Source organism: Spirillospora sp. NPDC046719, from assembly GCF_040645715.1.
Taxonomy (GTDB): Bacteria; Actinomycetota; Actinomycetes; order Streptosporangiales; family Streptosporangiaceae; genus Spirillospora.
Genome location: NZ_JBEYYT010000022.1, coordinates 1 through 51292, shown reverse-complemented (window position 1 = coordinate 51292; position 51292 = coordinate 1). Strand labels below are relative to the sequence as shown.

General features: G+C 72.4%; 49 protein-coding genes. 31 read left to right on the top strand and 18 right to left on the bottom strand.

Features of this window, described 5'->3' with window-relative positions; translation table 11 throughout:
* A partial coding sequence (locus tag ABZ914_RS06605) for a glycosyl hydrolase family 65 domain-containing protein (RefSeq protein ID WP_500192077.1) occupies positions 1-1254 on the top strand: 1254 nt, incomplete at its 5' end.
* A gap of 53 nt (positions 1255-1307) precedes the next feature.
* Here ABZ914_RS06605 and ABZ914_RS06600 read toward each other — a convergent pair.
* Positions 1308-2171 carry a universal stress protein gene (locus tag ABZ914_RS06600; RefSeq protein WP_500192076.1) on the bottom strand — a complete coding sequence of 288 codons (864 nt, stop codon included), beginning with the start codon at positions 2169-2171 and terminating at the stop codon, positions 1308-1310.
* A gap of 386 nt (positions 2172-2557) precedes the next feature.
* Here ABZ914_RS06600 and ABZ914_RS06595 point away from each other — a divergent pair, with 386 nt between their 5' ends.
* On the top strand, positions 2558-3049 hold the full coding sequence (locus ABZ914_RS06595; protein ID WP_500192075.1) for a DUF2231 domain-containing protein: 492 nt from the start codon (positions 2558-2560) through the stop codon (positions 3047-3049).
* Between the two features lie 160 nt (positions 3050-3209).
* On the opposite strand, the gene ABZ914_RS06590 is transcribed toward ABZ914_RS06595, so the two are convergent.
* Together ABZ914_RS06590 and ABZ914_RS06585 are read right to left on the bottom strand one after the other, a co-directional pair.
* Positions 3210-5549, bottom strand: a complete 2340-nt coding sequence (locus ABZ914_RS06590) for a phosphoketolase family protein (protein ID WP_500192079.1) — start codon at positions 5547-5549, stop codon at positions 3210-3212.
* Between the two features lie 186 nt (positions 5550-5735).
* The gene (locus ABZ914_RS06585) at positions 5736-6593 is read right to left on the bottom strand and encodes a universal stress protein (protein ID WP_500192074.1); all 858 of its coding nucleotides are present in this window, start codon (positions 6591-6593) and stop codon (positions 5736-5738) included.
* A 454-nt stretch (positions 6594-7047) separates the two neighbouring features.
* Here ABZ914_RS06585 and ABZ914_RS06580 point away from each other — a divergent pair, with 454 nt between their 5' ends.
* The gene (locus ABZ914_RS06580; RefSeq protein WP_500192073.1) at positions 7048-7281 is read left to right on the top strand and encodes a hypothetical protein; all 234 of its coding nucleotides are present in this window, start codon (positions 7048-7050) and stop codon (positions 7279-7281) included.
* Positions 7282-7416: 135 nt separating this feature from the next.
* Here ABZ914_RS06580 and ABZ914_RS06575 read toward each other — a convergent pair whose 3' ends face one another.
* From ABZ914_RS06575 to ABZ914_RS06560, 4 genes are all read right to left on the bottom strand, one after another.
* Positions 7417-7599 carry a hypothetical protein gene (locus ABZ914_RS06575; RefSeq protein WP_500192072.1) on the bottom strand — a complete coding sequence of 61 codons (183 nt, stop codon included), beginning with the start codon at positions 7597-7599 and terminating at the stop codon, positions 7417-7419.
* 485 nt (positions 7600-8084) lie between these two features.
* Positions 8085-9530 carry a serine/threonine-protein kinase gene (locus ABZ914_RS06570; protein WP_500192071.1) on the bottom strand — a complete coding sequence of 482 codons (1446 nt, stop codon included), beginning with the start codon at positions 9528-9530 and terminating at the stop codon, positions 8085-8087.
* Positions 9531-9631: 101 nt separating this feature from the next.
* Positions 9632-10441, bottom strand: coding sequence for a class I SAM-dependent methyltransferase (locus tag ABZ914_RS06565; protein WP_500192070.1), 810 nt, complete (start codon positions 10439-10441; stop codon positions 9632-9634).
* Positions 10438-11337, bottom strand: coding sequence for an alpha/beta fold hydrolase (locus tag ABZ914_RS06560; RefSeq protein WP_500192069.1), 900 nt, complete (start codon positions 11335-11337; stop codon positions 10438-10440). The genes ABZ914_RS06565 and ABZ914_RS06560 overlap by 4 nt, the downstream gene beginning before the upstream one ends.
* 263 nt (positions 11338-11600) lie before the next feature.
* Between ABZ914_RS06560 and ABZ914_RS06555 the strand changes: the two genes are divergently transcribed.
* Positions 11601-12161 carry a PASTA domain-containing protein gene (locus tag ABZ914_RS06555; RefSeq protein ID WP_500192068.1) on the top strand — a complete coding sequence of 187 codons (561 nt, stop codon included), beginning with the start codon at positions 11601-11603 and terminating at the stop codon, positions 12159-12161.
* Between the two features lie 384 nt (positions 12162-12545).
* Positions 12546-13439 (top strand): DMT family transporter, encoded by an 894-nt coding sequence (locus ABZ914_RS06550; RefSeq protein ID WP_500192067.1) that lies wholly within the window; start codon positions 12546-12548, stop codon positions 13437-13439.
* 43 nt (positions 13440-13482) lie between these two features.
* Here the strand turns inward: ABZ914_RS06550 and ABZ914_RS06545 are convergent, their stop codons facing one another.
* Positions 13483-14418, bottom strand: coding sequence for a helix-turn-helix domain-containing protein (locus tag ABZ914_RS06545; RefSeq protein WP_500192066.1), 936 nt, complete (start codon positions 14416-14418; stop codon positions 13483-13485).
* Positions 14419-14584: 166 nt separating this feature from the next.
* Here ABZ914_RS06545 and ABZ914_RS06540 point away from each other — a divergent pair, with 166 nt between their 5' ends.
* Both ABZ914_RS06540 and ABZ914_RS06535 read left to right on the top strand, forming a co-directional pair.
* Complete coding sequence (locus ABZ914_RS06540; protein WP_500192065.1) at positions 14585-15418, top strand: mycofactocin-coupled SDR family oxidoreductase; 834 nt, start codon at positions 14585-14587, stop codon at positions 15416-15418.
* A 16-nt stretch (positions 15419-15434) separates the two neighbouring features.
* Positions 15435-16238, top strand: coding sequence for a mycofactocin-coupled SDR family oxidoreductase (locus tag ABZ914_RS06535; protein WP_500192064.1), 804 nt, complete (start codon positions 15435-15437; stop codon positions 16236-16238).
* Positions 16239-16286: 48 nt separating this feature from the next.
* Here ABZ914_RS06535 and ABZ914_RS06530 read toward each other — a convergent pair whose 3' ends face one another.
* On the bottom strand, positions 16287-16955 hold the full coding sequence (locus ABZ914_RS06530; RefSeq protein ID WP_500192063.1) for a TetR/AcrR family transcriptional regulator: 669 nt from the start codon (positions 16953-16955) through the stop codon (positions 16287-16289).
* A 91-nt stretch (positions 16956-17046) separates the two neighbouring features.
* Entirely contained in the window at positions 17047-17811 is a 765-nt protein-coding gene (locus ABZ914_RS06525; protein WP_500192062.1) for a carboxymuconolactone decarboxylase family protein, read from the bottom strand.
* Positions 17812-18118: 307 nt separating this feature from the next.
* Between ABZ914_RS06525 and ABZ914_RS06520 the strand changes: the two genes are divergently transcribed.
* Positions 18119-19600 carry an aldehyde dehydrogenase family protein gene (locus ABZ914_RS06520; protein ID WP_500192061.1) on the top strand — a complete coding sequence of 494 codons (1482 nt, stop codon included), beginning with the start codon at positions 18119-18121 and terminating at the stop codon, positions 19598-19600.
* A 90-nt stretch (positions 19601-19690) separates the two neighbouring features.
* Here ABZ914_RS06520 and ABZ914_RS06515 read toward each other — a convergent pair whose 3' ends face one another.
* On the bottom strand, positions 19691-20290 hold the full coding sequence (locus tag ABZ914_RS06515) for a TetR/AcrR family transcriptional regulator (RefSeq protein WP_500192060.1): 600 nt from the start codon (positions 20288-20290) through the stop codon (positions 19691-19693).
* Between the two features lie 260 nt (positions 20291-20550).
* Here ABZ914_RS06515 and ABZ914_RS06510 point away from each other — a divergent pair, with 260 nt between their 5' ends.
* The 5 genes from ABZ914_RS06510 (at position 20551) to ABZ914_RS06490 (ending at position 26390) form a co-directional block, all read left to right on the top strand.
* On the top strand, positions 20551-22893 hold the full coding sequence (locus ABZ914_RS06510; RefSeq protein ID WP_500192059.1) for a xanthine dehydrogenase family protein molybdopterin-binding subunit: 2343 nt from the start codon (positions 20551-20553) through the stop codon (positions 22891-22893).
* 114 nt (positions 22894-23007) lie between these two features.
* Positions 23008-23766, top strand: coding sequence for an FAD binding domain-containing protein (locus tag ABZ914_RS06505; protein WP_500192058.1), 759 nt, complete (start codon positions 23008-23010; stop codon positions 23764-23766).
* Entirely contained in the window at positions 23759-24244 is a 486-nt protein-coding gene (locus ABZ914_RS06500) for a (2Fe-2S)-binding protein (RefSeq protein ID WP_500192057.1), read from the top strand. Before ABZ914_RS06505 ends, ABZ914_RS06500 begins: the two co-directional genes overlap by 8 nt.
* A 65-nt stretch (positions 24245-24309) precedes the next feature.
* Positions 24310-25146, top strand: a complete 837-nt coding sequence (locus tag ABZ914_RS06495) for a mycofactocin-coupled SDR family oxidoreductase (protein WP_500192056.1) — start codon at positions 24310-24312, stop codon at positions 25144-25146.
* 41 nt (positions 25147-25187) lie between these two features.
* A complete protein-coding gene (locus ABZ914_RS06490; protein WP_500192055.1) occupies positions 25188-26390 on the top strand; it encodes a cytochrome P450 in 1203 nt (400 codons plus the stop codon).
* An 82-nt stretch (positions 26391-26472) separates the two neighbouring features.
* Here the strand turns inward: ABZ914_RS06490 and ABZ914_RS06485 are convergent, their stop codons facing one another.
* On the bottom strand, positions 26473-27807 hold the full coding sequence (locus tag ABZ914_RS06485) for a cytochrome P450 (protein WP_500192054.1): 1335 nt from the start codon (positions 27805-27807) through the stop codon (positions 26473-26475).
* A 121-nt stretch (positions 27808-27928) separates the two neighbouring features.
* On the opposite strand from ABZ914_RS06485, the gene ABZ914_RS06480 reads away from it, so the two are divergent.
* Positions 27929-28582 (top strand): TetR/AcrR family transcriptional regulator, encoded by a 654-nt coding sequence (locus tag ABZ914_RS06480; RefSeq protein WP_500192053.1) that lies wholly within the window; start codon positions 27929-27931, stop codon positions 28580-28582.
* 63 nt (positions 28583-28645) lie between these two features.
* On the opposite strand, the gene ABZ914_RS06475 is transcribed toward ABZ914_RS06480, so the two are convergent.
* On the bottom strand, positions 28646-29089 hold the full coding sequence (locus ABZ914_RS06475) for a winged helix-turn-helix transcriptional regulator (protein ID WP_500192052.1): 444 nt from the start codon (positions 29087-29089) through the stop codon (positions 28646-28648).
* Positions 29090-29226: 137 nt separating this feature from the next.
* Between ABZ914_RS06475 and ABZ914_RS06470 the strand changes: the two genes are divergently transcribed.
* Positions 29227-30096 (top strand): aldo/keto reductase family oxidoreductase, encoded by an 870-nt coding sequence (locus ABZ914_RS06470; RefSeq protein ID WP_500192051.1) that lies wholly within the window; start codon positions 29227-29229, stop codon positions 30094-30096.
* Positions 30097-30177: 81 nt separating this feature from the next.
* On the opposite strand, the gene ABZ914_RS06465 is transcribed toward ABZ914_RS06470, so the two are convergent.
* Positions 30178-30558, bottom strand: a complete 381-nt coding sequence (locus ABZ914_RS06465; protein WP_500192050.1) for a DUF2255 family protein — start codon at positions 30556-30558, stop codon at positions 30178-30180.
* A gap of 206 nt (positions 30559-30764) precedes the next feature.
* On the opposite strand from ABZ914_RS06465, the gene ABZ914_RS06460 reads away from it, so the two are divergent.
* Positions 30765-31256 (top strand): DUF5994 family protein, encoded by a 492-nt coding sequence (locus tag ABZ914_RS06460; protein WP_500192048.1) that lies wholly within the window; start codon positions 30765-30767, stop codon positions 31254-31256.
* 163 nt (positions 31257-31419) lie between these two features.
* Here ABZ914_RS06460 and ABZ914_RS06455 read toward each other — a convergent pair whose 3' ends face one another.
* The gene (locus ABZ914_RS06455; protein ID WP_500192047.1) at positions 31420-31716 is read right to left on the bottom strand and encodes a hypothetical protein; all 297 of its coding nucleotides are present in this window, start codon (positions 31714-31716) and stop codon (positions 31420-31422) included.
* 190 nt (positions 31717-31906) lie between these two features.
* Between ABZ914_RS06455 and ABZ914_RS06450 the strand changes: the two genes are divergently transcribed.
* From ABZ914_RS06450 to ABZ914_RS06400, 11 genes are all read left to right on the top strand, one after another.
* A complete protein-coding gene (locus ABZ914_RS06450; protein WP_190855411.1) occupies positions 31907-32629 on the top strand; it encodes a TetR/AcrR family transcriptional regulator in 723 nt (240 codons plus the stop codon).
* Positions 32630-32829: 200 nt separating this feature from the next.
* Positions 32830-34056, top strand: coding sequence for an ABC transporter substrate-binding protein (locus ABZ914_RS06445; RefSeq protein ID WP_500192046.1), 1227 nt, complete (start codon positions 32830-32832; stop codon positions 34054-34056).
* A gap of 16 nt (positions 34057-34072) precedes the next feature.
* On the top strand, positions 34073-34924 hold the full coding sequence (locus ABZ914_RS06440) for a branched-chain amino acid ABC transporter permease (protein WP_500192045.1): 852 nt from the start codon (positions 34073-34075) through the stop codon (positions 34922-34924).
* Positions 34917-36701, top strand: coding sequence for a branched-chain amino acid ABC transporter ATP-binding protein/permease (locus ABZ914_RS06435; protein WP_500192044.1), 1785 nt, complete (start codon positions 34917-34919; stop codon positions 36699-36701). The genes ABZ914_RS06440 and ABZ914_RS06435 overlap by 8 nt, the downstream gene beginning before the upstream one ends.
* Entirely contained in the window at positions 36698-37438 is a 741-nt protein-coding gene (locus tag ABZ914_RS06430) for an ABC transporter ATP-binding protein (RefSeq protein WP_500192043.1), read from the top strand. Before ABZ914_RS06435 ends, ABZ914_RS06430 begins: the two co-directional genes overlap by 4 nt.
* Entirely contained in the window at positions 37435-38391 is a 957-nt protein-coding gene (locus ABZ914_RS06425) for an alpha/beta fold hydrolase (protein ID WP_500192042.1), read from the top strand. The genes ABZ914_RS06430 and ABZ914_RS06425 overlap by 4 nt, the downstream gene beginning before the upstream one ends.
* Positions 38382-39299: an alpha/beta fold hydrolase gene (locus ABZ914_RS06420; RefSeq protein ID WP_500192041.1), complete on the top strand. Its 918-nt coding sequence runs from the start codon at positions 38382-38384 to the stop codon at positions 39297-39299. Before ABZ914_RS06425 ends, ABZ914_RS06420 begins: the two co-directional genes overlap by 10 nt.
* A complete protein-coding gene (locus tag ABZ914_RS06415) occupies positions 39296-40444 on the top strand; it encodes a CapA family protein (protein ID WP_500192040.1) in 1149 nt (382 codons plus the stop codon). Before ABZ914_RS06420 ends, ABZ914_RS06415 begins: the two co-directional genes overlap by 4 nt.
* Complete coding sequence (locus tag ABZ914_RS06410) at positions 40441-41679, top strand: CaiB/BaiF CoA transferase family protein (RefSeq protein ID WP_500192039.1); 1239 nt, start codon at positions 40441-40443, stop codon at positions 41677-41679. The genes ABZ914_RS06415 and ABZ914_RS06410 overlap by 4 nt, the downstream gene beginning before the upstream one ends.
* Positions 41676-42812 (top strand): 2-hydroxyacyl-CoA dehydratase, encoded by a 1137-nt coding sequence (locus ABZ914_RS06405; RefSeq protein ID WP_500192038.1) that lies wholly within the window; start codon positions 41676-41678, stop codon positions 42810-42812. The genes ABZ914_RS06410 and ABZ914_RS06405 overlap by 4 nt, the downstream gene beginning before the upstream one ends.
* Positions 42812-44074, top strand: a complete 1263-nt coding sequence (locus ABZ914_RS06400; RefSeq protein ID WP_500192037.1) for a 2-hydroxyacyl-CoA dehydratase — start codon at positions 42812-42814, stop codon at positions 44072-44074. Before ABZ914_RS06405 ends, ABZ914_RS06400 begins: the two co-directional genes overlap by 1 nt.
* Here the strand turns inward: ABZ914_RS06400 and ABZ914_RS06395 are convergent.
* Genes ABZ914_RS06395 through ABZ914_RS06385 form a run of 3 tightly spaced genes read right to left on the bottom strand, consistent with a single transcriptional unit; the run spans position 44052 to position 47681 of the window.
* Positions 44052-44603, bottom strand: coding sequence for a GNAT family N-acetyltransferase (locus ABZ914_RS06395; protein WP_500192036.1), 552 nt, complete (start codon positions 44601-44603; stop codon positions 44052-44054). The two genes, ABZ914_RS06400 and ABZ914_RS06395, sit on opposite strands and share 23 nt — an antisense overlap.
* A 31-nt stretch (positions 44604-44634) precedes the next feature.
* A complete protein-coding gene (locus tag ABZ914_RS06390; RefSeq protein WP_500192035.1) occupies positions 44635-46080 on the bottom strand; it encodes an aldehyde dehydrogenase family protein in 1446 nt (481 codons plus the stop codon).
* Positions 46081-46118: 38 nt separating this feature from the next.
* Positions 46119-47681 (bottom strand): GMC family oxidoreductase, encoded by a 1563-nt coding sequence (locus ABZ914_RS06385; protein ID WP_500192034.1) that lies wholly within the window; start codon positions 47679-47681, stop codon positions 46119-46121.
* 122 nt (positions 47682-47803) lie between these two features.
* Here ABZ914_RS06385 and ABZ914_RS06380 point away from each other — a divergent pair, with 122 nt between their 5' ends.
* The 4 genes from ABZ914_RS06380 (at position 47804) to ABZ914_RS06365 (ending at position 51196) form a co-directional block, all read left to right on the top strand.
* Positions 47804-48295: a GbsR/MarR family transcriptional regulator gene (locus ABZ914_RS06380; RefSeq protein WP_500192033.1), complete on the top strand. Its 492-nt coding sequence runs from the start codon at positions 47804-47806 to the stop codon at positions 48293-48295.
* 331 nt (positions 48296-48626) lie between these two features.
* Entirely contained in the window at positions 48627-49868 is a 1242-nt protein-coding gene (locus ABZ914_RS06375) for an oxygenase MpaB family protein (protein ID WP_500192032.1), read from the top strand.
* 76 nt (positions 49869-49944) lie between these two features.
* Positions 49945-50361: an ankyrin repeat domain-containing protein gene (locus tag ABZ914_RS06370; RefSeq protein ID WP_500192078.1), complete on the top strand. Its 417-nt coding sequence runs from the start codon at positions 49945-49947 to the stop codon at positions 50359-50361.
* 229 nt (positions 50362-50590) lie between these two features.
* On the top strand, positions 50591-51196 hold the full coding sequence (locus ABZ914_RS06365) for a TetR/AcrR family transcriptional regulator (protein WP_500192031.1): 606 nt from the start codon (positions 50591-50593) through the stop codon (positions 51194-51196).
* Positions 51197-51292 lie beyond the last annotated feature (96 nt).

Genomic DNA, 51292 nt, shown 5'->3' with positions numbered 1-51292 from the left:
GCCGCTGCGGGCCGCCGCGGCGCCATGTACCCCTGGCAGAGCGCGGCCGACGGCCGCGAGGAGACCCAGCGCGTGCACCTCAACCCGCGCTCGGGCCGCTGGCTGCCCGACCACTCGCACCTGCAGCGGCACGTCGGGCTGACGATCGCCCACAACGTCTGGCGGTTCTACGAGGCGACCGGCGACACCGAGTTCCTCGCCGAGTACGGAACCGAGATCATCCTGGAGATCGCCCGGTACTTCGCCGATCTGGCCTGCTACGACCGCTCCATCGACCGGTACCGGATCCGCGGCGTCATGGGCCCCGACGAGTACCACGACGCCTTTCCCGGCCGGGACGAGCCGGGCCTGGACGACAACGCCTACACCAACGTCCTCACCGCCTGGCTGCTGCACCGGGCCCTGGACGCGCTGGCCCTCATCCCCGAGGACCGCCGCACCGAACTGCGCGAGCGGCTCGGCCTCACCCGCGAGGAGATCACCCGGTTCGAGGACGTCCGCCGGCGGATGTACGTCCCGTTCCACGACGGCGTGATCAGCCAGTTCGAGGGCTACGGCGACCTCGAAGAGCTCGACTGGCCCGCCTACCGCGAGCGCTACGGGGACGTCCGCCGGCTCGACCGGATCCTGGAGGCCGAAGGCGACTCGACCAACCGCTACAAAGCCTCCAAGCAGGCCGACGTACTGATGCTCTTCTATGTCCTGACGCCGCAGGAACTCGATGACATCCTGCAACGCCTCGGCTACGACCACGGGCCCGACCTGATCGCGCGCACCACCGCCTACTACCTGCCGCGGACCTGCCACGGATCGACCCTCAGCTCCCTGGTGCACGCGTGGATCCTGGCCAGCACCGACGGCGACCAGGCCTGGCAGGTCTTCCTGGAAGCGCTCGACAGCGACCTGGCGGACGCCCAGCACGGCACCACCGCCGAGGGCGTCCACCTCGGCGCCATGGCCGGCACCGTCGACCTCGTCCAACGCTGCTACGCCGGGATGAACACCCAGGACGGCACCCTCCACCTGAACCCGCGCCTGCCCGCGGCGATCGGCGAACTGCGCCTCGGCCTGCGCTACCGCGGGCACTGGGGCATCGACCTCGTCTGCCGCCAGGACCGGCTGAAGGTCAGGCTCCGTCCCGGCGCCGCTCTGCCCATCCGCATCGCCCCCGGCGACCAGGAGGTCCTCATCCAACCCGGGGACTCCTGGGAGACCCCGCTCCAGAACGGCAGGGCGCCCGCCGCCGACGAATGACCACCGGGTCGTCCGTCCCGACATCGCGCGACCCCGGCTCCGCCGGAGGCGTGTCAGGACCGGTGGCCGCGGGCGGGGACGACGGCGACCGGGCAGTGCGCGTGGTGGATCAGCCCGTGCGTCACCGCACGGTTGCGGGGAAGCATCAGCCCCTCGCGCGCGTGGGTGCCGACGACGACCAGGTCGGCCGCTCCGGTGGCGGCCATGAGCGCCGCGGCGGGATTGTCGGAGACGATCGTCTCCTGGACGTCCACTTCGGGATACCGCTTGCGCAGCGGGGCATGCGCCTCGACGACGCGCCACCGAGCGCGCTCTTCCGTGCGTTCCAGGCCCTCCGCCGCTCCCGGCCCGTCCAGGGACTCGGGGAACGGCCACGCGTGCACGACTCTCAAGCGGGCGTTCCAGGCCACTGCGGCCCGGAACGCGTACTCCAGGGTCGCCGAGTCGTCACCGAGCCCGACGCCCACGGCGATCTCGCCGTGCCCGGCCTCGCCCTCGCCGCGCACGACCACGACCGGGCAGGCCGAGTGGCGGACCGCGCCGAGGCCGACCGAGCCCAGCACGAGCCCGGCGAACCCGCCGAGACCCCGGTGGCCGACGACGAGCTCGAACGCGTTCCTCGATCGCTCCGTGAGCGCGCGCACGGTGCCCGCCGCGGCGAGCTCGGTGTTCACCCGGACCTCCGGCCGCCGGTCGCGCGCGACGCGTTCGGCGCTCGCCAGGACCTCGCCGCCGGCCCGCGACAGCGAGGCGACCTCTCCCGGCGCGGCGGTCAGCGGGACGTCGAAGGCCCAGTTCTCGACGGCGTGGACGATCTGCAGGTCGCGCCGGTACCGGGCGGCCTCGTCGGCGGCCCACGCCACGGCTCGCGCGGACGGGACGGAGCCGTCGGCGCCCACGATGATCGGTTCGGCCATGGTCCTCTCCTCTGTCGGGTCCCGGCCTTCCGGGACGGGTTCGCACCCGGTGCCCCGGGCTCAAGCGCGCGCCACGCATGCGCGGAGCCGTCGATGCCCACGGCGATCGGTGCCGACACTGGTCATCCCTCCCACGCTCTAGGAACGTCCCACTGTCGACGCTAGGCCGCGCTTTCCCAGGGTTCTGCGGCCGAAGGTCCCCTCTTGGCAAGGCGAGGGCCATCCACGCTTTCAAACACGGGTTCGGTTGAAGGCTGCTTGAAGTCCTCGTAACGGCTGTGCCGGGGAACCTATGAGGGTTCTCTGAATGCACCCGAAGCCGTGGGCACGAGGGGGCGAACCACGACATTCTCGTCCAGTCCTCCCGTCTCTGTGAAAGGTCGGTCATGCCGTCGACCCTTTGGGGCCTGCCCACCCATCCGCTCGTCGTTCACCTGGTGGTCTTCCTCGTCCCGCTCACCGTCGTCGCGACGCTCGTGGTGGCGCTGTGGCCGCGGGCGCGGCGGGCGGCGGCCCCGTGGGTGCTCGCCCTGGCGACCGCTGCGGTGATCTCGGTGCCCATGGCGACGTCGAGCGGCGAGAACCTGGAACAGCGCGTGCCGCACAACGCGCTGGTCGAACGGCACGCCGAGCTGGCCGACATGCTGCTGCCGCTCGCGGGAGTGATGTGGCTCGGTCTCGCCGTCCTGACCGGCGTCGGCTGGTACGCCCGCCGGGAGTCGGCCGCGGTGCCGCGCTGGGCGGGCGCGGTGACGGTGGCGGCGGCGGTCCTGGCGGTCGGCGGAGCCGCCGCGTCCGGCGTCCAGGTGGTCCGGATCGGACACAGCGGCGCCAACGCGGTGTGGCACGACGTGGCCGCGCATCCGGACCGCCGCTGAAGGGCGCCGGTGGCCCGAGGCGGGGGCCGCGACCGTTCACGTCCGAGGGGGGCGGTCGCGGCTCCTCCGGTCCCGGGCCCAGAAGGTCAGCGGGTCAGGACGACCTTGAGAGCGCCCGTGTGCGCCGCGTCGGCGAAGACCTCACCAGCCCGGTGGCGTTTCAGTACGGCCAGGTCCAGTCGCGGACTTCCGGTGCGTCCTCGCCGTGCTCACGCGTGTACGCGCGCAACCGCAGCCGCTCGTCCAGCATGCGCTGCCGCACGTTCGCGACCCGGCTGCCGAGCGAGGGCACGCGGTCGATGACGTCCACGACGAGGTGGAAGCGGTCCAGATCGTTCAGCATCACCATGTCGAAGGGCGTCGTGGTGGTGCCCTCCTCCTTGTAGCCGCGGACGTGCAGGTGGTCGTGGCCGTGGCGGCGGTAGGCGAGCCGGTGGATCAGGTACGGGTAGCCGTGGAACGCGAAGATGACAGGCTTGTCGGCGGTGAACAGGGCGTCGAACTCGACGTCGGGCAGCCCGTGCGGATGCTCCTCGACGGGCTGCAGGCGCATGAGATCGACGACGTTGACGACGCGGACGCGCAGGTCCGGGAAGAAGCGCCGCAGCAGGTCCACCGCGGCGAGGGTCTCCAGGGTGGGGACGTCGCCGGCGCAGGCCAGGACCACGTCGGGGTCGGCGCCGCCGTCCGTGGAGGCCCATTCCCAGATGCCGATGCCGCGCGTGCAGTGCGCGATCGCCTGGTCCATCGGCAGCCACACCGGGGCGGGCTGTTTGCCGGCGACGATGACGTTGACGTAGTCGCGGGAGCGCAGGCAGTGGTCGGCGACCGAGAGCAGGGTGTTGGCGTCCGGCGGCAGGTAGACGCGGGTGATCTCGGCCTTCTTGTTCAGCACCACATCCAGGAAGCCGGGGTCCTGGTGGGTGAAGCCGTTGTGGTCCTGCCGCCAGACGTGCGAGGACAGCAGGTAGTTCAGCGACGCGATGGACCGCCGCCACGGCAGGTGCCGGGTGACCTTGAGCCATTTCGCGTGCTGGTTGAACATGGCGTCGACGATGTGGATGAACGCCTCGTAGCTGTTGAACAGGCCGTGCCGCCCGGTCAGCAGGTAGCCCTCCAGCCAGCCCTGGCACAGGTGCTCGCTGAGCACCTCCATGACGCGGCCGCTGCGGGCCAGGTGCTCGTCGGTGTCGCGCCTGTCGCCTTCGAACACGCGGTCGGTGACCTCGAAGACGGCGCCGAGCCGGTTGGACGCCGTCTCGTCCGGCCCCATGATCCGGAAGCTCCGCGGGTTCGCGGCGACGACGTCGCGCAGGTAGCCGCCGAGGACGCGGGTGGCCTCGGCGGTGGCGGTGCCGTGCTCGTCCACCGGGACCCCGTAGGCGCGCGGGTCGGGCAGGTCGAGGGGGCGCAGCAGCAGCCCGCCGTTGGCGTGCGGGTTGGCGCTCATCCGCCGGTTCCCCGACGGCGCGAGGTCGCGCAGCGCGGGAACCGGCCGTCCGGCGTCGTCGAAGAGCTCCTCCGGACGGTAGGAGCGCAACCACGCCTCCAGCTCGGCCAGGTGCTCGGGATCGTCGCGGACTCCGGCGAGCGGCACCTGGTGGGCGCGCCACGTGCCCTCCACGGGCAGGCCGTCGACCTCCTTGGGCCCGGTCCACCCCTTCGGCGTCCGCAAGATGATCATCGGCCAGCGGGGGCGGCCGGTCGCGCCCTCGTCGCGGGCGGCGCGCTGGATGCGGGCGATCTCGTCCAGCGCGCGGTCGAGCGCCGCCGCCATGTCCCGGTGGAGGGTCGCCGGATCATCGCCGGAGACCACGATCGGGGCATGGCCGTACCCCTCGAACAGCCTGACCAGCTCTTCCTCGGGGATGCGGGCGAGCACGGCCGGATTTGCGATCTTGTAGCCGTTCAGGTGCAGGATCGGCAGCACCGCGCCGTCGTTCACCGGGTCGACGAACTTGGTGGAATGCCAGCTGGTCGCGAGCGGTCCGGTCTCGGCCTCCCCGTCCCCGACGATGCACGCCACCACGAGGCCGGGGTTGTCGAAGGCGGCGCCGTAGGCGTGCGCGAGGGAGTAGCCGAGCTCGCCGCCCTCGTGGATCGAGCCGGGCGTCTCCGGCGCGACATGGCTCGGGATGCCGCCGGGGAAGGAGAACTGGCGGAACAGCGTCCTCATGCCTTCGGCGTCCTGAGACACGGCGGGATAGACCTCGCTGTAGGTGCCCTCCAGCCAGGCGTTGGCGACCGCGGAGGGCCCGCCGTGCCCGGGCCCCATGATGTAGACGGCGTCCAGATCACGGGCCTTGATCACCCGGTTCAGGTGGACGTAGCAGAAGTTCAGCCCGGGCGAGGTGCCCCAGTGCCCGAGGAGCCGGGGCTTGATGTGCTCCGGTCGCAGCGGCTCGCGCAGCAGCGGATTGTCCAGCAGGTAGATCTGCCCGGCCGACAGGTAATTGGCCGCTCTCCAGTAGGCGTCGATCGACGCGAACCCGGTGCCGATCGCCGCCGGCTCGGTTTCGATCGACTGGCCGTTGGGGGTGGTCGTGGACGTCACCGGTCCTCCTCGAGGTCGCTCACCCAAGCGCACCATGGGGCGGGCCGCGCACGGCAGGGCCGAAGGTCACACGTCCCGTCGATGCGCGGGAACCGGCGCCTCCCGCTCCCCCGGCGGATACTTCGAACGACCTCAGGTGGAAGGGACCACGGCGACGGGGCAGTGCGCGTGGTGGATCGCGCCGTGCGCCGCGGACCCGAGCCGAGGCGCCGTCCACGACCGCGTGTGGGCGCCCACCACGACCAGGCGGGCCCCGAGCGAAGCGTTCGACAGGGCGGTCACCGGGTGGGCCAGGACCACTTCGGAAACCACTTCGACCTGCGGGTACTTCGCCTGCCAGGGCGTGTACGCCGCGGTGAGGCGGTCGAGGAACTCCCGCTCCACCCGTTCCACCTTGTCCCGGTCGGGGGCGAAACCCGCCTCGACGAGCGTCTGCGAAACGCGCCAGGCGTGCATGACCCGCAGCGGCGCGCCGTTCAGGGCGGCCGCGTCGAACGCGTGGTGCAGGATCGCGTCCGCGTCCCTCTGGAGGTCGAGCCCGACGACGACCTCCCCCTGCTCATCGGCCGTCCCGCGCACGATGACCACCGGAATCGCGCAGCGCGCGGCCATCCGCAGGCTGACGGATCCCAGCATGAGACCGGCGAACCCGCCGAGCCCCCGATGGCCCACGACGACCTCGAAGGCGCCCGCGGTCTGTTCGATCAGGCCATGCGGCGCGTCGTCCGAGACGAGCGCCGTGCTGACCTCCAGGTCGGGCCACTGCTCCCGGACGCGCTCGGCCACGGTGGCGAGAACACCGTGCCCCACCCGGGACATGAGACTGATCGTCTCCGCCGGTGCGAACAGCGGCGCGCCGTACGGGAAGTTCTCGACGGCGTGGACGATGTGAAGACGCCGGTGGCGCAGGCTCGCCTCGGCGGCCGCCCATTCCACGGCCCGGTCCGCGTGCTCGGATCCGTCGACGCCTACGACGATGGGCTGTGACATGTTCTCCTCGCGTTTCCCAGACGCTCACGTCGATCGGTGCGCGCCCGTCCGACAGGCCCCCATGAGTCCAGACTCGCGCCCGTCCGCGGCTCCCTCCAGGGACGAAAGTCCTGGTCGCGCGGCATCGGCGCCCCATGGCCGAGGCCTTCCTGCCGTGTCAGCGATCAGAGAGAACGGACGTGACCCAGTCTTTGCGGGCGCGGTTCGGTTGCTCGCCCGCGCGGCGGGCAAGGCGAGCTTCGGAACAGGAACTCCGCTCTAGGGAGCACCGGGAGATCCGACGAGCCGCGCCCCATGTGCGCAGAGCGCTCGCCCCCTCGGAGCGGGCCGAGGCAACGGCAACGACGGTGATGGCGAGGAGGGACGCGGCTCTCTGTACCTGGTGCTGGAGGTCGGTGGTGTGGTCGCCGCCGGGATGCTGATGTTCCAGCGGCCGGCCTCGGACCGGTCGAGGATGACCCGTCGACTGGCCCCGGGCTGGTGGGTGGCCTTGGGCGTGGCGGTGGGCCCGCTCGTGGGCTACCTGTCCAGCCGCAGCATCGGACTCCCGGCCTACACCTCGGACGTCGGCAACTGGACCGAGCCGCTCGGCCTGGCGTCGCTCGCCGTCGAAGGCGCCCTGCTCGTCCTCACCCTGGGCGTCCTCGCCGCGCACTTCCGCGCCCGGCGCGGATCACACCCGGCATGACCCCCGCGCTCTACGAGCGCAACCAATGCCGTCCGTCAACCGGGCCGGCCGGTTTCAGCTTGCGGGTGCTCCTGAAGCGTACGCCGTTGGCTCACGTCATCGCCATCGGCTTATCCGTCTCGTCCGCCGCCAGCATTATCCGAGGAGTTGCTCGACTGCGCAGCCGGCCAGTGGATCCGGCCAATCCTGGGGCAGGAGTGGGCAGTTCACCCGGCCGCTCAGCACGTCCGGCAAGAACTCGGTGAGCGAACCGCGGTACCGCCACTGCATGAACTGACCGACCAGCATCACCGTCCAATCCGACGGATCGTCTTCCACCAGCCAGAATCCGAATACCGGTCCGATGTCGCTGATTCCCCAGGGGAAGACATTCTCGCCGCTGGTCGGCGCCAGCGTCCGCGAACGCGTAGTGACGGGATCGAATTCGATGATCTCCTCTGCCGGGCCCCAGTGCCGGCATATATCGAAGATGCCCCATGAGTGCCACAGGTCGAACCGCCCCCATGATTCCAGGAGATCGAAGTTCGGCGGGCCCGCGGGGTGGCGGATGCGGAGATCAACGCCGGGTAGAGCGCAGCGAACTCCCGATAGTCGGCTGGGAATTCCAGGCCGGTCCGCGCACGGACCTCGAACCATTCTATGTCGGGCACCGGAACTTCAGGCGCGCCGAGCAATTCCTCAGGCCAGGGTGGGGGCGTCATGGGGGATCGGACTTCCTTCGTCGCCGGGATCGAGGACGCGATTCGCGATGAGAAGCAGGTGACCGTTCGGGCGCTCGGCGTCTCGCCGGGCGCCCTGCGCGGTCAGGGGGCCGGCCTCCAGCGCTGCGAGGCGTACCGGGCGAAGGTCTCGGCGAGCACCGAGCGCGAGGCGTCCAGCAGGCGGGTCTCGACGAGGAGCGACCAGCCGGTCTCCGGGTCCTGCCGGAACCATGGCAGGGCTCTGTGCTGCGCGGACACGCCGGCGTGCGGCCGGACGATGACGCTTTTCTGCCCGAGCCGACCGATGCGCCCCAAGGCGATCTGGTCGATATCGGTCCACGCGTAGGAGACGCGGCTCGCGCCGGTCCGCAGTTCCAGGCCCTGGCGGTCGATCCGCAGCCCGTCACGGGTCGGGTCGTACTTCGACGACCGGATGAACCAGCGCACGAACAGCGGGACGGCGACGGCCATGAACAGGAGCCCGATGCCCTGCCTGTTGATCACCGCTCCGACGGCGGCCACCATGAGCATCACCGCGCCGACGATGAGCAGCGGATTGGGAAGAGGCGCGCGAACGGGAACGACGACTCCGCCGCGGGGCGCGGTGGCGGTCCCCCGTGCGGCCGGCCGGGGCGCACTCCGCACCTCCGTCTGCGTCCGCGTCGCGGTCTGCCCCGAGGCCACGGTCTGGGCCCTTTCGAGCACGAGGGTCCGCGCAGGTCCGGGCAGCCAGTCCCCCGTGAGGTCGGTGCCGGTGAGCGCGGCGAGGAGGCCGTCGGTGTCCGGCCGCCGCTCGGGGTCCTTGGCGAGGCACTCCGCCACGAGTCCGCGGATACCGTCGGGAAGGCCGGACAGGTCGGGTTCCTGGTGGACGACGCGGTACAGCAGCGCGGTCGGCGGCCCGTCGCCGAAGGGACGCACCCCGGCGGCGAAGCACAGCACCGCCCCGAAGGCGAACACGTCGGTCGCCGGGCCGACCGGCTCGCCGGTGACCTGCTCGGGCGCCATGTACCCGGGCGTGCCGACGGCGCCGCCCGCCCGGGTGAGCGCGGTCACGTCCGCCGCCCGCGCGATGCCGAAGTCGATGACGCGGGGACCGTCGTCGGCGATCAGGATGTTGGACGGCTTGAGGTCGCGGTGCACCAGATCCGCTCCGTGCACGGCTTCCAGTGCCTCGGCGATCCCCGCGCCGAGCACGCGCAAGGTCGGCTCGGGCAGCGGTCCGTGGGCGGCGACCATCTCCATCAGCGAGGGCCCGGGGACGTAGGCCGTGACCAGCCACGGCGGGTCGGCGTCGGGATCGGCGTCCACCACGGGCGCGGTGTGGAAGCCGCCCACCCGCCGCGCCGCCTCGACCTCCTGGCCGAACCGCCGCCGGAACAGCGGGTCGGCCGCGAGCTCGGGCCGGACGACCTTCACCGCCACCGGCCGTCCGCCCGGCGACCGGCCGAAGAACACCTCGCCCATGCCGCCGCCGCCGAGCCTGCCCGACAACCGGTAGCGCCCCACCGTCCGCGGGTCCCCTGGAGCCAGCGGTGTCACCGTCATCCCATCGTCCCGTCATGATCATGGACGCTGGAAACCCTACCGGGCCGCCACCGCACCCCCCTCCGCTGGCCGAATGCGGCCACCTGGCCCCTTTTGCATGGTCACCGCGGCTCCATGGCCTGACGGCGTGCCGTGATGATCCATGCACGCGAGTCGAAAAGGACGCCGCTGCCGGTGTCGTGGGCGGCCAGGGCGGCACGTAGCCGCGTGCGTGCTTGTTCGACCGTCCCGAGATCGAGGTCGTTCAGCACGTCTTTGTCCCAAAGGCGGAGCACGTTATCGAAGGCGGTGTCGGTGTCCGGGCCGTAGTAGACGGGCTCGCGCACGTCGGTGAAGCCGACTTCCGTGAAGCCCGCCGCCTCCAGGATGCTCTCGGTGCGAGCCTGGTCGGCGAGCGAGAACGGGTCCGGGCTGCCGGCGGAAGGGGCGGGCGCCGGGGTCGCGGCAGTGTGCGGCCGGCGGATCGCGGAGGCCCATTCGTTGTGGTCGCGGTCCTGCCACACGAGCAGCACCAGCCGCGCCGCCGGGCGGAGAGCCCGCCCGATATTGGTGAACGCGGCGACCGGGTCGGTGAAGAACATCGTTCCGAACCTGCTGATCGCGAGGTCGAAATGCGCCGGCGGGAAGGGATGGATCTGGGCGTCCGCCTGTTGGTAGGTGATGTTGCGCAGACCCTGCTCGTCGCTGAGCCGACGGGCGCGTTCGAGCATTCTCGCGGAGAGATCGATCCCTACCGCGCTTCCGTTGACGGCTGCGCGGGCGGCCTCGCGCGTGGACTGTCCCGTGCCACAGCCGATGTCGAGGACACGGTCGTCAGGGCCGACGCGGGCGGCAGCGCGGAAGAGCTCGTTGTGCAGGCGAAGCTCCGCGTCGTAGTCGAACAGGTCGCTGTGGTCGGACGTCACCGTCACCGGTTCCTCTCGTCTGCGCCGGGTGGGACGGCACCGCAGGCGCTTCCGGTGTGCCGAATCAGCGCCGGTACGAACACGTCCCACAGCGGCCTGGGCAGGTCGTGCCCCGCCCCCTCCAGGACGAGCAGCTTCGCGCCGGGAATCGCGTCGCGCAACGCCTCCCCGTGCGGAAGCGGAAGAGCCGGGTCGCGGTCACCGTGCACCACGAGGGTCGGCGCCTTGATGTCGCCGAAGTCGCGGGCCGCCCCGTCGAAGTCCATCGCGTAGTGGTTGGTGAGGGTCGAGGCGATGTCGCGGGCCCGGGCCACGTCCCGCTCGACCAGCGCACGCGTGGCGGTTTCGTCGAAGAAGGGAGAGTCACCCGAATAGGCCTTGGCCGATGCGACGACGTAGTCCACCACGGCGGCGCGATCGGACGGGTCAGGGGCGGCGGGAACGTTATCGGCTAACCCCTTCGACGGCGGCGGGAGGCCATCCTCGCCCGTTGAGCTGGAGACGAACGTCAGTGACACGACCCGGTCGGGGTGGTCCACTCCGAGAATGAGCCCGATCCCGCCCGCCATGGACCGGCACACGACGTGCGCGCGCTCCACCTCCAGGGCGTCCAGGACGCCGAGCGCGTCCTGGGCCAGGTCCGTGAACTCGTAGCCGGGCCGCCCGGGCGGGTAGCAGGTGGACCTGCCGGTGTCCCGGTTGTCGTAGCGGATCACGAACCGGTCGCCGCGCGCGATCCGCTCGCACAGGTCGGCCTCCCACCACAGCATCGAGGCGGCCGCGCCGTCGACGAGCAGGACCGCGGGTTTCGCGGGGTCCCCGAAGGTCTCGACGCACAGTTCGACGTCGCTCCGCTTGACGAGCTTCTCGCCGTTAGAGAGATAATGGGTCACGATCGCCACGCTAGGCCCGGATGCTCATCGACGAAAGTGATGGTCTCCGCTTGACTCGCGGATCGCACCCGCTCCCCTCTCACCGCATGAACGATCGAGATCGCCGTGGAGGTCGCAGGCGAGATCGCCCGCGGAGCACCGTGCACTTCATGAGGGTGGGGAAGCGAGTGGCGCTCCGGCGTCCGATCGGACATGATCATCGATGACGTCGCCAATGACCGCATGGAGGGATACCGCTGATGCGAGCTCGTGCCATCTCCACCATTGTTGGCATGATGACCGCGCTTGCGCTGACCGCCTGCTCGACCGGCAATGAGGAAGCCCATCGGACGGCGCCCAGCGCCCCCGCATCGCGGATTTCCGCGGCCCTTCCCAGCTATAAAGGGAAGACCCTCGACGCGGTCAGCAGGGAACGGGAAGGTGCCGCCCCCTCCTACACCACCGTCTTCCGTTCCCTGAGCGACGGCCATGCCTTCGATGGCGAGTCCTACTCCGGCACCTGGATCGTCTGCACCCAGACAGAGAACGCTGCAAGCAGAACGGTCGAGTTCGGGATGCTTCCACCGCAGGTGCCCTGCCCCGCGGACGGCCGTGTCACGGCCTGGCCCACCGTCCCCGACGTCGTCGGGAAGACCGGCTTCCAGGCGAAACAGATCGGAGAACGGGTCGGATTCCAGAGTCTCCACGGCGAACCGAGCTCGCGCTACGGTGACTCCCATCTGGAACGGGTCGTCTGCCGTCAGGATCCGCCCGCCGGCGAAAGCATGCGCACCCACTACGGAGAGGCGCTGTCGGTGGTCTTCGTGGATCCGGCGGGGCCATGTGATCAATAGCGTCCGGGAGCAGGTCTTGCGCAATCCGAATCTACCGCCGGATGAGCGAGCCGCCATCGGCAAGCGGTTCACACGGCTCTGCTGGCGCCTGATCATCGGAGCCCTCGCCCTCATTCCTCCACTAGTAGGATTGATCTTCCTCAACGACACGATGCAATCGGCAGTGCTGCTTTGGCTTGGCCGAGGGATCTGCCTTTGCATCGTGCTCCTTGTGGTCTTGAGTCTCGTCGCGGCGTGGATCGGGGCATGGGTCATGTACGACCCCGACGACCGACCCGAGCCGTGAAACACGTGTGATGTGGAGAGCCGATGAGCACTGGCACCGGAAGGAGAGCGAGTCGGCCTCAGGTGCCGGAGTGGGTGCGGCGGTGGCCGGGTGTCTGCATGGGCGTGGGAGCGCTGGCGGTGTCGGCGTCGGCGGTGCTGCTGCACCTGGCCCACGTTTCTCCGGGGACCGCCTCCTTCTACCGGTGCGTGCTGGCGCTGCCGCTCCTGGTCCCGTTGGCGCTGGCAGAACGCCGCCACGGCCGCCCGGGCCGGCGAACCGTGGCGCTGGCGTGGGCGGCGGGCGTGCTGCTGGCGGGCGACATGCTGCTGTGGACCCAGGCCATCCCCGAGGCCGGCGCGGGGATCTCGACGGTGGTCGTGAACATGCAGGTGCTGCTGGTGCCGCTGCTGGCGCTGGTGGTCGACCGCGAGTCGCCGGGACGCCGCTTCGCCCTGGCGCTGCCGCTCCTGCTGGCCGGCCTCGTCCTGACCGCCGGGCTCGTCGGCGGCGCGATGGGCACCGACCCGCTCACCGGCGCGCTGCACGCGGTCATGGCCGCGGCCTGCTACTCGGGGTTCCTCTTCCTGCTCCGGCGAACCGGCGAAGGCGGGCTGACCCGGCAGACCTACCTGCACGTGATCGTCGCGGCCGCCGTCGCGTCCCTGGCGGTCGGTGCGGTCTGGCACGGCGTCGACCTCGCTCCCGGATGGTCCCCCATCGGCTGGCTGCTGGCGGTCGCGGTCCTGGGCCAGGTCCTGGGCTGGCTTCTGGTCGCGCTGGCCACGCCGTCGCTTCCCGCGCACGTCGGCGCGACGCTGCTTCTTCTCACCCCGGTGGGCGCGGTCGGACTCGGTGCCATCGTGCTGGCCGAACGCCCCACGCTCGTCCAACTGGCCGGCTGCGCACTCATCCTGGCCAGCGGCTACCTCGCCGCCACCCGGCCCCCCGGCGACCATCGCGAACCTGACCGCCTCAGCCCGGACGAGCGAAGCGGGGCGAACTCGCTCTGACCACGGCCCGAGACCCGGACCTCATCACCGTCCAGGCACGGTGTCACCCGCTGAAGGCGTCGGCGGGCTCGGTGCCGCCACGGGGCGCGTCGCGGCGCGGTACCCGGCCGCGGGACTGGCGCGTCGCGATGCCCGCCGCCTGGACCAGCCGGCGGCCGAGGGCCAGGACCCGGTCGACGCGGACCGGCTCGCCGGATCCGGTGATGCTGAGCGCCAGCAGAGCGCGGGCGGTCGGGTCGAAGACGGGCGCGGCGATCGCCTTGAACACGATCTCGTCGGAGTCCGCCAGGCCGTCGAAGAGCACGAGCATCTCGTCGGTCGCCCGCAGCACCTCCGTGAGGTTCCGCTCCGCCCCGTCATCGGTCGGTTCGGCGCGGAGCCGGCCCATGGCCTCGACCACCGCCGGTGCCGCGATCGCGGAGGTGGCGACGCTGAAGCCGTGGTCCCGCACCTGCGCGAGGACGCGCCGGTAGAGGGCGTCGAGAGGCGGCTCGACGGCGGCGCGCTCCAGCCAGCCGGTGACGGCCTCCTCGTCGGCCCACGCCAGGAACGGTGCGCCCATCGGGGCGAGCAAGGGCGACCGGTCGCCGGGATAGCCGATGCCCGAGGTCGCCGGCTCCGGCCCCCGCTGGGCGAGGATGACGACGTCCCGCCCGGCGACGGCCGTGACGCCGATCTCGCATTCGAGTTCGGCGGCGAGCACCTCGGCCTGGGCGATGGCGGCGCCGATCGACGGGTGCCGCTCCAGCGCGGCGAAGCCCGTCGCCGCCAGCGCCGGCCCCAGGACGTACGTGCGGTGGACGGGGTCCCGCAGGACGAATCCGCAGTCGCTCAGCACGGCCAGCGTGGAGTGGGCCGAGGCGATGTTCATCCCCAGGTGCCGGGCGAGCTCGCTGATCGTGAAGCCCTGCAGGGGGTGGGCGGTGAGGAAGGAGACGATCGTCGCCGCGCGGGTGGACGCAGGCGCAGGACGAGCCATGGAGCACAACCTACCGGATTCCGCAGCGCACCCGGACTGTTGACTGCAAAGAACTCTTTGTTATAGCAATGCGAAGACGGATCGGATCGGTTCAATCAGCGGCCGCGACGCAAGGTCGCAAGGGCGTCGCCGCGCGCCGGCGTGGAGCGGGAAGGGCCGAGAAGCAGTGGGACAACTGGACGGCAAGGTCGCCTTCATCACGGGTGCGGCACGCGGGCAGGGGCGCAGCCACGCGGTCCGCCTCGCGGGCGAGGGCGCGGACATCATCGGCGTCGACATCTGCGCGGACATCCCCGCGAACAGCTACGCGATGGGCACCCGGGAGGAGCTGGCCGAGACGGAGTCGCTGGTCAAGGAGCAAGGACGGCGGATGATCGGAGCCGTCGCCGACGTGCGCGACTTCCACGCGCTGCGGGCGGCGCTGGACGCGGGCGTGGCCGAGCTGGGCCGGCTCGACATCGTCTGCGCCAACGCGGGCATCGCCCCCATGGCGTTCCGCGAGCTGACCATCGAAGAGGAGCTCGACCACTGGAACGCGGTCGTCGGGGTGAACCTGTCGGGGACGTTCAACACCGTGAAGGCGGCGATGCCGCACCTGATCGAGGGCGGTCGCGGCGGTTCGGTCATCATCACCAGCTCCACCGCCGGGCTGCGCGGCTTCGGCGGAACACAGGGCGGCGGGGTCGGCTACGCGGCGTCCAAGCACGGGGTCGTGGGGCTGATGCGCACGTTCGCCAACGCCCTCGCGCCGCACAGCATCCGGGTGAACACGGTGCACCCGACCGCGGTCCGCACGATGATGGCGGTCAATCCGGGCATGACCGAGTGGCTCGAGCAGAACCCCGAGGGCGGAGGGCCGCACCTGCAGAACCCGATGCCGGTCGACATGCTCGAACCCGGCGACATCAGCGACGCCGTCGCGTTCCTCGCGTCCGACCAGGCCAGGTTCATCACCGGCGTGGCGATGCCGGTCGACGCCGGCTTCTGCAACAAGCTCTGACGGGACGGGCGACACGATGTCCGGACGAGTGGCGGGAAAGCGGGTCCTGATCACCGGGGCCGCGCGCGGCATGGGGCGCGCCCACGCGCTGCGCCTGGCCGAGGAGGGCGCCGACCTGATCCTGGTCGACCTGTGCGAGTCGCCGCCTGGCCTGGAGTACGCGCTGGCCACCAAGGACGACCTCGACGAAACCGCCCGCCTGGTGCGCGCACACGGCCGCCGCGCGGTGGCGAAGGTCGCCGACGTCCGCGACGCCGCGGCGATGCGCAAGGCCGTCGCGGACGGGGCGGCCGAGCTCGGCGGCCTGGACGCCTCGGTCGCCAACGCGGGCGTGCTCACCGCCGGCACCTGGGACACCACCACGCCCGAGCAGTGGCGCCTCGTGCTCGACGTCAACCTCATCGGCTCGTGGAACACCTGCGCCGCCGCGATCCCGCACCTGGTCGGGCACGGCGGGAGCCTGGTCAACGTCAGCTCCGCCGCCGGCATCAAGGGAAGCCCGCTCACCACGCCGTACACCGCGTCCAAGCACGGCGTGGTCGGGATGAGCCAGGCGCTGGCCAACGAGCTGGCGGCGCGGAACATCCGCGTCAACACCGTCCATCCCACCGGGGTGGCGACCGGCATGGCGCCGGCCTCGCTGCACGGCCTGCTCGCCGAGGAGCGTCCCGACCTCGCGCCCATCTACGCCAACGCGCTGCCGGTCCCGATGGTCGAGGCGCGGGACGTGAGCAACGCCGTCCTGTTCCTCGTCTCCGACGAGTCCCGGTACGTCACCGGCCTGGAGTTGAAGGTGGACGCCGGTGTCACGATCAGGTAGCCCGGCGGCTCTCCGGACGGCGAACCTCCCGAAACCGCCCGTCCGCCGTCACAGATACGGCAGCCACGTCGTGCCGGGCTCCGCGTCCTCAAGCGCGGCGAGCGCCGCCGGCGACGCCGGAGCCAGGAGGAACCCGATGAGGCCGTCGAGCAGGTCGGCGACATGGAGCGCGAACGGCACGACCGGATAGCCGTTCACCCGGGCCCGTTCGCGGTCGGACGCGGCCTCGACGCCGAACGACACGACCTGGGCGATCCGGTGGGCCCGCAGCGGCTCGGGGAGGTGCGGAAGCAGTGCCGCGACGCGCTCGCCGAACTCCCGCGTCGACGCCTGGTACTCCTCGGGCAGCCGTCCGAACACGTCCTGGCGGTTGTGATGCCGCAGCATGCTGACGAAGGTGAGGTACCTGCCGCCCTCCCGCTCGCCCTGCTCCAGCAGCGGGAGGAGGTGGCACTCGACCAGCGACCGCAGGTCGCGCGGACGGTGCCGGGCGACGAGCATCCGGCGCCGCTCGTGGATGTCGGGCAGGCGATGCTCGCAGATCGCCTGGAGCAGGCGCTCCTTCGTCCCGAAGTGGTACTGGACCGCGGACTTGTTCCCGTTGCCGGCCTCGGCGCCGATCTGCCGAAGCGATACCCCGTCGATGCCGTGCTGGGCGAAGAGGCGTTCCGCGGCGCGGATTATCTCCGTCTTCGTGGACGACGTCGAGACCGACATGGACACCATGAATCCGCCCGGGGAGGTAAGCCGACTGCATTCTCATTCATTCCGGCGACTTCCATCGTAGGAGGACCGGTGCCATCGAGCGTCAACGGGCCCTGTCGGCCCATATCGCGTCGGCGGTGCTCCCGAGCGCCTCGCCCTTGGCGAAGCCGTAGTAGGCGGCGAATTGCAACGCGATCTCGTCCATCTCCTCCTTGGAGACATCGCCGGAGTTCAGCGCCGCGCCGACGTGCGACCGCAGCGGCGTGGGCGAGTCGCAGACGGCGACGCTCGCCACGGTGATGATGCGCCGTTCCCTGCGGGTGAGGCCGGGCCGTTGCCAGACATGCCCGAAGACGAAACCGAGGATCCCGGCATGGATGTAGGGCGTCTCGGGCTTCGGCGCCTGGATGAGGTTGACCGCGACGAACTCCTCCACGCCGCGCCTGATGCGCTCGTCGCGGTCCTCGACGCCCAGGGCCTCGTTGCCGAGGACCGGCAGCGGCCCGGGCTCCTCCCCGCGTTCCCGCAGGATACGGGCCCACTGCCGGCGGATCACGCCTTCGATGTGCGAGGCCTTCGGCCAGCCGCAGTAGACGGCGAACTGCAGCACGAACTCGAGCATCGCCTCCAGTTCGATGTCCCCGCTGTTGAGGGCGGCGTAGACGTGCGCGTCGATCGGCTCGGGGGCGTCCGCCGCGCCGACGCAGGTCAGCGTCACCCACCGGCGGTCCCGCCGGCTCAGCCCGGGACGCGGCCACACCTCCCCGAACACGAAATCGCGGGCCGCCGCCTCGAGCGGCGTGGCCGGTGCCGGCGCCTCGCGGGTCATCACCTCGCGATACGTCCTTTCGGCGAGCACGTTCCCCATGCCGCTCCCTTCGGAGGTCCGTCGAATTCGAACGGATTAACTTTAAGTCGTAGGACTTTGGTAAACAAGAGGGTCACGTGCGAACGGCGGGATCCAGGGCGCGATCAACGGCCGCCATGGGCGCTCTAGCTGCATCGATGCAGGCGACCGAAAGTTAAGTCCCTTGCCTTCACGGCCACGGTGTACTTCGATGCGATCGAGGATGGTAGGAAGATTCTCATCTTTGCGACCCATCCTCTCCTCCCATCCGGCGGAGCCGTCGCCGGATGCGCCGGCGTGCCGTTACGGACAAGACGGGACCCACACGATGATCACTTCTCGGACCGCTCCGGACGACCTCGGCGTCACCGGACCGCTCATCGACGGCAGCCGGCTCGACCGCCCGGTCCTGGACGCGGTGGAGCACGTCGACCCCGCGACGGCCCGGGCGAACGGCACCGTCATGCTGAGCGGGCCGAGCGAGGTGGACGCGGCGGTCGAGGCGGCGAAGGCCGCCTCTCCCGCGTGGAGGGCGCTGTCCCCCGACAAGCGCCGGCGCGTCCTGCAGCGGATCGAGGAGACGATGGAGGCCCGGGTCCCCGAGCTCGCCCGCCTCATCACCCTCGAGATCGGCGCCCCGGCGGCGATGTCCGCGGCGCTCGCGCATCTCTGCGCGGGCTGGTTCGGGTACTACGCGGGCTGGGCCGACAAGATCGAGGGGGCGACGATCCCGCTCAGCCCCGCGCTCACCGCGGGCCTCGACTACACGCTCCCCGAGCCGTACGGCGTCATCGGCGTCATCGTGACCTGGAACGGGCCGATCACCTCGATCGGCATGAAGGTGGCGCCCGCGCTCGCCGCGGGCAACTGCGTGGTCGTCAAGACGTCCGAGCTCGCCCCCTTCGCGGTGGCCCGGTTCGCGGAGATCGCCCTGGAGGCGGGCCTTCCTCCGGGCGTCCTGCACGTGCTGCCCGGCGGCGCGGAGGCGGGCGACCGGCTGGTCCGGCATCCGGACGTCGGGAAGATCTCCTTCACCGGCGGGATCCCGACCGCGAAGAAGATCCTGGACGCCGCCCGGCACACGGTGAAGCCGGTGGTGCTGGAACTGGGCGGCAAGTCGGCGAACGTGGTCTTCCCCGACGCCGACCTGGACGAGGCCGTCGCCCTGACCGTGCGGTCGTGCTTCAACCTCGCCGGCCAGGGCTGCAATCTCACCACCCGGATGCTGGTGCACCGCGAGGTGTACGACGACGTGGTCGAGGCCACCCGCCGGCGTGCCGCCGGACTGCGCGCGGGCGACCCGTTCGAGCCGAGCACCACCCTCGGCCCCGTCATCGACCAGGCCGCTCGCGACCGCGTCCTCGGTGTGGTCGACCGGGCGCGGAAGGACGCACGGGTCGTGACCGGCGGCCGTGCCGTCGACCGGCCGTCCCTGGCGCCGCGCGTCCGCGACGGCTACTTCGTCGAGCCGACGGTCCTGGCCGACGTGGATCCGGCGAGCGAGGCCGCCACCCGGGAGATCTTCGGCCCGGTGCTGTCGATCACCCCCTTCGGGAGCGAGGCGGAGGCGGTCGAGCTGGCCAACGCGACCCCCTACGGCCTGGGCACCTACCTGCAGACCCGCGATGTGTCACGGGTGCACCGGATCGTGCCGCTCCTCCGGTCGGGCAGCGTGCACGTCAACGGTGTCTCCGGCCAGCCGCCCGGCGCGCCGTTCGGGGGCTACAAGCAGAGCGGCATCGGACGAGAGGGAGGCAGAGAAGGACTCTTGGAGTTCCTCCAGACCAAGAACGTCTTCATCCGTGCGTGACATGCGGGGAATGCGTCCTCGCGCGCCGCCGGGCGCACCGCGCGGCACGTCCGGGCGGGCCTGCACTTCGGCCTCGTGTCGGCGGGCGGTTCATTCCGTCTCACGGACCGGAGCACCGTCGATCCTCTGCAGGTACCCCTCCACCAGGGCCAGGGCTTCGTCATGTCCCACGGTGAGCCCCATCGCGTCCTCCATCGTGAGCGCTCGGGAGACCGTCGAGATCAGAACGGTCAATGCGAGCGGGGGAAGCGCCTCGGGGTCGATTCCGCGTGCCCTCAGATAATTGGCGACCGCCTCCCTTTGCATTTCTCGGGCCCGTTCCGCGTAACTGACGAGTTCGGCGCGCACCGCCTTGCGGTGATTCGACAGCGCGATGAATTCGACGTTCAGCGCCGCTCCCCTGGGGTGGCTGTTGTAGGCCCACAGCGAGTGCAGGAGCCGGCCGGAGTCCAGCGCGCGCGCCTGGGCCTCCAGCTCCTGCTCGGAGCGCCTGCGGATCAGGGCGAGGAACAGGTCGTCCAAGGTCCGAAAGTAGTAGTGGATCAAGGCCGGCGTGACCCCGGCCTCCCGTGCCACGCGCCGGATCCCGACGGCCGCGTACCCCTCCTCCAGCATCAGCCGCTCGGCGATGTCCAGCAGCAGGAATCGCGTCTTGGAATTCTCCGGACCCATGCGGCGAGGCGAATTCATGTCTCTTCTCCTTGACGGTCCACGGTGCGGGTGTTAAACAGTCGTTTAGCAAAGGATGCGCCGCATCATTCGAACGGCGGGGCACCCGGCCGGCACGGGCGGCGCGCCCTGTCCGGCGGCCGCGCCCGCCGATTCGTCCGCCCCCCTCCGACCATCGGCCTCCGAGAAGAACGGAGAAGCTGCTCCATGGCAGTGAACGCGCCCTCCCCCGTCGATCGACCGACGGCGGCGACGAAGGCCAGAGCGCAATGGGCGGAACGGTGAGCGCGCCTCCGGCGGCCGCCGCCCGCTACGCCGGCGCACGAACGCCCCGGGTCGAGGACCCGCGGCTGCTGACCGGTCACGGAACGTTCGTGGACGACGTGGTGCGGCCGGGCATGGTGCACGCGCACTTCGTCCGCAGCCCGCTGGCACGCGCCCGCATCCTCGGCGTCGACGCCGCCGAGGCGCTGGCGCTCCCGGGCGTCCACGCCGTCTTCACGGCGGACGACCTCAACCCCGGCGTGCGCGAGCCGTGGTATTCGCTGATGGGCCCCGACGTCCCGGACACGCCGCGCCCCCCGCTGGCCGAGGGCGAGGTGCGGTTCGTCGGCGACCCGGTCGCGCTGGTGGTCGCGGACGACCGCTACATCGCCGAGGACGCCGCCGAGCTCGTCGTCGTCGACTACGAGCCGCTGCGGCCGGTCGTCGACTACAAGGCGGCGCACGAGTCCGCGGAGCGTGTGCACCCCGCCTATCCTCGCAACCTCGCCGGCGAGCTCGCCGGGCGCCCGGTGGACGACCTCGCGGACGTCTTCGCACGGGCGGCCCATGTGGCGAGGGAGACCTTCTACCAGCAGAGCTACGCGGCCGTGCCCATGGAGACGCGCGGCCTGGTCGCGGAGTGGTCGCCGTCCAGCGGCGAGATGACGATCTGGGCGTCGACGCAGACGCCGCACGAGACGCGGCTGTTCTGCAGCCGGCTGCTGGGGCTGGACGAGCACCGCATCCGGGTCGTGATGCGCGACACCGGCGGCGGTTTCGGGCAGAAGGCCGTGCCGCAGCGCGAGGACATGTGCGTGATGCTCGCGGCGCGCAAGGTGCCCGGCCCGCTGAAGTGGATCGAGGACCGGCAGGAGAACCTCATCGCGGCGGGGCAGGGGCGCCACGAGCACGGCGACGCCCGCATCGCCTTCGACGGGGACGGCCGGATCCTGGCCGCCGCCATCGACCACGTGCAGGACGCGGGCGCCTACCCGACGCCATGGCCGGTGCAGACCACGGCGGTCGTCGGGCTGCTCTTCCCCGGCCCCTACCGGGTCCCCGAGGCCGCGTTCTCCTGCAAGTCGGTGTTCTCCAACACGACCGGACGCACCGCCTACCGCGGGCCCTGGCAGTTCGAGTCGGTGGCGCGCGAGATGCTCCTCGACATCGCGGCGCGGGAGATGGGGACGGATCCGGCGGAGCTGCGCCGCCGCAACCTGCTGCGCCGCGACGAGCTGCCGCTGACCAACCCCAACGGCATGCCCTACACCGAGGTCACGCCGCTGGAGACCTTCGAGCACGCGCTGGACGTCCTGGACTACGAGGCGTTCCGCGAGGAGCAGGCGCGGGCTCGTGCCGAGGGCCGCTACCTGGGCGTCGGCACGTGCACCTACATCGAGCCGACCACGAGCGGCGTCGGCGTCCACGCCACCGAGGGCGCGACGATCCGGATCGAGCCGTCCGGCAAGGTGAACGTGTACGTCGCCGGAGGGTCGAGCGGCAACAGCATCGAGACCACCGTCGTCCAGCTCGCCGCGGACGCCCTCGGCGTGGACATCGCCGACGTCAACACCGTCCAGGGCGACACGGCCGTCACGCCGTTCGGCGGCGGCACCGGCGGCAGCCGGTCCGGCTCGATGACCGCCGGAGCCATCGCCGAGACCGCGTCCGTCCTGCGGGAGCGCATCACGGCGATCGCCGCGCACCGGCTGGAGGCCTCCGCCGGCGACATCGAGCTCTCCGCCGGGCGGGCCCGGGTGCGCGGCACGCCGGGCGCCGAGCTGTCCTACGCCGAGATCGCCTCGATCGCCTACTTCCGGACCGAGGGCCTGCCGCCCGGCGTGCCCCCGGGGCTGGAGGCGAGCGGCCGGTACCGGGCGCGGAGCATGGCGGTCTGGGCCAACGCGACGCATGTCTGCACGTGCGAGGTCGACGTCGTCACGGGCGAGGTGAGGCTGCTGCGCTACGTCGTCGCCGAGGACTGCGGACCGATGATCAACCCGAACGTGGTGGAGGGGCAGATCGCGGGCGGCACGGTGCAGGGGATCGGCGGAGCCCTGTACGAGCACTTCGCCTACGACGAGGACGGCAATCCCCTCACCACGACCTTCATGGACTACCTTCTGCCCACCACCACCGAAGTGCCCACCATAGAGTACGGGCATCTGGAGTCCCCGGGGCCCGGGGCGGGCGGCTACAAGGGCGTCGGCGAAGGCGGCGCGATCGGCTCGCCGCCCGCGGTGGCGAACGCGGTCGCCGACGCGCTCGCGCCGCTCGGCGTGAAGATCACCCGGTTGCCGCTGTCCCCCGCGTCGATCGTGGAATCGCTCGACGCCGCCGCGCGGGCGGCCCGGCCATGAAACCGGCATCGTTCGAGTACCACGCCCCGGCGACCCTCGACGAGGCGGTCGGCCTCCTCGCCGGCCTCGGAGAGGACGCCAAGGCCATCGCCGGCGGGCAGAGCCTCGCCCCCCATGCTCGTCCTGCGGCTGGCGGTCTTCGGCCACCTGGTCGACCTGCGGCGCGTGCCGGGCCTGCGCGGCGTCGAGCGCCGCGGCGGATCGCTATGGATCGGCGCGGGCACGACGCAGGCCGCGATCCAGCGGTCCGGCGAGGTCGCCGGCGCCGTCCCGCTGCTGGCCCGCGCCACTCCCCTGATCGGCCACTTCCAGATCAGGAGCCGCGGCACCATCGGAGGGTCGCTGGCCCACGCCGACGCCGCCGCCGAGTACCCCGCGGTGGCGCTCGCCCTCGACGCCCGGCTGGAGGCGTACTCGCCCCGGGGGCGGCGGACGATCCCCGCCGCCGGGTTCTTCACCGGGCTGTGGAGCACCGCCCTGGCGGAGGACGAGCTGCTCACCGGGATCGCCTTCCCCGTCCGGGGCGCCCGCAGCGGGTTCGCCGTCGAGGAGTTCGCCCGCCGGCGCGGGGACTTCGCACTGGCGGGCGCCGCCGTCGCGGTCGAGCTCGGCGAGGACGCCCGGATCCGGCGCTGCGGCATCGGCCTGTTCGGGCTCGGCCCGACCGCTGTGCGGGCGCCGGCCGCGGAGGCCGCCGCGACCGGCGCCGAGGCCGCCGGGGTGGCGGCCGCCGATGTCGGACGCGCCGCCATGTCCGAACTCGCGTCCGTCCCGTCGGACCTGCACGGATCCGCCGCCTACCGCACGCGAGTGGGCGCGGCCATGGTCGCGCGGGCCTGGAAGAAGGCCGTCGAGGAGGCCACGGGTGACTGAAGTCGACATCGAGATGAAGGTGAACGGCGTCGTACGGCGTGCGACGGTGCAGCCCCGGCTCACCCTCGCCGACCACCTCCGGGAGCACTGCGGACTGACCGGCACGCACCTCGGGTGCGAGCACGGCGTCTGCGGCGCCTGCACGGTCCTTCTCGACGGGGAGGCCGTCCGCGCATGCCTGGTGTTCGCCGTGCAGGCGGACGGGTCGGAGGTCACGACCATCGAAGGGCTGTCGTCTCCGGACGGCGGCCTCTCGCCGGTCCAGGCCGCCTTCCGCGACCACCACGGCCTGCAGTGCGGCTTCTGCACGCCGGGGTTCGTCATCTCCGCCACCGCGTTCCTCGACGACAACCCCGATCCCACCGACGAGGAGATCCGCGACGCCCTGTCCGGGAACCTGTGCCGCTGCACCGGCTACCAGGGGATTCTCAAGGCCGTCCGCGCGGCGGCCCGTCCACCGGCGCCCGAGAAGGACTGAGCGGCGCCGGCCACCCCACCCGTCCGAACCGAACTCCGTCAGCCGAGAGCCGAGAGAGGGACACCATGCCCGGGAGAGTCGAAGGCAAGGTCGCGTTCATCACCGGTGCCGCCCGAGGTCAGGGCCGCAGCCACGCCGTGCGCCTCGCGGAGGAGGGCGCCGACATCATCGCCGTCGACGTCTGCGAGCAGATCGACAGCGTGCCCACCCCCATGTCCACCCCCGAGGACCTGGAGGAGACCGTCGCCCAGGTCGAGAAGGCGGGCCGGCGCATCCACGCCGTCCAGGCCGACGTGCGCGACTACGACGCGCTGAAGGCGGCGGTCGACGAGGGCGTGAGCCGGTTCGGCCGGCTGGACGTCATCCTGGCCAACGCCGGGCTCGCCGCGGCCGGCGACGCGATCGAGAAGATGAGCGAGAAGCTGTGGCGGGACTCCATCGACGTCAACCTCACCGGCGTCTGGCACACCGTCAAGGCCGCGGTCCCGCACGTCATCGAGGGCGGACGCGGCGGCGCGATCGTGCTGACCAGCTCCGTCGGCGGGCTGAAGTCCCACCCGAACATCGGCAACTACATCGCCTCCAAGCACGGCGTGGTGGGGCTGATGCGGAGCATGGCGGTGGAGTTCGCGCAGCACCGCATCCGCGTCAACTCCGTCCACCCGACGCAGGTCAACAGCCCGATGCTGATGAACGACATGACGTACCGGATGTTCCGGCCCGACCTGACGAACCCGACCGCCGACGACATGGCGCCGGTCTCGCAGATGATGAACACCCTGCCGGTCCCCTGGGTCGAGCCGGTGGACGTCAGCAACGCGATCCTCTTCCTGGTCTCCGACGAGGGCCGCTACGTCACCGGCGTCCCCCTGCCGGTCGACGCGGGCGCGTTGCTCAAGTGACCACCCCAGACCCGCGACCGCGAGCCACAGGAGTCCGAGAGGTGCAGAAGGTGGAGAACGGCAGCGACATCTATTGGGACCCCTACGACGCGGGCATCGCCCAGAACCCGTATCCGATCTACCGCCGGCTCCGGGAGGAGATGCCGCTCTACTACAACGAGAAGCACGACTTCTACGCGCTCACCCGGGCCGCCGACGTCGAGCGCGGCCTGCCGGACTGGCGGACGTTCTCCTCCTCGCGCGGGGACATCCTGGAGATCGTCCAGTCCGGCCTGGAGATCCCGTCGGGCACCGTCATCTTCGAGGACCCGCCCACCCACGACATCCACCGCCGCCTGCTGTCGCGGCTGTTCACCCCCCGGCGGATCGGCATGCTGGAGCCGAAGGTCCGCGACTTCTGCACCCGCACCCTGGACCCCCTCGCCGGCGCGGACGGCTTCGACCTGGTCGCCGCCGTCGGCGCCGAGCTCCCGATGCGCGTCATCGGCATGCTGCTGGGCATCCCCGAGGCCGACCAGCCGGCGATCCGCGACATGGTCGACGACTCGCTGCGCACCGAGGACGGCGGGCGGATGGACCTCGACGGCGGCGCGGTCCTCAACACCGAGGCGTTCGGCGAGTACATCGACTGGCGCGGCAAGCACCCGTCCGACGACCTCATGACCGAGCTGCTGACCGCCCGGTTCGAGGACGAGAACGGCCGGACCCGCACCCTCACCCGCGACGAGGTGCTGACCTACGTCTCGGTCGTGGCGGGCGCGGGCAACGAGACGACGGGGCGGCTCATCGGCTGGGCCGGGGCCGTCCTCGCGCGCCACCCCGACGCCCGCCGCGAACTGGTCGCCGACCCGTCGCTGATCCCGGGCGCCATCGAGGAGATCCTGCGGTACGAGCCGACCGGCCACTCCATCGCCCGGTACGTCACCACGGACGTGGAGCTGCACGGCCGGACCGTCCCGGCCGGGAGCGCCATCGTGTTCATCGTGGCCTCCGCCAACCGCGACAGCGACCGCTACCCCGACCCCGACCGCTTCGACATCCACCGCAGCATGGGCCACCTGCTCACCTTCGGCCTGGGCGGGCACTACTGCCTGGGCGCCGCGCTCGCCCGCCTGGAGGGCAGGATCGCCCTGGAGGAGATCCTGAAACGCTTCCCCACCTGGGAGGTCGACTGGGAGAACGCGAAGCTGGGACAGACCTCCACGGTCCGCGGCTGGGAGACCCTGCCCCTCATCCTCCGATGACCGGTGCGAGGCGTGACGCCGTGGCCGACGGCCCGCGTGATCCTACGTCAGGGAGGCACTGGGCCGGAGACACCGACCAGGACTAGCCGGAGTGCACGGAGGAGGTGGTCGGCGGGGTGAAGCCGCACGGCAGGCGCTTGTACCCGTTGATGAATCCGGAGACGAGCCGGTCGGGCTCGCCGGCGGTGATGTCCGGCAGGCGGTCGAACAGCTCGCGGAACATGACGGTGATCTCCCGCCGGGCGAGGTTGGCGCCCAGGCAGAAGTGCGGGCCGGGACCGCCGAACCCGACGTGCGGATTCGGCGACCGGGTGATGTCGAAGCGGTCGGGATCGGTGAAGACCGTCTCGTCGCGGTTGGCGGACCAGTAGAACAGCGTCACCCGCTCGCCCTTGCGGTAGGTGTGGCCGTTCATCTCGTGGTCGCGCGTCAGGTTGCGGCGCATGAAGATGACGGGGCTGCTGAAGCGCACGATCTCCTCGACCGCCCCCGCGATGCGCCCGTCGAAGTCGGCCAGCAGCAGCTCCCGCTGCTCGGGGTGCTCGGTGAACAGCCTCAGCCCGTGCGCGATCGCGTTGCGGGTGGTCTCGTTCCCCGCGACGACGAGCAGCAGGAAGAACGCGCCGAACTCGCGCGGGCTCAGCCGCTCCCCGTCGACGTTGGCGTTCACCAGCGCCGACGTCAGGTCACCGGTGGGCGCCGCCCGGCGCTCCCGCCCGAGCCGGGCGGCCAGCCGGTGCAGCCGCCACCCCGCCGACGCCACCGTGCCCAGCATGCGGAGCGTCGGGAGCCGTCCCATCGTCGGCCCGCCACCGCCGTACTCCACGGTGGCGCCGACGTACTCGGGGTCGCTGTAGCCGACGATGATGTTGGTCAGCTCCACCACGCGCCGGTGATGCCGGGCGGGAATGCCCAGCATGTCGCAGATGACCTCGACCGGGAGCCGCGCCGCGGCCTGGGAGACGAAGTCGCCGCCGCCGGCCCGGATCAGCTCGTCCACGATACGGGCGGCGCGCCGCGCGATGTCGTCCTCGGCCTTGGCGAGCATCTTGGGGGTGAACGCCCGGGAGACGATCCGGCGGATCTTGGCGTGCCGCGGGTCGTCCATGTCGATCATCGAGTTGAAGTACTTGTCCATCCAGCGGGGCATGTCCGCCGGGCTGGTCGCGCTGGGCTCGCTGCTGAAGATCTCCGGGTGGCGGCTGGCCTCGGTCACGTCGGCATGGCGGACCAGCGCCCAGGAACCGGGGCTCTGCGGGAGGAACGGCAGCTTGGGCAGGGTCATGAACACCGGTTCCGGCCGGGCGCGCAGCTCCGCGAACGCCCGGGCGCGCTCGTCCAGCGGCCGGGCCCAGAACCGCAGATCGCTCGGGTCGATGTCCGCCGGTGCCGGCTGTGGGGGGTTCTCCGTCGCCACCGGACCTCACGCTCCCGTCTCGCCGCGACGCTTTCTGGTGAGTCGATTCACCAGAAATATCCGGTGTTCAGCGTCCTCAGCTTCGCGGGCCGCGTCAAGGGGATGCGGCAGAATCGGAGCCGTGACCCCCGAGACATCCCGCGCGCGCCCCTACCGCGGCGTTCCCGCCGACCAGCGCCGGGCCCGCCGCCGGGCCGCGCTGCTCGAGGCGGGGCTGCGACTGGTGGGCACGCAGGGACTGGCGGCCACCACCGTGCGGAAGGTCTGCGCCGAAGCCGGGCTCAACGACCGCTACTTCTACGAGAGCTTCCCCGACCGCGACGCCCTGCTGCTGGCGATCGTCGACGACCAGGTCGCCCAGGGCACCGCCGTGATCCTCTCCGCCGCCCGCGAGGCCCCCCGCGACCCGCGGGCCCGCACCCGGGCCGTGGTGACGGCGGTGTTCGACTTCCTGACCACCGATCCGCGCCGCGCTCACATCCTCACGCGCGCGTTCCCGTCCTCTCCCCTGCTCCAGCAGCGGCGCGTCGAGATCGTCCGGACCCTGGCCGCCATCTTCGCCGCCCAGGCCCACGAGACGCTGGACCGCGTCCCCGTCCCCGGCACCGACCTGGAACTGACCGGCCTGACCCTCACCGCCGGCCTCTGGGACCTGTTCACCGCCTGGTTCCGCGGCGAGCTGGACATCGACCGCGACCACCTCATCGACTACACCGTGGCCCTGGTCCTGGCGACCACCGACCTGGCCGCCCCGCTCCACCACCGCCTCCGCTGACCGGAGCGAGCCCGTCCAGCGCTCCGGCCGCGCCGCCACGCCGGCGCCGGCGGTGGACGCCGTTCAGCCGGTCCCGGTGTCGTACACCGCGCGGTTCGCGATCACGTCGTCCATGTGGGTCTCGGCCCAGGTCTTCAGGCCGCGCACCATGCGGTGCAGCGAGACGCCCAGGTCGGTCAGCTCGTAGGTGACGGTGACGGGCACGGTGGGCACCACGGTGCGGCTGACGAGTCCGTCGCGCTCCAGCGAGCGCAGCGTCTGGGTGAGCATCTTCTGGCTGACGCCCGCCAGCATGCGCGACAGCTCCGAGTAGCGCATCGCCCGGGGTTCGCCAGCGCACTCGCCTTCCACCTGGCGCGGGCCGCCGCCGCCGAGGGCGGAGAGGATCAGCGCGACCCATTTGCCGGAGATCCGGTTGAGGAGGTCGCGGCTCGGACACGCCGCGAGGAACGCGTCGTACTCCACCTTGGACCGTGCCCGCCGCTGGGCCGCCGTCGTCGTCGCCACTGCCCGCTCCTTCGCGCCCTCTCAGGGTTTGCTACGCACTTTCAGGTGCCTACTTCCTTTCAGAACGTTACTCCCCGAGGCTGGCCGAAGAGCCGCAAGGCCCTTTCCCGGCACACCACCAGCGACAGAGGTAGCGAATGTCCTCCCCTTCCCTCCCCGGCGGCACCTGGACCCTGGGCGACCTGACGGCCTCCCGTTTCGGCTACGGCGCCATGCAGCTCGCGGGCCCCGGGGTCATGGGCCCGCCGGCCGACCGCGACGCCGCACTCGCCGTCCTCCGCGAGGTCAGGGACCTCGGGATCACGCACATCGACACCGCCGGCGCCTACGGGCCGCGCTTCACCAACCGGCTCATCCGCGAAGCGCTGCACCCCTACCCCGAGGCGCTGCACATCGCGACCAAGGTCGGCGCCGCCCGCGACCGGCAGGGCGGCTGGCCCCCGGCCCGCGAGCCCGAGGACCTGCGCCGCGCCGTCCACGAGAACCTCGAAGACCTCGGCCTCGAGGCGCTCGACCTGGTCGATCTCCGGCTCGGCGACGCTCAGGGGCCCCGGCCCGGCTCGCTCGCCGCGCCCCTCGGAACGCTCGTCGAACTCCAGCGGCAGGGCCTGATCCGGCACCTCGGCGTGAGCAACGCGACGGCCGAGCAGGTCGCGGAGGCACGCGCGATCGCGCCGATCGCGTGCGTGCAGAACATGTACAACCTCGCCTACCGGCAGGACGACGAGCTGATCGACGAGCTCACCGAAGAGGGCATCGCCTACGTGCCCTTCTTCCCGCTCGGCGGCTTCAGCCCGCTGCAGTCCTCGGCGCTCTCCGCCGTGGCCGGCCGGCTCGGCGCGTCGCCGATGTCCGTCGCCCTGGCCTGGCTGCTCCAGCGGTCGCCGAACATCCTGCTCATCCCCGGCACCTCGTCAGCGGCCCACCTGCACGAGAACGTCGCGGGCGCGGCAGTGCGGCTCTCCCCCGACGATCTCGCCGAACTCGACAAGATCGGCCGCCGGTGACGGTGTTGAAGATCGCTGTACGGCGATCATCCTGGTGGACTCTCGCCCATGCGCCGGCGGTGGTCCCGCCGCGGCGGCCGTTCAGCGCGGAGTGAGTTTCAGGGTGGTGGCGCGGGCGGTGTCGGCGACCATGGGATCGACGTACTGGCGGGCGTAGCGGCCGTACTTGGTGCGGTAGACGGTGTCGAGGCGGGCGTTGAGGTCGGGGTCGCCGGCCGCGTCGGTGAAGGTGACGTCCTTGGTGACGCCGCCGGAGCTGATGCGGCCGTGGCCGGTGGCGCGGGCGGTGCGGTACCAGGTGCCCTGGCCGCCGCGGTAGGAGCGGACGTAGAGTTCGTCGCCGTCGCCGACCACCCAGATCGTGGTGGGACCGCGCCGCCCGCCGCCGTCCTGGTCCGGTGCGATCTGCAGTTCGTCGGCGTTCGCGATCGTCTCCAGTTCCTGACTGGTCCAGCCGCTCATCGTGTGCTCCCCCTGGTTTCGATGTTGCCCGTTGGTTCGGTGGTGCCCATTACCGTGATTGCCCGAAATCCGCGGTCCGATCAGGGACGCGGCAGGGTTTTGCCCGAGCGCATGGCGTAGGCTGGCCATTCGAGGGCATTTCGCGCGCGGGCCGCCTTGCCGGCGCCGTCCTCGGGGATCACGACCCGGTCCTCACCGGACCGAGAATGGGGCCCTTCGAGATGGCCCGCCAGAGCACTCGACTCGCCCACCTTCCCGGCACGGCCGTGCCGCCCCTGATCCCGCCGCCGACGCCCCGGCTGCGCCTGAGGCCGGACGGCACCGGGCGCGGGATCATGGACGGCGGCTGGTGGCCCCGGTCGCGCGACGCGGCCGCCGAACTCCCCGAACTGGTGATCGCCCTGGCCGACCGGCTGGGCATGGCCACCCGCCTGACCATCGACTTCGACGACTGGGACCACGTCCCGCTCCGCATCACCGCCCTCGGCCGCGCGATCAGGGTGGGCTGGCTTCCCCATCTGGACCACATGGTCGCGGTCGCGTGCGGCCGTGACGAGCCGCTCCTCCTCTTGGTCATTCCGCCCGAGACGCCCCGGTCCCGCGCTGAGGAGGCCCTGGGCAGGACGGCGGCCGAGGCCGGCGATCCGCTGCCATGGGAGATCCTCGCCTCCTGCGACGTCTCCGCCGCCCGTCCATGAGCCCGGCTCGCACGAGGGGCGACGAGCGCATGACGATCAAGGACGAGTACCTCGGGCTGATGAGGGGCCTCGCCGGCGGCATGGCCGTGGCGGTGGTCGCCGTCTGCGCGGTCATCGCCGCGGTCTTCCTGATCGTCTCCTGAACGCCCCGCGCGCGCTCCGCCTACAAAGGCTCGCTGACCCAGCGCCACGCGCCGTCCACATGGCGCGCGCTGATCAACTGCGTGCTCCCGGAGGCCGCCGCCTCGGCGATCATCCGGGCCAGCGCGCGGTGGAAGTCGGCGGGCGGATGGCCGCCACCGGGCGCGCCCTCCAGGAGGGTCACGCTGACCTTCGCCTCGTCGCGCAGCTGCGCCGTCAGCCGCCCGGTCCTGTCCAGACGCAGGATCACGATCGCATCGGCACGGATCAGATCGCCGTCGGCGCCCGAGATCCACGCTGCGGGCAGAGTCCCGGTCATGGGCCTCACCTCCCCCGGTTCACCAGCCTCGGGCCCACCACTCCAACATAAGCGGCCCCACCCCGCAGACTTCCACGCCCCGGCGTCGGCGACCCTATTGACCGATCGATCGATCGATAGGTACGGTCGGCGGCAACGGTTCGATCGACCGATCGATCGACCGGAATCCGCAGCGCATCGAGGAGGCCGGATGAGCGGGAACGCCGAAGGGGCGGCGCGGGGGCGGCGCGGCCGCCGGACCGCGGACGGCGCGCCCGCCAGCGTCCGGCTCTCGCAGGCGGCGCTGGAGCTCTTCTCCCAGAAGGGGTTCCACGCGACCGGGATCCGCGAGATCGGCGCGCACGCCGGCGTGAGCACCTCGATGCTCTACCACTACCTGAGCTCCAAGGACGAGGCCCTGAGCGACCTCGTGCTGGAGGGGCTCAGCAGGCACGGCCAGGCGCTGGAGAACGCCTGCGCGATCGTCGACCGTCCGGAGGAGCAGCTCGCCGCCCTGATCGGCGTCCACATCATCATCCCCGTCAAGCATCCGCAGATGGGCCAGTTGCTGCAGCAGGAGCTGCACGCGCGCGACTGGTCCGACCATCCGGCGATCAGCCGTCAGCGCGCCCTCACGAACCGGCTGTGGACCGGCGTCCTGACCCGCGGCCGGGCGGAGGGCGTGTTCGCCTTCGGGTCGGCGTCGCTGGCGCGGATCGCGCTGATGCGCTCGACCACGCTGGTCACCCAGTGGTACAAGGCCGACGGCGCGCTCGGCCTGGACGCGGTGACCGCCCAGTTCGCCGACCTGGCGCTGGGCACCGTCCGCGCCCACCGGGACGGCCGGCCGCTGCGCTTCGACGACCTCGAAGCGCCGTCCGTCGCCCGGCTCGTCGAGGTGGTCGAGGACGCCCACCGCGACGTCTGGTGGTGACCGGCCCCCGAGGCCCCCTCCCGCCCGCCCCCCGCGGGCACCGCCCATCCCTCTGACCCACCCGCTCGACGCGGCGCGCCATGCGCGCGCGCCGCCCTTCCCGCATGCCGTGACGGCGGTGACGTCCGCGGCATCGAACACCCCACCCCACGCACTCCTTCGCGCCCTACGCGGCGTCGCGTCACCAAGGAGGTACCCGGATGTTCGCCAACACCGGGAGAAGCCGTCCATCCACCCTCACCACGCCGCCGTCCCGTCCACCGAGGTCGCGTGCGCGGATTCTCGGTGCGGCCGCCGCCTCGCTGCTGCTCCCCCTCACCGCGTGCGGGACGAGCGAGGCGGGCGGCGACGGCTCGACCATCAAGATCGGTTACATCGCACCGCTGTCCGGGACCGCCGCGCTCTACGCGGGGGGCTTCACCGGCGGCGTCGAGAGCGCCGTCAGGGTCCACGAGAAGTCCGGCGGCCGGAAGCTCGTCCTGAAGAAGGGCGACGACGCCAGCGATCCGGCCACCTCGACGCAGGTGTGCCAGCGCTTCGTCAACCAGGACCACGTCGACCTGATCGTGGCCGGGCAGCCCGCCGCCAACGCCCAGGCGTGCCGGGCCGTCGCCGCCGCGCGGAAGATCCCGTACGTCTCGTTCGCCACCGGCGCGACCGAGTTCTGCTTCCCGAACATGTGGAACTACGGCCCCTCCCCCAAGCAGGCGGCGCTGCCGCTCATCGAGTACCTGCTCGCGCACGGCTCGAAGAGGTTCTACCTGGTGGGCACCGACTCGGCCTCGCCGAAGGCGACCTTCGCCATCGTGCGGTCGCAGGTCGAGGCGCACGGCGGCACGGTCGTCGGCACCGGTTACGAGCCGCTCGGCACCTCCGACTTCTCGCCGGACATCTCCAAGATCGTCTCGTCCGGCGCCGACACCGTGTTCAGCGCCGTCGTCGCGGGCGACAACATCACCTACCACAAGCAGTTCGCCGCGAACGCGGGCACGAAGAAGCTGGTCCAGGGCGACATGCAGATGGTCACCAAGACCGCCCGGGCGCTCGGTTCCGCGGCGGCGGGCGTCGTCTACGCCGGCCCCTACGACCCGGCCGCGCAGAACGCCGCCAACACCGCCTACGTCGCGGCGCTCAAGGCGGCGGCGCCGAAGGTGAACCCGGGCGACGCCATCCTCGGCTACCAGGGGATGGCGCTGGTCGGCAAGGCGCTCGACGGCCTGCCCAAGGGCGCGAGGCCGACGTCCGCGGCCATCGGGAAGGCCCTGTCGTCCGCGACCACCGACACGCCGAGCGGCACGCTCACGGCCGGCGCGAACCGCTACGTGACGATGCCGATGCGCATCTGGAAGGTCGGCGCGGACGGCGCCGCCTCGTCGGTGCTGCAGACCGTCCCGTCCGCGGACCCGTCCGTCGGGTGCCGGCAGTGAGCGGGCGGGGACCGGCATGACCGTTCTGATCAGCATGATCAACACGAGCGCGACCACGCTGCTGGTCGTGATGGGGCTGGCGATCGTGCTGGGCCTGATGCACATCGTCAACCTCGCCCAGACGGGCTTCATGGCCGTCGGCGTCTACACCGGGCTGGAGGTCGGGCCCCGGCTCGGCTTCTGGACGGGGGCGCTCGCCGCCGCGGTGCTCGCCGGCCTGATCGGCGCCGCCGCCGAGACGCTGCTGCTGCGCCGCGTCCGGGAGCGGATGCTGGAGACGATGCTCGCGACCTGGGGCCTGTCGCTGATCCTGACCCAGCTCATCACGCTGCGGTACGGCCCGGACAGCCGCGTCATGGCGACGCCGCTGCACGGCTCGTTCCACCTGTTCGGCACCACCTGGCAGAAGTACCGGGTGCTGCTGGTGGCGGCCGCGATCCTGCTGGTGGCGGCGATGTGGGCACTGACCCGGTTCACCCGCGTCGGGCTGCGGGTGCGGATGTGCATGGCCGACCCGGACCTCGCCGAGGACAGCGGCATCAACACGCTGCTGGTCCGGCAGGCGACGTTCGTGCTCGGCTGCGCGCTCGCCGGGTTCGTCGGCGTCCTGCTCGGCCCGATCTCCGGGATCGATCCGAACTTCGCCGGCAACCTGCTCATCCCCGCGTTCCTCGCGGTGATGATGTCCGGCCGGACGCTGCACGGCCTGGTCGTCTCCGGCATCACCCTGTCGGTCGTGCAGGTCGGGTTCGCCTACTGGTCGAAGCCCGCGTACGCGACCGTCGCCGTCATCGCCGTGGCCGTCATCGTGCTCGGCCTCCTGCCCGACGGCATCGACCTGCGGCGGTTCAGGAGGGCCCATGTCTAGGCCGGTCGTCATCGCGACGGCGGCGGCGGCCGTGGTCGTGCTGGTGGCGCCGTACCTCACCGGCACCTACTACCAGCAGCTCCTCGCCCAGGCGTTCCTGTACGCGATCGTCGCGGTGAGCCTGGACTTCGTGTGGGGGTACGCCGGCGTCCCCGACCTCGGGCACGCCCTCTGGTTCGGCATCGGCGCACTGTCGGTCGGCCATGCCACCACGGTGCTGTCCGACGTCGGGCTGGTCACCGAGGTGCACGGCTCGTTCGGACGCTACGCCCTCGGCACGCTGGTCGGGGTCGCCGCCGCGACCGCCCTGGCCGCGAGCGTCGCGCGGCTGTGCCTGTCGTCGCGCCGCTCGAACGACTTCTACATCGTCGTGGTGACGCTCGCGCTCGCCACGGCCGCCGTCACCGTCTACGACCAGACGCCGGCGCTCGGCGGCGGCGAGAACGGGCTGTTCGGCTTCAACCTGCAGAACGTCACCCCGCTCGGCTGGTACTACATCACCGCCGCGCTGCTGGCCGTGACGGTCACGGTGGCGCTGGTGGTCGTGCGCAGCGACTTCGGGCTGCTGATGCGGGCCGTCCGCGACAACGCGCCGCGGGCCCGCTACCTCGGCTACAACGACGTCAACGTCAAGATCGGCGTGTTCACGGCGGGCGCCGCCGTCACCGCGCTCGCCGGGGCGGTGTTCGCGATGATGACCGGCGTCGCCAACGACGGCCAGTTCGGCTTCACGCTCGCCACCTCGATGCTGGTGTGGGTCGCCGTCGGCGGCCGCGCCACCATCGTCGGCCCGATGATCGGCGCGATCGTGATGAGCCTGGCCGGCGCCAAGCTGAACGAGCACTTCCCCGCCCAGTGGACGATCATCGAGGGCGCGCTGCTGATCGCCGTCGTGGTGTTCGTCCCCGGCGGGCTCATCGGCCCGCTCGTCCGGCTCGCCGGGCGGCTGCTCTCCCGCCGGTACCCGCCGCGCGGCCGCGCCGTCACCGCCGCGCCCGCCCGGCCCGCCGGGGAACCCGGCGGCGGGCGGCCGGTGATCCGCATCCGCGACCTGGTGTTCGGCTACGGGTCCCTGCGCGTGCTGGACGGCGTCACCCTCGACGTCGTCGCCGGGGAGCTGCTGTGCGTCGTCGGCCCCAACGGCGCCGGCAAGTCGACGCTGACCAGCGTCGTCACCGACCGGCGGCTGCGGGCGCAGGGCGAGGTCGAGTACCTCCTGCCGGGGCACCGGCTCGGCGAGCGCCCGGCGGCGCACCGGATCGCCCGCGCGGGCGTGGGGCGCAAGTTCCAGATCCCGTCGGTCTTCGCCAGCCTCACCGTGGCCGAGGCGCTGCTGCTCGCCGACCGGCGCGGCGCGCCGCCCTCGCCATGGCGGCGCAGCGCGACCGTCGAGGTCGCCCCGGCCGTGGTCGACATCGTGCGGATCGCCGGGCTGGACGGGCGGGCCGGCACCCTGTCGTCCGACCTCTCGCACGGCCTGCGGCAGGGCCTGGAGGTGGCGATGGCCGTCGCGGCGCGGCCCCGCGTGATCATCCTGGACGAGCCCACCGCCGGCCTGACCGCCCACGAGCGCCACGACATCGGCCGGGTGCTGGAGCATCTGCGCGACATCGGGATCGCGGTCGTGCTCATCGAACACGACCTCGACTTCGTCATCCGGGTCTCCGACCGCGTCGTGGTGCTGCACGGCGGCCGCGTCATCGAGGACGGCCCGCCCGAGACCGTCCGGGGCTCGGAGGTCGTGCGCAGCGCCTACCTCGGGACGGCGGTCCGATGAGCGCCGGCACCAGCGCGGGCACCGCGGAGACCCTCGACCTGCACGTCCGGGACCTCGACGCCGGGTACGGCGCCGCGACCGTCATCCACGGCGTGACGTTCGACGTCGCCCCCGGCGAGGCGCTCGCGGTCGTCGGCCGCAACGGCATGGGCAAGACGACGCTGCTCAAGGCGATCATGGGGCATGCCGGGCGGGCCGCCGGCGCGGTCCGCGTCGGCGGCGCCGATATCACCGGCCGCGCGCCGCACCGGATCGTGCGCCTGGGCGTCGGCTACGCCGCCCAGGAGGGGAACCTGTTCGCCGACCTGACCGTCGCGGAGAACCTTCAGGCGGCCACGATGCACGCCCGCCGCGGCCACAAGGCCGAACGGCGCGAGGAAGTGCTCGCGTACTTCCCGGTGCTGGAGAAGCGGCTCTGGCAGACCGCCGGCACGCTGTCCGGCGGGGAGCAGAAGATGCTCGTGCTCGCCCTGGCGCTGCTCCGCGAACCGCGGTTGCTGATCATCGACGAGATCAGCGACGGCCTGCAGCCCAGCGTCGTCGACACGGTCGGCGACGTCCTGCGGGCCGAACGGGAGCGGCGGGGCACGTCCCTGCTCATGGCGGAGCAGAACGTCGACCTCAGCCTCCGGGTCGCCGACCGCGTGGCCGTCCTCAAGCTCGGGCGGATCGTCTCGACGGTCGACAGCGCGGCCGAGGGCGTCCGGGACCGGCTGATGAAGGAGCTGGCGCCATGACCCGCCGTGCGGCCACCGGTCCGCCGCCTGCCGGAGACACGCGCGCGACGGGGCACGCGCGGGCGGCCGAGGGCTCGGTGCGGGTGGACGGCGCCGACCTGCGCTGGACGCGGCTCGGCCGCGGCGCGCGGACGGTCGTCGCGGCGCACCAGGGACCGGGCGGCCCGTCCCGTCCGCCGTGGCTGCGGATGCTGGCCGGCACCCCGGGCTGGAACGTGCTGTCCCTGGAACTGCGCGGGACCGACGGCACGTTGCGCCCGAACGAGGACCTGGGCGACCGCTGGTACCGGCGGTGGGCACTGGACGTCGCCCGCGTGGCCGAGGCCCTCGGCGAGACGGACTACGTCTACGCCGGAGCGTCGCACGGCGCGGTCGTCGGCTGGCACCTGGCGCTCGATCGCCCGCCGGGCCTCCGGGCGCTGATCTCGGTCGTCGGCGCACCGCACGGACGTGACGGCGGGTCCCGGCCGCCGTCCGGGTGGGAGCAGCGCGAGGCCGCCGTCCGCGACCGGCGGCTGGCCGAGGAAGTCTTCGCGTCGATGCGGCCGCCCACGTCCGACCCGGTCCGGCTGCGGCGGCGCGAGAGAGCGCGCGAGTCCTATCTGAAGGGCCTCGAAACGCTCGCCCAGAGCGCCCTGCCGCGGGCCGGCGTCGCCCTCCCCCACCTGCGCACCGACGCCGAGGTCGCGGACGCGCTGCGCGCCATCGACATCCCCGTCCTGGTCGCGGGCGGGATCCAGGACCGGCTCTGCCGGCCCGAGGACAACCTGCGGGCGGCCTCCGCCGTCCCCGGCGCCCGCCTCGTCCTGTTCCAGGACCACGGCCACACCACGCTTCTGGACGAGGAGCCGGAGCCGCTGATCGAGCAGATCCGGCTGTTCCTCGCCCCCACCGAACCACGGTCGACGCCGGACCACCGGCCCGACGATGAGGAGGGCTCCCCATGCCTGTGATGCAGATAGCGGACGCCGAGCTGTACTACGACGAGTACGGCGACGGAGACGAGGTCGTCCTGTCGTCCGCGATGGCGTTCGACCCGGGCGCGTACCCGGCCTGCCTGGCCGCGCCGCCCACCGGCTACCACGTGTACACGATCCAGGCCCGCGGCTACGGCCGGTCCAGCCACCCCGACGAGCCGCCCGCGCAGGGCTGGCTGGACCAGTGGGCCGACGACGTCCGCGCCTTCGCCGACCGGCTCGGAGTCGACCGGTTCATCTACACCGGGATCTCCCACGGCGGCGGGATCGGCTGGCACCTGGCGGCCCGCCGGCCCGAGCGGCTGAAGGCGCTGATCTCGGTGGTCGGCACCCCGCACGACCGCGACGGCGGCACCGCGTCGTCCGCCGGGCGCCGCCGGATGATCGAGAACCGCCGCTCCCCCGGGATCGTCGCCGAGCAGCTCCGGATCATGTACGGGCCGACCGACGACCCGGTGCGCCGCGCGGCCCGGGAGGAGCAGATCGCCCGCCGGGTCGAGCAGTACCTCGCCCAACCGGAGCGGGAGACCCTCATCAACCAGGGCAAGCCGTTCCCGGACGCGCGGACGGACGAGGACCTGGCGGAGGTGCTGCGCGGCATCCGCGTTCCCGTGCTGATCCTCGCGGCGATGCGCGACGGGGTCATCTCGCCCGAGTCGGCGCTGCGCGCCGCGCGCTCGGTGCGGGGCGCCAAGGCCGTGCTGTTCGAGGACGAGGGCCATTTCATCGGCACCGAGAGCCCGGAGCGGCTCGTCCGGGAGGTGCGCGTGTTCGTGGACGAGTTGAACGGCGTCGCCGAACCCTTGACCGCCGCACCGACCGCGCCACCGACCACTGCACCGACCACGCCAGCGGCCGCGACTTCGACCGGGGCCGGCGCATGAGCGCGGAGATCACCGTCATGGCCGTCGGCGACGTCATCCTCGACGAGCCCGGCCCCGCCTCTTTCTTCGACCCGGCGCGCGAGACCCTGCTGGGCGCGCACGTCGCGGTCGCCCACATCGAGGTCCCGCACTCGGACTCCACCGAGCGGACCAGCACCGACGTGCCCGCCCCGCCCGCCGACCCCGCCGCCCTGGCGGCGCTGCCCGGCGCGGGGTTCGGCGTCGCGACCCTCGCGGGCAACCACATCTACGACGCCGGCGCGACCGGCATCGCCGACACGATCCGGCACCTGGAGGCCAACGGGCTGGCCACCACCGGAGCGGGCCCGAACCTGCCGGCGGCCCGCCGCCCGGCCGTCGTCGAACGCGGCGGGGTGCGGCTGGCCGTGCTCAGCTACAACTGCGTCGGCCCTCGCGAGTCGTGGGCCACGTCCACCAAGGCCGGATGCGCCTACGTCCACGTCATGACCCACTACGAGCTCGACCACGCGAGCCCCGGCGGGCCGCCGCGCGTCTACACCTTCGCCGAGCCCGACGACCTGGACCGCCTCGCCGACGACGTGCGGGCCGCGCGCGCCGAGGCCGACGCCGTCCTGGTCGCCTTCCACAAGGGCGTGGGCCACACCCCGGCGGCGATCGCCATGTACGAGCGGCCGGTCGCGCACGCCGCGATCGACGCGGGCGCGGACGCGGTCGTCGGCCACCACGCGCACATCATGCGCGGCATCGAGGTGTACCGCGGCCGCCCGGTCTACCACGGCCTCGGCAACTTCGTCACCGTCACCCGCGCCCTCACCCCGACCGGCGGCGACAGCGCCGAGATCGAGGCCTGGGCGCGCCGCCGCGTCGAGCTCTACGGATTCACGCCCGACCCGGACATGCCGTTCTACCCGTTCCATCCCGAGAGCCGGAACACCGCCATCGCCACCCTGCGCTTCGGCGCGTCCGGCATCACGGGCGCGGGCTACGTGCCCTGCCGGATCGACGACCGCGGACGTCCCGTGCCGCGCCGGCGCGGCGAAGGCGGCGAGGACGTCGCCGGCTACATCGCCGACATCGGACGCCGCGCCGGGCTCGACACCGCGACGCGGTGGCGCGGCGACACCGAGATCGAACTGACCGGCGTGGACGGGAGCGCACGATGACGGCACGACCGCTGGACGGCAGGACCGTCCTGGACCTGACGACCGCGCTCGCCGGCCCCTACGCCACCCTGCTGCTGGCCGGCCTCGGCGCGACCGTCATCAAGATCGAGAATCCGGCGGCCGGCGGGGACGCCTCGCGCGGGAACTCCCCGTACGCCCGCGCGGACGGCCCGGCCGCCGAACGCCGCGACGCCCGGGACATGTCGGTGTCGATGCTGACCCGCGGCCGCAACAAGAAGAGCATCACCCTCGACCTCAAGAAGCCGCGGGGCCGCGAGGTCTTCGCCGACCTGGTCCGGCACGCCGACGTGGTGGTCGAGAACTACGCCGCCGGCACCGCCGACCGGCTCGGTGTCGGCTACCGGGCCGCGCGGGACGCCAACCCCCGGATCGTCTACACCTCGATCAGCGGGTTCGGCGCCCAGGGCGGCGGGTCCGGGACGGGCAAGGCGATGGACACCATCATCCAGGCGCTGAGCGGCGTGATGATGACGGCCGGGGAGCCGGGCGACCCGCCGGTGCGGTTCGGCCTGCCCGTCGGCGACCTGCTCGCCCCGCTGTACGCGGTCGTCGGCACCCTCGCCGCCGTCCTGCACGCCGACCGCACCGGCGAGGGCCAGCACGTCGACGTGTCGATGCTCGGCGCGCTCACCTCCCTGCTGGCGTGCGAGCCGTTCGACGCCTTCGAGGCGATGGGGCTGCCGGCCCGCACCGGGGCGACGGTGCCGCGGCTCGCGCCGTTCGGCGTGTTCCCGGCGTCCGACGGCTGGATCGCCCTGTGCGGCCCGACCGACGCGTTCGCCCGCGGGGTCTTCGCCGCGATGGAACGTGCCGACCTGGCCGGCGACGACCGCTTCGCCACCCGCGACCGGCGCGTCCGCAACGCCGCGGACCTGCACGAGATGATCCGGTCCTGGACGTCCGGGCTGGCCCGGGCCGAGGTGATCAAGCGGCTCGCCGACCACGGCGTGCCGGCCGCGGAGGTGCGCGAACCGGCCGAGGCCGTCCGGGACGCATCCGTCCTCGCCCGCCGCGAGGTCGTCGAGCTCGTCCACCCCGACCACGGCCCGACCGGACTGCTCGGCCCCGGCATCCCGATCACGTTCTCCGTCTCCGGCGCCGGCCTCGACCGTCCGGCGCCCCACCTCGGCCAGCACACCGAGGAGGTGCTCGGCGGGCTGCTCGGCTACTCCGCCGGGCGCTTGGCCGCGCTCGCCGACGAGGGCGTGCTGTGAGCGCCGTGCCCGCCGCGCTCAAGGAACTGCGCGACGCCTACGACGACCGCGCCGCCGCGATCCGGCGGTGGCGGGCGACCGGCGCGCCCGTCGTCGGGTGCGTGGGCGCCGACGTCCCCGTCGAGCTCGTCACCGCCGCCGGCGCGCTGCCGGTGCGGCTCGCCGGAGACCCCGGCCGCGACCGCGCCCTCGCCGACCACTACCTCGGCACCGGCCTGGACCCCGCGTCCCGCTCCATCCTGGCCGGGCTGCTGCGGGGCGAGCCGGACCTCGACCTGCTGCTGGTCTCCAACGACTGCGCGGGCTCCCTGCGCCTGTTCTACACCGTCCGCGAACTGCAGCGGCTCGGCGTCGAACCCGCTCTGCCGCGCACGCACCTCGTCGACATCCTGCACCTGCCGCACCGCACCACCACCCGCTACAACCGCGTCCGGCTCGCCGAGACCAAGGAACTGCTCGAACGCTGGTCGGGACGGCGCATCGGGGAGGACGACCTCTCCGCGGCCGTCCGGCAGCACGACGAGGCCCGGCGGCTGATGCGCGCACTGCGGCGGCTGCGCACCGCCGACCGCCCCGCGCTGCGCGGCGAGGAGGCGCTGATCGCGATCGGCGCCGGCGCCGCGCTCCCGGCCGGCGACCACGCGGGGCTCCTCGTCCGGCTGCTGCGCGCCGAGGCCGGCCTCCCCCGCCACGACGGACGGCGGATCTACCTCACCGGCAGCGCCCACGACGGTCCCGCGGTGTACCGGGCGATCGAGGACGCCGGCCATGTGATCGTCGCCGACGACCACGACTGGGGCGACGCGCTCGCCGACCCCCTCGTCGGCGAGCCCACCCTCGACGCGCTCGCCGAGCGGTACCAGTACCGGGGACCGACCTCCGCGCGGTCGTCGATCCGGGTCCGCGCCCGCCAGACCGCCGCCATCGCCGAACGCTCCCGTCCCGACCTGCTCGTCTCCTACGTCCGCGCCATGGACGAGGCGCCCGCCTGGGACTTCCCGGCCCAGCGCCGGGCGGCCGGCGTGCCCGCGGTGATCCTCGAACACCGCCGCTACGGCGAACTCGGCGACGACGCCCTGCCCCTCATCACCGGCGCCCTCGGCGCCGCCCGCCCGAAGGGAGAGGCCCTCTGATGGCCCGGCGGAACAAGCTCCTGACCTCCTCCGAGGAGGCCGCCCGCCACCAGCGGGAATGGTTCGCCGGACTCCGCGAGGCCGTCGCCGGCGGCGAGCCCTTCGCCCTGGTCAACGCCGACGCCCCGCAGGAGATCTTCCGGACGATGGGCATCCCGTACGTGGTGAACCAGTGGTGGGCGTCCGTCGTCGCCGCCAAGCAGCGCACCGGCGAGTACCTGCGGACCCTCCGCGAGCACGGCTACCCCGACTACTCCGAGCAGTACAGCGCCACGTCCCTGGCGTCCGCGTTCGCGGAGGTCCCCGACCCGCCGTGGGGCGGGCTGCCGCGCCCCACGATCGTCCTCGGCGAGACCACCGGCGACGCCTCCCGCAAGCTCTTCGACATCTGGGAGGAGCAGGACGGCGTCGCGTACTACCCGCTGGAGAGCGCCGCCGCCGACACCGTCCCGGTCAACTGGTGGGACCTCATGCCCGGGCAGTGGGAGAGCGCCGTCGGCACCCCCCGCCTCGACCTGATGGTCTCCGAGCTGGAAGGGCTGGTGCGCTTCCTGGAGACCACCACCGGCCGCGTTTTCCGCGAGTCGCGGTTCCGCGAGGTGATGGCGCTGGTCAACGAGCAGGAGGAATGGAACCGCCGCACCCGCGACCTCATCGCCCGCACGCGCCCCGTCCCGCTGCGCGTGGACGACAGCATCTCCAGCGTCATGATCCCGCAATGGCACCGCGGCACCGTCTGGGCCCGCGACGCGGCCAAGCGCTTCCACGACGAGGTCGCCGAACGCGTCGCGGCCGGCGAGGCCGCCTGCCCCGGCGAGCGCCTCCGGCTGATGTGGATCGGCCGCGGCCTCTGGTACGACATGGACTTCTACCGCCACTTCGAGGAACGCCACGGCGCGGTGTTCGTCTGGTCGATGTACCTGGCGATCGCCGCCGACGGCTACATCCGCTACGGCGACGACCCGATGCGCGCCCTCGCCGCCCGTTTCGCCGCCTTCTCCGACCAGCTCTACCGGCCGCCGTGGTCGACGGAGTGGTACCTCAAGGAGGCCCGCCTGCACCAGGTCGACGGCGTCGTGCACCTGGTCGGCGAGGACGCCCGCAGCGGCTGGTTCATCACCGAGACGCTCGAACGCGCCGGCATCCCGGTGTTCGAGCTGCGCGCCGACAACGTCGACCAGCGCACCTACGACCTGGTCGCCGTGCGCGACGAGATCGACCAGTGGCTCACGACCCGCGTCAGCGCCCGGACGGTGAAGTAGCCGCGCCGGGGCCGCGGCCGTGCCACTCGCGGTCGAGCATCGACATCTCGATGGACGACCACCAGGCGCCGTCCACCTCGACGACCTCCCGGGACAGCCCCTCCCGGACGAACCCCAGCCGCTCGTAGAGGGCGATGGCCGTGCCGTTGTGGGCGAAGACCCCCAGGCCGAGCCTGTGCACGCCCATGTCGTCGAACGCCACCCGCTGGACGGCTCCGACCAGCGCGGCCCCGATGCCGCGGCCGCGCTGGGCGGGGTCGACCAGGACGCGTCCGAGCCGGGCCGTCCGGCCCTGCGGGTCGACGGTCAGGGACGCGTGCGCGACCGCCTCGGCGGGGCTCTCCTCGTCGATGAACGTCCAGATCCGGAGCCCCGGACCGGCCTTGGCCGCGTACCGGGCGAGCTGCGCGCGGTCGAGCGGCCACGTGAACCCGGTGGGGCCCGACCACATCACCAGGGCGGCCGGGCCGTCGACCCACGAGACCAGCGCGGGGGCGTCGGCCTCGCCGAAGTCGCGCATTCCGATCATGGCTCCAGCTAAGCAGGGGGCCACGGCATCATCAATGCGAACTCTCGTCCGGCGGCCCGGCGGGCGCGGGGGCGGTGTGGATCGAGACGGGACGGGTGGCGGCGTCGTAGGCGGCCCTGGACCCGGTCGCGCCCATGCCGCTGTCGCCCGCCGGCTCGTACAGCCGCTCGGGGCCGCCGCCCTGCCACCGGTTCACCCAGACGACCCCGGCCGGGATCGCGCGGGCGGCGGCCATGTGCGCGGGATCGTCGGTGTAGACGGTGGCGGCGAGGCCGAAGCGCGTCCTGGCCGCCCTGGCCAGGCCCTCCTCGAAGGACGGGACGACCGCGACCGGGGCGAGGGGACCGAAGGTCTCCTCGGTCATCACGAGCATGGAGTCGTCCACGTCCGTGAGCACGGTCGCCGGGTAGAAGAAGCCCCTGCCCTCGGGCGTCTCGCCGCCGACGCGGACCTTCGCGCCGCGCTCGACGGCGTCGGCGACGTGCCGTTCGACGATGGCGCGCTGCCGCTGGTCGACGAGCGGGCCGAGCACCGTCGACTCGTCGCGGCCGTCGCCGAGGGTGTAGGTCCGGGCCGCGTCCACGAGCGCGTCGACGAACGCCTCGGCGACGTCCTGGTGCACGTAGATGCGCTCCATCGACGTGCAGATCTGGCCCGAGTTGGCGAACGCGCCGAACGCGACGGCCGCGGCGGTGGCGACCGGGTCCACGCCGGCGTCGACGACCACGGGGTCCTTCCCGCCGAGTTCGAGGACCGAGCGGGTCAGCCGCCCGCCGGTCTCCGCGCCGACCTGGCGGCCCGCCTCGACGGAGCCGGTGAAGTGGACGAGCCCGACCCGCTCGTCCGCGACCAGCGGCACGCCCGCCCGGGAGTCGCCGTGGACGAGGTTCACCACGCCGGGCGGCAGGTCCGCCAGCTCCAGCAGCCGCACCGCCGACATCGGGGACCGCTCGGACGGCTTGAGCACGACGGTGTTCCCCGCGGCGAGCAGCGGGCCGATCGCGCCGAGCGTCATCGGCACCGGGAAGTTCCACGGGACGATCACCGCGGCGACGCCGACCGGGGTGCGCAGGATGGTGGTGGTCCCGCCGTCCGGCCCGGCGACCGTCTCCTCGAAGGGGTAGTCGAGGGCCTCGGCCACGGCGGCCTTGAACGCGAGCGCCGCGCCGCCGATGAAGGCCGTGCCGAGCGCGACCGGCTTGCCCATCTCGCGGCATTCGATCTCGGCGAGCTCGGCGGCGTGCCCGGCCACCGCGTCCGCCCACCGGGTCAGCCGCGCCACCCGCTCGGCGACGGGCAGCGCCGCCCAGGCCGGCCCCGCCTCGGCGGCGGCGTCCACGGCCAGGCGGACGTCCTCCGGCGAGCCGCTGGGGCAGCGGGCGACGGCCTCCCCGGTCGCCGGGTCGACCACCTCGTGGAAGGCGTCGCCGCGGGTGTCCGCCCGGCGTCCGCCGATGAGGTTCTGCAGAGTGTTCACTGGACGGTGCTCCTTGCCGGGTCCGTTGCGTCCGGGGGTCAGGCGAGGCGGTCGGCCATGAGCTCGCCGACCATGATCGATGCCAGGTTGGTGTTGGCCCGCGGGACGGACGGGAAGACCGAGGCGTCCACCACGCGCAGCCCCTCGAACCCGCGAACGCGGCAGGACGGGTCCACCACCGCGGAGTCGTCGCCCGCCGCCCCCATCCGGCAGGTGCTGGTGCCGTGCTGGGCGTCCACCGCGGTGGCCAGCAGGTGGTCGCCGAGCGCCGCGTCGTCGTCCAGGACCTCGAACAGGCGGGCGTTGGCGGCCTCGACCGATCCGGTGACGACGGCGGCGGCCTCGGGGCCGCGCGCCAGCTCGACCAGGGCGCGGACGCCGTCGCGCAGGCGCGCCAGGTCGCGCTCGTCCGACAGCATCCGCTCCCGCACCTCGGGCTGGACCCGGGGGTCGGCGGACGTCAGGGTCAGCGCACCGCGCGAGTGGTTCTGGTTGAGCCACACGCCGAAGCCGCCCATCGGGAACCTGGTGTCGGCGCTCTCCATCGCCAGCACGTTCATGTTCAGCGACACGAACATCATGTCGTGGACGAGCCCGGGGGCGCCGCTGCTGTAGCGGACGCAGACGTTGGTGTGGCGGTCGTCGGCCGTCCTGACCGCGGCCTCGGCGGTCAGCGGCAGCCCGACGACGACCATCGGGTGGTCCTGCATCCCGCGCCCGACGGGGAGGTCCGCCCGCACCTCGATGCCGAGGCGGCGCAGGTCCGCGGCCGGGCCGATGCCCGACCGGAGCAGGATCGCGGGCGAGTGGATCACCCCGGCGCTGAGCACGATCTCGCCGGCGTACTCGGTCGCCGCCGTCCCGGCGGTGACGACGCGGACGCCGACGGCCTGGTCGCCGTCGAACAGGACCCGGTCGACCAGGGCGTCGCCGCGGACGGTGAGCCCGGGCAGCGACCGGGCCGGTTCGAGGTAGCCGTCGTTGACGGTGACGCGGCGCCCGTCACGCGAGTTGATCGGGTACGGCGAGACGCCCGCCGCGCCGGGCGCGTTCACGTCCGGCGCCCAGGCGTGCCCGGCGGCCCGCGCCGCCGCGGCCAGCGCGCCGTCCACGCCGCCCCACCGCTCCCGCGGCATCCGGAAGATCGGGGTGGGGCCGCCGCGCCCGTGGTAGGGCTCGTCGCCGAACTCCTCGTCGTCCTCCAGCCGGGCGAAGTACGGCAGGACGTCCTCGGGCGACCAGCCGGCGCAGCCGGCGGCGGCCCAGTCCGCGAAGTCCTCCATCGGCGGGCGGATCGCGATCTGCCCGTTGATCGACGAGCTGCCGCCAGCGCCGCGGCCGCGCCAGTAGGGCGCCTGCGGCTGCCGGTCCGTCCGGGACGAGGTGACGCCGTCCCACACCAGGCCGGCGACGGCTTCCGGGTCCATCAGCGCGCGCGCCGGGTTCGGCGAGCGCCAGGCTTCGTGCATCTGCGCCGACCTGTAGTCGGGCCCGGCCTCCAGGAGCAGGACGCGCTTGCCGCGCTCGGCCGAGCGGGCGGCGAGGGCCGCGCCCGCGGACCCCGCCCCCACGACGATGACGTCCCAGCCCGTGTCCGTCACGGCGAACCTCCTGCGTTCGGCTCGGGAGCGCGGATCCGCCGATGTCCGGACCGCTGCTGGCCGGTAGACTGCCTCCTCGGGGAAAGTTCAGTCAAGAGTGAACTTTCATTTTCTTCTGATCGATGGGAGTCCCGGCCGTGTCGAGCCCCGCCCGCGACGATGGCCCCGCCGACGCGAACGCCCTGATCGACGACTTCGGCCTGCGCATCGGCCGCGCGATGGGATGGCCCCCGATGGCCGGGCGCACCGCGGCCGTCCTCATGCTCGGCGAGGCCCCCATGACCATGGCGGAACTGCAGGCGGCGCTGGACGCCAGCAAGGGCTCGATGTCGGAGATGACGCGCCTGCTGGTCGAGAACGGCACCGTCCGCAGGTTCAAGCAGCCCGGCTCGCGCCATTACGTCTACGAATGGCGCGACGACGCCTGGGCGGGCTGCCTCCAGCACCAACTGGACGCGACGGCCGAGCTACTGGCACTCGCCGAGAGCGCCCACGCGCGCAGCACCGGCCTGCCCGAACGCCAGCGCGAACGCCTCCGCCAGATGCACGAGTACTACACCATCATGGTGAGCAGCCTCGAAGCGCTCCTCACGCAGTACAAGCGATCCCACTGACGCCCCCGCCGGACACGATGCCGTCCGCCGGCGGCGCGCTCGATCCCGAGCCCGCGGTGCACGTCCTTCACCGTCCCGCCCCGGTAGGCGGCCGTTCCCCGGCCATCTCGCAGCCAACTCGCCAACAACTATTGGCGGGACGCCAATAACGGTCTAGTGTTCCGGGTGGCTCACCGGAAACCAGGGTGTGTCCCTTGCCGCGGCGGCCGACCGGACCGCGCTTCGCACGTCCCCGCGGCGGGCCACCGGCTTCCCGCGTGCCGAAGGCGGGCCGCGACGATGCGTCACCGCGTGTCAGGAAGGTGTCTGGCCCCCGAGGAGGAGCGAAGGCATGGAGAAACCCAGCAGGCGCAGCGTGCTGATGGCCGGCGGAACGCTCGGCGCGCTCGGCGCGCTGACCGTCGCGACGCCCGCGCGAGCGAACTCACTGTGGACGTGGTCGCCCAAGGGCTCGGTGGTCGGCCGCGGCGAGGGCGCCGACCCGAGGTGGGTGTGGGACGAGGAGGCCGACCCCCTGGTCGCCTCGCTGCTCGAACGCGGCGACGTGCCCAAGGTCAACGACCTGCTCAAGACCTGGACGAAGAACGGCCAGGCGCTGCCGAGCGGGCTGCCCGCGGATCTGCGCGACTTCCTGGAGCGTGCCCGGCAACTGCCCTCCTGGACCGACCAGGGCAAGCTCGCGAAGGCGTTCGAGTTCAACCAGAAGCGCGGCCTCTACCTCGGCGTCACCTACGGGTTCGCCAGCGGGATGATGAGCACGGCCATCCCCCACGAGGCGCGCGCGGTCTACTACTCCAAGGGCGGCGCGGACATGCGCGACCGCATCACCAAGACCGCCAAGCTCGGCTACGACATCGGCACCGAGAAGGCCTTCCAGCCCGACGGCGAGATGATCGTGACCTGCGTCAAGACGCGGCTGGCCCACGCGGGCGTGCGCAACCTGCTGCCCAAGTCCGCCTACTGGACCAAGGTCGCCGACGAGAAGATCCCGATCAGCCAGGCGGACATGATGGTCACCTGGCACAGCCTGCCGACGACGGTCATGAAGCAGTTCGCCAAGTGGAAGGTGGCGGTCCCCGAGGACGAGTCCGCGGCCTTCCTGCACTCCTGGCAGCTCGCCGCGCACATGCTCGGCATCAAGGACGAGTACATCCCGAAGTCGTGGGACGAGGCGAACTCCCAGGCCGCCCAGGTCCTGGACCCGATCCTCGCGCCGACCGACGAGGGCATCAAGCTCGCGGACATGCTGCTGAACCTCGCCGCGTTCATCGACGGCGGCATCCTCACCAAGCACATCCTCGGCGCGCTCACCCGCTACGTGCTCGGCGACGAGATCGCCGGCTGGCTGAAGATCCCGCGGGAGCCGGTGTGGGATCCGGTGTTCGAGAACCTCTGGCCGCCGTTCGTCGCCGTCCGCGAGGGCATCCTCGACATCACCAAGGCGCCGAAGGAGCTGCGGGAGTTCTACTGGGTGTTCGACGAGATCATCCGGCAGGGCGTCCTGCTCGTGCTGTCCGGGGCCGACTACCCGATCAGCATCCAGATCCCGACGACCAACAACCCCAACTACTGACCGGCCCCTCCGGCCACGTCCGCGGCGCGGGGGGGGCGGCGCGCCCCCCCCCCGCGGGTGGCGGGCGGGCGGCCGCCTGCCGAAGGCGCTGGACGCCCAGCGGCGCGAGCTGCTCGCGCGGGTCCAGCACGGCGACACCCCCGGCGTGCTCGCCCTCCTGGACGCCGGGGTCGACCCGCGCGTCCGGGACGCGCGGGGGCGGACGCTGCTGCACGCGCTGCCGATGCTGGACTGGGAGCCGCTGCTGCCCCGGCTGCTGCCCGTCCTCGACCTGGAGGCCCGCGACGGCTGCGGGCGGACGCCGCTGCACGTGGTGGTGTTCGAGGAGGGCCCGCCCGCGCTCGTCCGCGCGCTGCTGGACGCCGGGGCGCGGATCGACGTGCAGGACGAGGACGAGATCTCCCTGCTGCGCGTCATCGGCTGGCGCCGCTCCGACCTCGGCTTCCTGGAGAAGCGGATCCGGGACGAGCATCCGGAGCTCGACGACTGGTGAGGGACCGCCGCCGTCCCGCCGGTCGAAACCCGCTCGACTTCCCCCTGAGGCCATTTGTACATACCGACTGGTCGGATTCTCCTGAAGATAGAATCGGGGGGCGGCGCCGTCGACAGCCGGTTTCACCCGCCTCGACGACGGCCGTTCTTGGACCGGGTTCCCGCCCGGTAGGCTGACGGCTGATCAGGGGCGGCGGCGCGGGGGCGGCCGCGGACGGAGGTGGAGAGTCGTGACACAGGCCTCGCTGGGGCGGCTCTCCGACGACGTGCCCCTTCCCGACCGGCTGCTCGCCGTCGCCACCCGGCTGTTCGCCGAGAGGGGCTTCGAGGGCACCTCGGTCCAGGAGATCGTCAACGCCGCCGGCGTCACCAAAGGCGCCATGTACCACTACTTCGGCTCCAAGGACGATCTCCTCTACGAGATCTACCACCGGCTCCTCGGCCTGCAGATGCGCCGGCTGGAGCAGATCGCCGACGGTCCCGGCACCGCCGAGGAGCGGCTGCGCGCCGCCGCCCTCGACGTCCTGGAGACCTCGTTCCTCTACCTGGACGACTTCACCGTCTTCTTCCGCTCCACCCACCTGCTCCCCCGCGACCGCCGCGAGGCCGTCCGCGCGGAACGGCGCCGCTACCAGGAGCGGTTCCGCGACCTGGTCGAGGAGGGCCAGCGCGAGGGGTCCTTCCGCACGGACATGCCCGCCGACATCGCCGTCCTCTTCTTCTTCGGCACCGTCCACCAGATCGGCACCTGGTACCACCCGGGAGGCCGCCTCAAGACCCGCACCATCGCCGAGCACTACGTCGACCTGTTCCTTAACGGGCTGAAGGAGCACTAGGGGTTTTCTGGTTTTCTCCCAGGGGGGCGCCCCCTGGAACCCCCACCACGGGCAGGCCCGCTGCGCTCGCTCCGCGTGCCTGCCCGTGGTGGCGGC

What these genes read in the sequence shown, in the direction of transcription:
- ABZ914_RS06495 (WP_500192056.1), top strand. Translation starts at nt 24,310, where the DNA reads ATGCCCGGGAGAGTCGAAGGCAAGGTCGCGTTCATCACCGGTGCCGCC.
- ABZ914_RS06550 (WP_500192067.1), top strand. Translation starts at nt 12,546, where the DNA reads ATGGGCGTGGGAGCGCTGGCGGTGTCGGCGTCGGCGGTGCTGCTGCAC.
- ABZ914_RS06395 (WP_500192036.1), bottom strand. Translation starts at nt 44,603, where the DNA reads ATGATCGGAATGCGCGACTTCGGCGAGGCCGACGCCCCCGCGCTGGTC.
- ABZ914_RS06505 (WP_500192058.1), top strand. Translation starts at nt 23,008, where the DNA reads ATGCTCGTCCTGCGGCTGGCGGTCTTCGGCCACCTGGTCGACCTGCGG.
- ABZ914_RS06460 (WP_500192048.1), top strand. Translation starts at nt 30,765, where the DNA reads ATGGGGCCCTTCGAGATGGCCCGCCAGAGCACTCGACTCGCCCACCTT.
- ABZ914_RS06435 (WP_500192044.1), top strand. Translation starts at nt 34,917, where the DNA reads ATGTCTAGGCCGGTCGTCATCGCGACGGCGGCGGCGGCCGTGGTCGTG.
- ABZ914_RS06470 (WP_500192051.1), top strand. Translation starts at nt 29,227, where the DNA reads ATGTCCTCCCCTTCCCTCCCCGGCGGCACCTGGACCCTGGGCGACCTG.
- ABZ914_RS06530 (WP_500192063.1), bottom strand. Translation starts at nt 16,955, where the DNA reads ATGTCGGTCTCGACGTCGTCCACGAAGACGGAGATAATCCGCGCCGCG.
- ABZ914_RS06415 (WP_500192040.1), top strand. Translation starts at nt 39,296, where the DNA reads ATGAGCGCGGAGATCACCGTCATGGCCGTCGGCGACGTCATCCTCGAC.
- ABZ914_RS06445 (WP_500192046.1), top strand. Translation starts at nt 32,830, where the DNA reads ATGTTCGCCAACACCGGGAGAAGCCGTCCATCCACCCTCACCACGCCG.
- ABZ914_RS06520 (WP_500192061.1), top strand. Translation starts at nt 18,119, where the DNA reads ATGATCACTTCTCGGACCGCTCCGGACGACCTCGGCGTCACCGGACCG.
- ABZ914_RS06430 (WP_500192043.1), top strand. Translation starts at nt 36,698, where the DNA reads ATGAGCGCCGGCACCAGCGCGGGCACCGCGGAGACCCTCGACCTGCAC.
- ABZ914_RS06535 (WP_500192064.1), top strand. Translation starts at nt 15,435, where the DNA reads ATGTCCGGACGAGTGGCGGGAAAGCGGGTCCTGATCACCGGGGCCGCG.
- ABZ914_RS06465 (WP_500192050.1), bottom strand. Translation starts at nt 30,558, where the DNA reads ATGAGCGGCTGGACCAGTCAGGAACTGGAGACGATCGCGAACGCCGAC.
- ABZ914_RS06545 (WP_500192066.1), bottom strand. Translation starts at nt 14,418, where the DNA reads ATGGCTCGTCCTGCGCCTGCGTCCACCCGCGCGGCGACGATCGTCTCC.
- ABZ914_RS06570 (WP_500192071.1), bottom strand. Translation starts at nt 9,530, where the DNA reads ATGACGGTGACACCGCTGGCTCCAGGGGACCCGCGGACGGTGGGGCGC.
- ABZ914_RS06580 (WP_500192073.1), top strand. Translation starts at nt 7,048, where the DNA reads ATGACCCGTCGACTGGCCCCGGGCTGGTGGGTGGCCTTGGGCGTGGCG.
- ABZ914_RS06450 (WP_190855411.1), top strand. Translation starts at nt 31,907, where the DNA reads ATGAGCGGGAACGCCGAAGGGGCGGCGCGGGGGCGGCGCGGCCGCCGG.
- ABZ914_RS06600 (WP_500192076.1), bottom strand. Translation starts at nt 2,171, where the DNA reads ATGGCCGAACCGATCATCGTGGGCGCCGACGGCTCCGTCCCGTCCGCG.
- ABZ914_RS06400 (WP_500192037.1), top strand. Translation starts at nt 42,812, where the DNA reads ATGGCCCGGCGGAACAAGCTCCTGACCTCCTCCGAGGAGGCCGCCCGC.
- ABZ914_RS06425 (WP_500192042.1), top strand. Translation starts at nt 37,435, where the DNA reads ATGACCCGCCGTGCGGCCACCGGTCCGCCGCCTGCCGGAGACACGCGC.
- ABZ914_RS06525 (WP_500192062.1), bottom strand. Translation starts at nt 17,811, where the DNA reads ATGGGGAACGTGCTCGCCGAAAGGACGTATCGCGAGGTGATGACCCGC.
- ABZ914_RS06380 (WP_500192033.1), top strand. Translation starts at nt 47,804, where the DNA reads ATGGGAGTCCCGGCCGTGTCGAGCCCCGCCCGCGACGATGGCCCCGCC.
- ABZ914_RS06410 (WP_500192039.1), top strand. Translation starts at nt 40,441, where the DNA reads ATGACGGCACGACCGCTGGACGGCAGGACCGTCCTGGACCTGACGACC.
- ABZ914_RS06555 (WP_500192068.1), top strand. Translation starts at nt 11,601, where the DNA reads ATGATGACCGCGCTTGCGCTGACCGCCTGCTCGACCGGCAATGAGGAA.
- ABZ914_RS06440 (WP_500192045.1), top strand. Translation starts at nt 34,073, where the DNA reads ATGACCGTTCTGATCAGCATGATCAACACGAGCGCGACCACGCTGCTG.
- ABZ914_RS06420 (WP_500192041.1), top strand. Translation starts at nt 38,382, where the DNA reads ATGCCTGTGATGCAGATAGCGGACGCCGAGCTGTACTACGACGAGTAC.
- ABZ914_RS06375 (WP_500192032.1), top strand. Translation starts at nt 48,627, where the DNA reads ATGGAGAAACCCAGCAGGCGCAGCGTGCTGATGGCCGGCGGAACGCTC.
- ABZ914_RS06455 (WP_500192047.1), bottom strand. Translation starts at nt 31,716, where the DNA reads ATGACCGGGACTCTGCCCGCAGCGTGGATCTCGGGCGCCGACGGCGAT.
- ABZ914_RS06585 (WP_500192074.1), bottom strand. Translation starts at nt 6,593, where the DNA reads ATGTCACAGCCCATCGTCGTAGGCGTCGACGGATCCGAGCACGCGGAC.
- ABZ914_RS06515 (WP_500192060.1), bottom strand. Translation starts at nt 20,290, where the DNA reads ATGAATTCGCCTCGCCGCATGGGTCCGGAGAATTCCAAGACGCGATTC.
- ABZ914_RS06595 (WP_500192075.1), top strand. Translation starts at nt 2,558, where the DNA reads ATGCCGTCGACCCTTTGGGGCCTGCCCACCCATCCGCTCGTCGTTCAC.